General features: G+C 73.0%; 56 protein-coding genes and 3 pseudogenes (1 of these 59 only partly in view). 19 read left to right on the forward strand and 40 right to left on the reverse strand.

Annotation, left to right across the window (positions count from 1 at the left end):
• Positions 1-802 precede the first annotated feature (802 nt).
• The 6 genes and pseudogenes from ACIRG9_RS26930 to ACIRG9_RS26955 form a co-directional block, all read right to left on the reverse strand.
• Positions 803-1,549: a hypothetical protein gene (locus tag ACIRG9_RS26930; RefSeq protein ID WP_402861595.1), complete on the reverse strand. Its 747-nt coding sequence runs from the start codon at positions 1,547-1,549 to the stop codon at positions 803-805.
• A 246-nt stretch (positions 1,550-1,795) separates the two neighbouring features.
• Entirely contained in the window at positions 1,796-2,902 is a 1,107-nt protein-coding gene (locus ACIRG9_RS26935; protein ID WP_402861598.1) for a DUF3626 domain-containing protein, read from the reverse strand.
• 50 nt (positions 2,903-2,952) lie between these two features.
• Positions 2,953-3,414 (reverse strand): VOC family protein, encoded by a 462-nt coding sequence (locus ACIRG9_RS26940; protein ID WP_402861601.1) that lies wholly within the window; start codon positions 3,412-3,414, stop codon positions 2,953-2,955.
• Positions 3,411-4,565, reverse strand: a pseudogene (gene rho, locus ACIRG9_RS26945) (transcription termination factor Rho); the annotation flags it as partial. The gene ACIRG9_RS26940 and the pseudogene rho, both read right to left, overlap by 4 nt.
• 507 nt (positions 4,566-5,072) lie before the next feature.
• Positions 5,073-5,702 carry an MBL fold metallo-hydrolase gene (locus tag ACIRG9_RS26950; protein WP_402861604.1) on the reverse strand — a complete coding sequence of 210 codons (630 nt, stop codon included), beginning with the start codon at positions 5,700-5,702 and terminating at the stop codon, positions 5,073-5,075.
• Positions 5,699-6,787, reverse strand: coding sequence for an S-(hydroxymethyl)mycothiol dehydrogenase (locus ACIRG9_RS26955; RefSeq protein ID WP_402861607.1), 1,089 nt, complete (start codon positions 6,785-6,787; stop codon positions 5,699-5,701). Before ACIRG9_RS26955 ends, ACIRG9_RS26950 begins: the two co-directional genes overlap by 4 nt.
• Positions 6,788-6,928: 141 nt before the next feature.
• On the opposite strand from ACIRG9_RS26955, the gene ACIRG9_RS26960 reads away from it, so the two are divergent.
• Positions 6,929-7,348: a hypothetical protein gene (locus ACIRG9_RS26960; RefSeq protein ID WP_402861610.1), complete on the forward strand. Its 420-nt coding sequence runs from the start codon at positions 6,929-6,931 to the stop codon at positions 7,346-7,348.
• A 98-nt stretch (positions 7,349-7,446) separates the two neighbouring features.
• On the opposite strand, the gene ACIRG9_RS26965 is transcribed toward ACIRG9_RS26960, so the two are convergent.
• Together ACIRG9_RS26965 and ACIRG9_RS26970 are read right to left on the reverse strand one after the other, a co-directional pair.
• Entirely contained in the window at positions 7,447-8,730 is a 1,284-nt protein-coding gene (locus ACIRG9_RS26965) for a nitrate/nitrite transporter (RefSeq protein WP_402861613.1), read from the reverse strand.
• 72 nt (positions 8,731-8,802) lie between these two features.
• Entirely contained in the window at positions 8,803-9,906 is a 1,104-nt protein-coding gene (locus ACIRG9_RS26970; protein WP_402861616.1) for a CapA family protein, read from the reverse strand.
• A gap of 120 nt (positions 9,907-10,026) precedes the next feature.
• Between ACIRG9_RS26970 and ACIRG9_RS26975 the strand changes: the two genes are divergently transcribed.
• Positions 10,027-10,824, forward strand: a complete 798-nt coding sequence (locus ACIRG9_RS26975) for an inositol monophosphatase family protein (RefSeq protein ID WP_402861619.1) — start codon at positions 10,027-10,029, stop codon at positions 10,822-10,824.
• Here the strand turns inward: ACIRG9_RS26975 and ACIRG9_RS26980 are convergent.
• The 5 genes from ACIRG9_RS26980 to ACIRG9_RS27000 form a co-directional block, all read right to left on the reverse strand.
• On the reverse strand, positions 10,799-11,695 hold the full coding sequence (locus ACIRG9_RS26980; RefSeq protein ID WP_402861622.1) for an alpha/beta fold hydrolase: 897 nt from the start codon (positions 11,693-11,695) through the stop codon (positions 10,799-10,801). The two genes, ACIRG9_RS26975 and ACIRG9_RS26980, sit on opposite strands and share 26 nt — an antisense overlap.
• Positions 11,692-12,585, reverse strand: coding sequence for an SDR family NAD(P)-dependent oxidoreductase (locus ACIRG9_RS26985; RefSeq protein ID WP_402861625.1), 894 nt, complete (start codon positions 12,583-12,585; stop codon positions 11,692-11,694). Before ACIRG9_RS26985 ends, ACIRG9_RS26980 begins: the two co-directional genes overlap by 4 nt.
• Complete coding sequence (locus ACIRG9_RS26990) at positions 12,578-14,098, reverse strand: flavin-containing monooxygenase (RefSeq protein WP_402861627.1); 1,521 nt, start codon at positions 14,096-14,098, stop codon at positions 12,578-12,580. The genes ACIRG9_RS26985 and ACIRG9_RS26990 overlap by 8 nt, the downstream gene beginning before the upstream one ends.
• A 95-nt stretch (positions 14,099-14,193) precedes the next feature.
• Positions 14,194-14,649: a hypothetical protein gene (locus tag ACIRG9_RS26995; protein ID WP_402861629.1), complete on the reverse strand. Its 456-nt coding sequence runs from the start codon at positions 14,647-14,649 to the stop codon at positions 14,194-14,196.
• On the reverse strand, positions 14,649-15,125 hold the full coding sequence (locus ACIRG9_RS27000; protein WP_402861632.1) for a hypothetical protein: 477 nt from the start codon (positions 15,123-15,125) through the stop codon (positions 14,649-14,651). The genes ACIRG9_RS26995 and ACIRG9_RS27000 overlap by 1 nt, the downstream gene beginning before the upstream one ends.
• 44 nt (positions 15,126-15,169) lie before the next feature.
• On the opposite strand from ACIRG9_RS27000, the gene ACIRG9_RS27005 reads away from it, so the two are divergent.
• Positions 15,170-16,279 carry a helix-turn-helix transcriptional regulator gene (locus ACIRG9_RS27005; RefSeq protein WP_402861635.1) on the forward strand — a complete coding sequence of 370 codons (1,110 nt, stop codon included), beginning with the start codon at positions 15,170-15,172 and terminating at the stop codon, positions 16,277-16,279.
• Here ACIRG9_RS27005 and ACIRG9_RS27010 read toward each other — a convergent pair.
• Complete coding sequence (locus ACIRG9_RS27010; RefSeq protein WP_402861638.1) at positions 16,175-17,650, reverse strand: PLP-dependent aminotransferase family protein; 1,476 nt, start codon at positions 17,648-17,650, stop codon at positions 16,175-16,177. The genes ACIRG9_RS27005 and ACIRG9_RS27010 overlap by 105 nt on opposite strands.
• Positions 17,651-17,679: 29 nt before the next feature.
• On the opposite strand from ACIRG9_RS27010, the gene ACIRG9_RS27015 reads away from it, so the two are divergent.
• Together ACIRG9_RS27015 and ACIRG9_RS27020 are read left to right on the forward strand one after the other, a co-directional pair.
• On the forward strand, positions 17,680-18,291 hold the full coding sequence (locus tag ACIRG9_RS27015) for a LysE family translocator (RefSeq protein ID WP_402861641.1): 612 nt from the start codon (positions 17,680-17,682) through the stop codon (positions 18,289-18,291).
• Between the two features lie 9 nt (positions 18,292-18,300).
• Positions 18,301-19,014: a B3/4 domain-containing protein gene (locus tag ACIRG9_RS27020; RefSeq protein ID WP_402861644.1), complete on the forward strand. Its 714-nt coding sequence runs from the start codon at positions 18,301-18,303 to the stop codon at positions 19,012-19,014.
• 114 nt (positions 19,015-19,128) lie between these two features.
• On the opposite strand, the gene ACIRG9_RS27025 is transcribed toward ACIRG9_RS27020, so the two are convergent.
• Positions 19,129-19,518: a hypothetical protein gene (locus ACIRG9_RS27025; RefSeq protein ID WP_402861646.1), complete on the reverse strand. Its 390-nt coding sequence runs from the start codon at positions 19,516-19,518 to the stop codon at positions 19,129-19,131.
• A gap of 71 nt (positions 19,519-19,589) precedes the next feature.
• Here ACIRG9_RS27025 and ACIRG9_RS27030 point away from each other — a divergent pair, with 71 nt between their 5' ends.
• Positions 19,590-20,015: an archease gene (locus tag ACIRG9_RS27030; protein WP_402861649.1), complete on the forward strand. Its 426-nt coding sequence runs from the start codon at positions 19,590-19,592 to the stop codon at positions 20,013-20,015.
• A 17-nt stretch (positions 20,016-20,032) separates the two neighbouring features.
• On the opposite strand, the gene ACIRG9_RS27035 is transcribed toward ACIRG9_RS27030, so the two are convergent.
• Together ACIRG9_RS27035 and ACIRG9_RS27040 are read right to left on the reverse strand one after the other, a co-directional pair.
• Positions 20,033-21,451: an RtcB family protein gene (locus ACIRG9_RS27035; RefSeq protein WP_402861652.1), complete on the reverse strand. Its 1,419-nt coding sequence runs from the start codon at positions 21,449-21,451 to the stop codon at positions 20,033-20,035.
• A gap of 126 nt (positions 21,452-21,577) precedes the next feature.
• Positions 21,578-22,183: a hypothetical protein gene (locus tag ACIRG9_RS27040; protein ID WP_402861655.1), complete on the reverse strand. Its 606-nt coding sequence runs from the start codon at positions 22,181-22,183 to the stop codon at positions 21,578-21,580.
• A gap of 186 nt (positions 22,184-22,369) precedes the next feature.
• Here ACIRG9_RS27040 and ACIRG9_RS27045 point away from each other — a divergent pair, with 186 nt between their 5' ends.
• Positions 22,370-23,257, forward strand: a complete 888-nt coding sequence (locus ACIRG9_RS27045; RefSeq protein WP_402861657.1) for a pentapeptide repeat-containing protein — start codon at positions 22,370-22,372, stop codon at positions 23,255-23,257.
• Between the two features lie 236 nt (positions 23,258-23,493).
• Positions 23,494-23,730 (forward strand): preprotein translocase YidC, encoded by a 237-nt coding sequence (locus tag ACIRG9_RS27050; protein WP_402861660.1) that lies wholly within the window; start codon positions 23,494-23,496, stop codon positions 23,728-23,730.
• A 24-nt stretch (positions 23,731-23,754) separates the two neighbouring features.
• On the opposite strand, the gene rnhA is transcribed toward ACIRG9_RS27050, so the two are convergent.
• Positions 23,755-24,231 (reverse strand): ribonuclease HI, encoded by a 477-nt coding sequence (gene rnhA, locus ACIRG9_RS27055; RefSeq protein ID WP_402861662.1) that lies wholly within the window; start codon positions 24,229-24,231, stop codon positions 23,755-23,757.
• A gap of 129 nt (positions 24,232-24,360) precedes the next feature.
• Here rnhA and ACIRG9_RS27060 point away from each other — a divergent pair, with 129 nt between their 5' ends.
• A complete protein-coding gene (locus tag ACIRG9_RS27060) occupies positions 24,361-25,470 on the forward strand; it encodes a serine hydrolase domain-containing protein (RefSeq protein ID WP_402861665.1) in 1,110 nt (369 codons plus the stop codon).
• Between the two features lie 29 nt (positions 25,471-25,499).
• On the opposite strand, the gene ACIRG9_RS27065 is transcribed toward ACIRG9_RS27060, so the two are convergent.
• Positions 25,500-26,753 carry a lycopene cyclase family protein gene (locus ACIRG9_RS27065; protein ID WP_402861668.1) on the reverse strand — a complete coding sequence of 418 codons (1,254 nt, stop codon included), beginning with the start codon at positions 26,751-26,753 and terminating at the stop codon, positions 25,500-25,502.
• A gap of 84 nt (positions 26,754-26,837) precedes the next feature.
• On the opposite strand from ACIRG9_RS27065, the gene ACIRG9_RS27070 reads away from it, so the two are divergent.
• A complete protein-coding gene (locus ACIRG9_RS27070) occupies positions 26,838-27,098 on the forward strand; it encodes a hypothetical protein (RefSeq protein ID WP_402861671.1) in 261 nt (86 codons plus the stop codon).
• A 121-nt stretch (positions 27,099-27,219) separates the two neighbouring features.
• Here the strand turns inward: ACIRG9_RS27070 and ACIRG9_RS27075 are convergent, their stop codons facing one another.
• The 3 genes from ACIRG9_RS27075 to ACIRG9_RS27085 form a co-directional block, all read right to left on the reverse strand.
• Positions 27,220-28,485 (reverse strand): MFS transporter, encoded by a 1,266-nt coding sequence (locus ACIRG9_RS27075; protein WP_402861674.1) that lies wholly within the window; start codon positions 28,483-28,485, stop codon positions 27,220-27,222.
• A gap of 42 nt (positions 28,486-28,527) precedes the next feature.
• Positions 28,528-28,713, reverse strand: a complete 186-nt coding sequence (locus ACIRG9_RS27080; protein WP_402861677.1) for a hypothetical protein — start codon at positions 28,711-28,713, stop codon at positions 28,528-28,530.
• Positions 28,714-28,878: 165 nt separating this feature from the next.
• Complete coding sequence (locus tag ACIRG9_RS27085; protein WP_402861680.1) at positions 28,879-29,469, reverse strand: hypothetical protein; 591 nt, start codon at positions 29,467-29,469, stop codon at positions 28,879-28,881.
• Positions 29,470-29,586: 117 nt separating this feature from the next.
• Here ACIRG9_RS27085 and ACIRG9_RS27090 point away from each other — a divergent pair.
• Positions 29,587-30,092, forward strand: a pseudogene (locus tag ACIRG9_RS27090) (pyridoxamine 5'-phosphate oxidase family protein).
• Between the two features lie 78 nt (positions 30,093-30,170).
• On the opposite strand, the gene ACIRG9_RS27095 reads toward ACIRG9_RS27090, so the two are convergent.
• Both ACIRG9_RS27095 and ACIRG9_RS27100 read right to left on the reverse strand, forming a co-directional pair.
• A complete protein-coding gene (locus tag ACIRG9_RS27095) occupies positions 30,171-31,457 on the reverse strand; it encodes a vanadium-dependent haloperoxidase (protein ID WP_402861683.1) in 1,287 nt (428 codons plus the stop codon).
• A 170-nt stretch (positions 31,458-31,627) separates the two neighbouring features.
• Complete coding sequence (locus tag ACIRG9_RS27100) at positions 31,628-33,319, reverse strand: AMP-binding protein (RefSeq protein WP_402861686.1); 1,692 nt, start codon at positions 33,317-33,319, stop codon at positions 31,628-31,630.
• Between the two features lie 166 nt (positions 33,320-33,485).
• On the opposite strand from ACIRG9_RS27100, the gene ACIRG9_RS27105 reads away from it, so the two are divergent.
• Both ACIRG9_RS27105 and ACIRG9_RS27110 read left to right on the forward strand, forming a co-directional pair.
• The gene (locus ACIRG9_RS27105; protein ID WP_402861689.1) at positions 33,486-34,355 is read left to right on the forward strand and encodes a response regulator transcription factor; all 870 of its coding nucleotides are present in this window, start codon (positions 33,486-33,488) and stop codon (positions 34,353-34,355) included.
• A 13-nt stretch (positions 34,356-34,368) separates the two neighbouring features.
• Entirely contained in the window at positions 34,369-34,746 is a 378-nt protein-coding gene (locus ACIRG9_RS27110; RefSeq protein ID WP_402861692.1) for a hypothetical protein, read from the forward strand.
• Between the two features lie 312 nt (positions 34,747-35,058).
• Here the strand turns inward: ACIRG9_RS27110 and ACIRG9_RS27115 are convergent, their stop codons facing one another.
• The gene (locus ACIRG9_RS27115; protein WP_402861694.1) at positions 35,059-35,274 is read right to left on the reverse strand and encodes a DUF6767 domain-containing protein; all 216 of its coding nucleotides are present in this window, start codon (positions 35,272-35,274) and stop codon (positions 35,059-35,061) included.
• A gap of 263 nt (positions 35,275-35,537) precedes the next feature.
• Here ACIRG9_RS27115 and ACIRG9_RS27120 point away from each other — a divergent pair, with 263 nt between their 5' ends.
• Complete coding sequence (locus ACIRG9_RS27120; protein WP_402861697.1) at positions 35,538-36,041, forward strand: hypothetical protein; 504 nt, start codon at positions 35,538-35,540, stop codon at positions 36,039-36,041.
• Positions 36,042-36,227: 186 nt separating this feature from the next.
• Entirely contained in the window at positions 36,228-36,782 is a 555-nt protein-coding gene (locus ACIRG9_RS27125) for a class F sortase (protein WP_402862099.1), read from the forward strand.
• A gap of 42 nt (positions 36,783-36,824) precedes the next feature.
• On the opposite strand, the gene ACIRG9_RS27130 is transcribed toward ACIRG9_RS27125, so the two are convergent.
• The 3 genes from ACIRG9_RS27130 to ACIRG9_RS27140 all read right to left on the reverse strand — a co-directional run bounded on the left by ACIRG9_RS27130 (position 36,825) and on the right by ACIRG9_RS27140 (position 39,854).
• Positions 36,825-37,871 (reverse strand): phosphotransferase family protein, encoded by a 1,047-nt coding sequence (locus ACIRG9_RS27130; protein WP_402861700.1) that lies wholly within the window; start codon positions 37,869-37,871, stop codon positions 36,825-36,827.
• Positions 37,872-37,985: 114 nt separating this feature from the next.
• Complete coding sequence (locus tag ACIRG9_RS27135; protein WP_402861703.1) at positions 37,986-39,230, reverse strand: MFS transporter; 1,245 nt, start codon at positions 39,228-39,230, stop codon at positions 37,986-37,988.
• A 3-nt stretch (positions 39,231-39,233) separates the two neighbouring features.
• The gene (locus tag ACIRG9_RS27140; RefSeq protein ID WP_402862102.1) at positions 39,234-39,854 is read right to left on the reverse strand and encodes a disulfide bond formation protein DsbA; all 621 of its coding nucleotides are present in this window, start codon (positions 39,852-39,854) and stop codon (positions 39,234-39,236) included.
• Positions 39,855-40,118: 264 nt separating this feature from the next.
• On the opposite strand from ACIRG9_RS27140, the gene ACIRG9_RS27145 reads away from it, so the two are divergent.
• On the forward strand, positions 40,119-40,607 hold the full coding sequence (locus tag ACIRG9_RS27145) for a hypothetical protein (RefSeq protein WP_402861706.1): 489 nt from the start codon (positions 40,119-40,121) through the stop codon (positions 40,605-40,607).
• A 16-nt stretch (positions 40,608-40,623) separates the two neighbouring features.
• Here ACIRG9_RS27145 and ACIRG9_RS27150 read toward each other — a convergent pair whose 3' ends face one another.
• Positions 40,624-41,232: a hypothetical protein gene (locus ACIRG9_RS27150; RefSeq protein WP_402861709.1), complete on the reverse strand. Its 609-nt coding sequence runs from the start codon at positions 41,230-41,232 to the stop codon at positions 40,624-40,626.
• A gap of 52 nt (positions 41,233-41,284) precedes the next feature.
• Between ACIRG9_RS27150 and ACIRG9_RS27155 the strand changes: the two are divergent.
• Positions 41,285-41,377: pseudogene (locus ACIRG9_RS27155) on the forward strand (hypothetical protein); the annotation flags it as partial.
• An 89-nt stretch (positions 41,378-41,466) separates the two neighbouring features.
• Here the strand turns inward: ACIRG9_RS27155 and ACIRG9_RS27160 are convergent.
• From ACIRG9_RS27160 to ACIRG9_RS27195, 8 genes are all read right to left on the reverse strand, one after another.
• Positions 41,467-42,003 (reverse strand): gluconokinase, encoded by a 537-nt coding sequence (locus ACIRG9_RS27160; RefSeq protein ID WP_402861712.1) that lies wholly within the window; start codon positions 42,001-42,003, stop codon positions 41,467-41,469.
• Positions 41,993-43,222 carry a D-mannonate dehydratase ManD gene (manD, locus tag ACIRG9_RS27165; RefSeq protein WP_402861715.1) on the reverse strand — a complete coding sequence of 410 codons (1,230 nt, stop codon included), beginning with the start codon at positions 43,220-43,222 and terminating at the stop codon, positions 41,993-41,995. The genes ACIRG9_RS27160 and manD overlap by 11 nt, the downstream gene beginning before the upstream one ends.
• Positions 43,223-43,249: 27 nt before the next feature.
• Positions 43,250-44,266 carry a sugar kinase gene (locus ACIRG9_RS27170; protein ID WP_402861718.1) on the reverse strand — a complete coding sequence of 339 codons (1,017 nt, stop codon included), beginning with the start codon at positions 44,264-44,266 and terminating at the stop codon, positions 43,250-43,252.
• The gene (locus ACIRG9_RS27175) at positions 44,263-44,886 is read right to left on the reverse strand and encodes a bifunctional 4-hydroxy-2-oxoglutarate aldolase/2-dehydro-3-deoxy-phosphogluconate aldolase (RefSeq protein ID WP_402861721.1); all 624 of its coding nucleotides are present in this window, start codon (positions 44,884-44,886) and stop codon (positions 44,263-44,265) included. The genes ACIRG9_RS27170 and ACIRG9_RS27175 overlap by 4 nt, the downstream gene beginning before the upstream one ends.
• 4 nt (positions 44,887-44,890) lie before the next feature.
• Entirely contained in the window at positions 44,891-46,039 is a 1,149-nt protein-coding gene (dgoD, locus tag ACIRG9_RS27180; protein ID WP_402861724.1) for a galactonate dehydratase, read from the reverse strand.
• 5 nt (positions 46,040-46,044) lie between these two features.
• Complete coding sequence (locus ACIRG9_RS27185; RefSeq protein ID WP_402861727.1) at positions 46,045-46,860, reverse strand: carbohydrate ABC transporter permease; 816 nt, start codon at positions 46,858-46,860, stop codon at positions 46,045-46,047.
• A complete protein-coding gene (locus tag ACIRG9_RS27190) occupies positions 46,857-47,807 on the reverse strand; it encodes a carbohydrate ABC transporter permease (protein ID WP_402861730.1) in 951 nt (316 codons plus the stop codon). The genes ACIRG9_RS27185 and ACIRG9_RS27190 overlap by 4 nt, the downstream gene beginning before the upstream one ends.
• Positions 47,808-47,885: 78 nt before the next feature.
• Entirely contained in the window at positions 47,886-49,127 is a 1,242-nt protein-coding gene (locus tag ACIRG9_RS27195) for an ABC transporter substrate-binding protein (RefSeq protein WP_402861733.1), read from the reverse strand.
• Positions 49,128-49,311: 184 nt separating this feature from the next.
• On the opposite strand from ACIRG9_RS27195, the gene ACIRG9_RS27200 reads away from it, so the two are divergent.
• Complete coding sequence (locus ACIRG9_RS27200; RefSeq protein ID WP_402861736.1) at positions 49,312-50,070, forward strand: FadR/GntR family transcriptional regulator; 759 nt, start codon at positions 49,312-49,314, stop codon at positions 50,068-50,070.
• Between the two features lie 57 nt (positions 50,071-50,127).
• Here ACIRG9_RS27200 and ACIRG9_RS27205 read toward each other — a convergent pair whose 3' ends face one another.
• Positions 50,128-50,922, reverse strand: coding sequence for a maleylpyruvate isomerase family mycothiol-dependent enzyme (locus ACIRG9_RS27205; RefSeq protein WP_402861739.1), 795 nt, complete (start codon positions 50,920-50,922; stop codon positions 50,128-50,130).
• 152 nt (positions 50,923-51,074) lie between these two features.
• On the opposite strand from ACIRG9_RS27205, the gene ligD reads away from it, so the two are divergent.
• The gene (gene ligD / locus ACIRG9_RS27210; protein WP_402861742.1) at positions 51,075-52,052 is read left to right on the forward strand and encodes a non-homologous end-joining DNA ligase; all 978 of its coding nucleotides are present in this window, start codon (positions 51,075-51,077) and stop codon (positions 52,050-52,052) included.
• Between the two features lie 3 nt (positions 52,053-52,055).
• Here the strand turns inward: ligD and ACIRG9_RS27215 are convergent, their stop codons facing one another.
• Complete coding sequence (locus ACIRG9_RS27215; protein WP_402861745.1) at positions 52,056-52,619, reverse strand: GNAT family N-acetyltransferase; 564 nt, start codon at positions 52,617-52,619, stop codon at positions 52,056-52,058.
• A 138-nt stretch (positions 52,620-52,757) separates the two neighbouring features.
• A protein-coding gene (locus ACIRG9_RS27220) for a transketolase (RefSeq protein WP_402862105.1) crosses the window boundary here: on the reverse strand, positions 52,758-54,249 show its 3' portion. 371 nt of this gene lie beyond the right edge of the window; 1,492 of the gene's 1,863 nt are visible here — the last part of the coding sequence; the start codon falls outside the window, past its right edge; its stop codon occupies positions 52,758-52,760.

The following is a 54,249-nucleotide window of genomic DNA, read 5'->3' on the forward strand; positions in this document are numbered from 1 at the left end:
GCGCACACCGACCGGGGGGTCGGCAAACGCGTGCGCAAGCACCGTCAGGCGCCCAAAACAAAGGGGGAAAGTCTTCGACCGGCTGGCTCGCGGGGCGACAGGGGGTCGCCTCTTCGCGGCGCCGGGACCATACACAACCACCGACGACCCGCCATCATTCCCGGGGTACAGCGCCCGCCGAAGCGGGCGGCCCCCGGGGTTGGTCCTTCCTCGGCCGTGCACCCGTGTTCAACGACCGGCGGCCCGCCATCATTCCGGGGACCGGGCACCCGCCGAAGCGGGCGGGCCCCGCGGTGGGGCCTTTCGGGGGTGGCCCACGGGGTTGGGGCCTTCCTAGGCCATGCACCCGTGTTCAACGACCCCCGACCACCCACCATTCCGGCCCCAGGATGCCCGCCACTCCCTGCGAACCGGACATATACCCAAGGGCTCAGGGCAGACGATCGACAAACTCCGGTGATCCACTCCATGTCCCGCAAACGGCGGTATCCGAAGACCCTCGACGCCGCCACATTCCGGACACGGAGCCGATCAAGGTCGAGGGGGCGGCGAGGAGGCGCGTCATCCGGCCCTCGGCAACCAGTCGGCGGGAAGTGGCGACCAAAGACGCGGGAGCTGGCGAACAAGACCCGGACACTCGGGCGTACACCGGACGCGGGACGCATCGGTGGGGATACGGACGGCGAGAGCGCCCGGCGCGGTGTGCCGGCCGGGGCCATCCGCAGACCGCGGGGCAGTACGGAGAAACGGAAACCGGCCGGCCCCTGGGAAGGAGCCGGCCGGTTCAGGAAGAAGCAGGAACTCACCAGACCTGCTGGACGATGTCCGCCGCCTGGTCCTCCCACTGCGCGTAGGCGTACGGGAAGGCGGACCCCTGGACCGTCTGCGCGGCCGTGGTCAGCGGCAGGTCCTGCCACCCACCGACGTTCTTCAGCGCGTTGAAGAACGCCTTGGAGGCGTAGTCCGGGTCGGTGACCTGGTCGGGCGTGCCCCAACCGGACGACGGGCGCTGCTGGAACAGGCCCTCCGAGTCGTGGTCGTTGTACGTGCCGAGGTGGCCGAGGTTGTACAGCTTCGACTCCTGCAGCGACGTGGCGACGCCGATCACGGCGCCCCGCTCCCCCACGCCGGTCTCCTTGGCGGCCTCGACGATGGCCTTGGCGTTGGAGACCTGCGCGTTGTCGAGCGGAATGCGCGACTGCGCGCCCTCGACGCCGTACGGTACGAGGCTGTCCCGGCTGGGCGGACTGGCCTTTGCGGGAACCTTGTCGGCGCCGGTGGTGAGCTCGGATTCGGTGATGGCGGTCTTCTTGCCGGTGGCCAGGTCGATGGCGGCGACGGCACCGGCGTGCGGGCCGGTGGTGACCGGCGCGGCGACGGCGGAGGGGCCGAGCGCCAGGCCGCCCAGGACCGCAACGCCCGCGACCGTCAGTACGGCCTTGCGGTGCGGGGTCCTCGCGATGGTGGGCAGCCAACGGCTGGCGAGTTCGGCGGTGCGATGCGAGGTCTGTTCGATGGCGGGGAGCCATCGGGTGAAGTGCTGCTTCACGATGGTTGCCCTTTCGATCGTCAGGACGCGCTCCGGGGTGAGCGGGCCTCGGGGGAACTACTGGCCGGTACGGGGTTTGCGCTCTCGCGGTACTGGGGACACAACCAGCCTGCCTTGTCGGTCATTCCGGAAATGCCGGAGAGGGGGCTGGGTGCGGCGCAGGTCACCGTAGGTACGGGACGGGTCAGCAGCGGACGTACCGGGAGGGCACCAACGGCCCGCAAGGATCAGTTCCGGACGCGGCGGTCAACCGGAGGCGGGCGCGCCGAACCGGACGAGAACGTGCCAGAGCTGCTTGAGGTGCTGAAGGGTGACCTCGACCGGTCCCCGGTCGACCCACCGTCCCGGCTCCCGCACCACTGACGCAGCCGCCCGGCCGACCAGCGCGGCATGGACAGGCTCCCCCGGTCGGGCGAACTGCGCGTGCACCCGGGCGGCGAGCGGTGGGATGTCGGGGCCGCGGAACTCAGCGTCGACTCCGTTGACCGGCAACTCGAACCCGGCGTGCCAGCGCAGCGGGAAGCCGTGCCGCCGGGCGATTCCGCCGAGGATCCGCCCGGCGTCCGTGCCCCGGAACGACGGGTCGACCACCAGCGCCTCGACGTCTCGGGCGAGATTCACCTCGCCGTGGATCTGCGCCTCGATGTAGTCGTCCAACGCCCGCCCGGCCACGGTCGATTCCCGCTCGCTGTGGCGGAGCAGCGTGCGCAACAGGGTGCCGGTGTCCATGCCGGCCAGGCCGAGGCTGACGCCGGTGCCGGCGGTGGCCTCGAGCAGCGCGGCGAGCACCGGTTCGAAGACGTCGAGGGTGCCGGCGTCCTTCGGCTGGGTGTGGCTGTCGCCGAAACTGAGGGTGGCCCGGCCGAGGGCCTCGGGGCGCAGCCGCAAATGGCAGGAGCCGAAGCGGGGACAGGCGCCGTCGGCGTGGTCGAGCAGGTTCAGGCCACCGTACTTCGGACGCTCCGCGGGGAGCACGCCCGGCCGCTGGTACGCCCCGCCGAACATCGTCGCCTCCCAGCGGTCCCGGTCGCCGCCGGGGAACGCGGTCAGCCCGCCGTTGGAAATACCCGTCTCGAACTGGCTGCGGTAGACGCCGTCCTGGTCGAGCGCCTCGGCCACCGTACGGCCGTCGCGCAGCAGGCGGTCCGGGTGGAAGTTGAGCGTCAGCCGACCGTACGCCGCAACGGCCGCGACGACCTGCTCCGCCTGGTACGCCGTCCCCGAGCCGGCAAGGTGCGGGGCGATGGTTGCGAGGGCCACCGGACGGTCCCGGAGCGCCATGTGGCGAACATGTCGCAGGGCGGCGGCCTGCGCCGGGGTCAGCGCGGGCGGCGCGGTGAGGGGGTCGGGCACCGCGCGAGGGTAGCAACGGCCGGGCAGCCGGGTGCAGCGGATTTCCGTGGTCAGGCGTCGGTGCCGAAGCCGTCGCCGTCGGCGCGTTCCTCGAGGGTACGCAGTTCCTGGAACACGGTGAGGTGCAGGCCCGCCGGGGCGTCGAGGCGGGCGTTGAGGGACTGCCACGGGGTGACGGTCGGCGGAGCGACCTCGGTGGCGCCCGCCGCGACCAGGCGCTCGGTCACCGCACGGCTGTCGTCCACTTCGAACGCCACCCGCAGGCGCGGCGCGACCTGCCGGCCGACCTCCACCTCGTCGATCATTCGCTTCTGCGCGGGATTCGCCAGCTCGAGGGTGGCCCGACCGGCCTCCAGGATCACCACCCGCGCGCCATCGCCGCCCGAGTACGCCGCCTGCTCGGGCAGGCCCAGGGCGTCGCGGAAGAAGGCTACCGCCGCGTCGTAGTCGTCGGCCTCGACGACGAGGCGAAGCTGGCGTACGGTCGGCGGCTCGTTTCCCGACGTGGTCATGACCGTTGAGCGTAGTCGTCCGCCGCGCCGAGCCGGGCGAGGAGATGGGCGTTGCCCGCAGTGGCGGTGAGCTGCTGCAGCAGCCGGTCCAGGGCCGACTGGCGGTCCATCTGGGACAGCGCGGATCGCAGGCCCCGCAGACGGTGCCGCTCGACGTCGGTGAGCAGCAGTTCCTCCCGGCGGGTGCCGGAGGCACGGACGTCAACGGCCGGGTAGCTGCGCCGATCGGCCAGCGCGCGGTCCAGTCGCAGCTCGGCGTTGCCGGTGCTCTTGAACTCCTCGAAGATCAGCGTGTCGGCGGCCGAACCGGTGTCCACCAGCGCCGAGGCGAGGATGGTCAGTGAGCCACCCTCCTCCATCGTGCGGGCCGCGGCGAGCAGCCGCTTCGGCGGGTTGAGCGCGGCGACGTCCACCCCACCGGAGAGCGTACGGCCGGTCGACCGGACGGAGAGGTTGTAGGCGCGGCCCAGCCGGGTCAGCGAGTCGAGCAGCACGACCACGTCGTGCCCCAGCTCGACCAGCCGCTTCGCCCGCTCGATCGCCAGCTCCGCCACCGTGGTGTGGTCCTGCGGCGGACGGTCGAACGTGGCCGCGATGACCTCGCCCTTCACCGACCGCTGCATGTCGGTGACCTCTTCCGGCCGCTCGTCGACCAGCACCACCATCAGGTGGCACTCCGGGTTGTTACGGGTGATCGCGTTCGCGATCGCCTGCAGCACCATCGTCTTACCCGCCTTCGGCGGCGAGACGATCAGCGCCCGCTGGCCCTTGCCGATCGGCATGACCAGGTCGATCACCCGGGTGGTCAGGATCTGCGGCTCGGTCTCCAGCCGCAGCCGCTCGCGCGGGTACAGCGGGGTGAGCTTGTAGAACTCCGGCCGGCGCCGCGCCTCCTCCGGCTCCATCCCGTTGACGGTGTCGAGGCGTACCAGCGGGGCGTGCCGGCCACGGCGGGGCGCGGCGGCGACCGTGCCGGTCACCAGGTCCCCGCGGCGCAGGCCGTACCTGCGCAGCTGGGCGGGTGCGACGTACGTATCCGCGGCGGCGGGCAGGTATCCGTCGACCCGGATCAGGGCGTGGTCGTCGATGGTGTCGACGATGCCGGTGACCGGGGCCGGCCCGGCGGTGTCGGTGTTGGTCATCGGGTGCCTTTCGATGTGACCTGTCGCCCCCTTCGGCGACGGGTGGGGAAACGATGGGCGGATCACGGTCAAGGCGTGCGGAGACACTGGCGTGCCGCAAGGTTCAGGCACGCCTGGTGGGCCGCCTCGGGCCTCCGATCGGGCCATGACGCACCGGGCCGGTGCTCACGGAGGCGGCCGGGTCAGCGGCAGCGGGCTCGGCAGGCAGCCGGAAACCCGACCGGCGAGGACGTCGCGGCGGCGAATGGGCGCGACTGTCGACGGTGATCAATGACCGGGCGGGCGACCCGCCGAGCGGTCAGGATGGCGGAAATCCCGGGTGGCGCCGTGCGCCGGCGTCCGGGTCTGTCGGCATAGTAACCCGGCAGCGTCGAGCAGGGCAAGTAGCCGGCCGGCACGGCCGGGTTGTCGCCATCGGCGGCGGGGTGCACGAGGGAGAACGTCTCCTGCTCACCCGGCTGCCCTGAGCTGTTCCCCGGGTCCGGCCGGGCCGGCGACCCGGCCGGACCCCGGGCCTCAGTGTCCCCGGGCGATCCACTCGTCGAGGTGGGGCGTCTCGGCGCCGATGGTGGTGTCGTCGCCGTGTCCGGTGTGGACGACCGTCTCCGGCGGCAGGGTGAGAAGCTGGGTTCGGATCGACTCGATGATGGTGCCGAAGTCGCTGTAGGAGCGGCCGGTGGCGCCCGGCCCGCCGGCGAACAGGGTGTCGCCGGTGAAGACCGCGCCGAGGTCGGGGGCGTGCAGGCTGCACGCGCCCGGGCTGTGGCCGGGGGTGTGCAGCACCTGTAGCGTGGTGCCGCCGACCCGGACGGTCTGGCCGTCGGTCAGCTCGCCGTCAGGTGGTGTGTCGGGGTGGATCTGGTCCCAGAGCACCCGGTCGGCGGGGTGCAGCAGCACCGGGGCGCCGGTGGCGCGGGCCAGCTCGGGCGCGACCCGCACGTGGTCGTCGTGGGCGTGGGTGGCCACGATGGCGACCACCCGGCGTCCGCCGACGAGCTCGCGGATGACGGCCACGTCGTGCGGCGCGTCGACGACGACACACTCGGTGTCGTCGCCGATCACCCAGACGTTGTTGTCGACGTCGAAGGTCTGCCCGTCGAGGGAGAACGTGCCGGAGGTGACGGTGTGGTCGACGCGGGCGGTCACGGGAAGACCACCACCGAGCGGAGCACGTCGCCGTGGTGCATCCGGGTGAACGCATCCTCGACCTGGTCGAGGGCGATCTCCTCGGTGACGAACGCGTCCAGGTCGAGGCGGCCCTGCCGGTAGAGCTCGGTGAGCATCGGGAAGTCGCGGCTGGGCAGGCAGTCGCCGTACCAGCTGGACTTGAGCGCGCCGCCGCGGCCGAAGACGTCCAGCAGCGGCAGTTCGATCTTCATCTCCGGGGTGGGTACGCCCACCAGCACCACCGTGCCGGCCAAGTCCCGGGCGTAGAAGGCCTGCTTCCAGGTCGCCGGGCGGCCCACCGCGTCGATGACCACGTCGGCGCCGAAGCCGCCGGTCGCGGCGCGGATCGCCTCGACCGGGTCCTCTTCCGAGGCGTTGACGGTGTGCGTGGCGCCGAACCGGCGCGCCCAGTCGAGCTTGCGGGAGTCGGTGTCGACCGCGATGATCGTCGTCGCTCCGGCCAGGGCCGCGCCGGCCACCGCGCCGTCGCCGACGCCACCGCAGCCGATCACCGCGACCGAGTCGCCCCGGGTCACCTGGCCGGTGTTCATCGCCGCGCCGAGACCGGCCATCACCCCGCAGCCGAGCAGGCCGACGGCGGCGGGCCGGGCGGCCGGGTCGACCTTGGTGCACTGACCGGCGTGGACGAGGGTCTTCTCGGCGAATGCGCCGATGCCGAGGGCGGGCGTGAGCTCGGTGCCGTCGGTGAGGGTCATCCGCTGCGCCGCGTTGTGGGTGTTGAAGCAGTACCACGGGCGACCCCGGCGGCACGCCCGGCACTGCCCGCAGACCGCCCGCCAGTTGAGCACCACGAAGTCACCGGGGGCCACGTCCGTGACGCCTTCCCCGACCTGCTCGACGACGCCGGCGGCCTCGTGGCCGAGCAGGAACGGATAGTCGTCGGTGATGCCACCCTCGCGATAGTGCAGGTCGGTGTGGCACACCCCGCAGGACTGGACCCGGACCACCGCCTCGCCCGGCCCCGGATCCGGCACCACGATCGTGGTGACCTCCACCGGCGCGCCCTTGCGCCGCGACACGACTCCCCGGACTTCCTGGCTCACGGTCCCTCCCGCCTGCGTCGGTCTCCGTACCTCCGTGAACCTACCGCCGATCACCGCGGGTGGCCCAGCCCGTGCACGGCGGGTTATCTCGCGCGTCCCGGGGTACGCGGGATCCGTTCTCCGGATCCGACGGGAGTGATCATGAGGCTGACGCATACGCCGCTCCGGCTCAGCATCGGCGCGTTCATCCTGAATTCCGGGCTCAGCAAGCGCGGCCTGGAAGGCGAGGCGGCGCAGGCGGTGCACGGCATGGCCGTCGGCGCGATCCCCCAGCTGGGACAGATCGAACCGAACCGGTTCGGGAAGCTGCTGTCCCGGGGCGAGATCGCCCTCGGCGCGGCGCTGCTCGTGCCGTTCGTGCCGTCGCTGCTCGCCGGCGCGGCGTTGACCGCCTTCGGCGCCGGGCTGGTGCAGCTCTACCTCAAGACGCCCGGGCTGCGGGAGGAGAACAGCCTGCGTCCCACCCAGGCCGGCACCGGCCTCGCCAAGGACGTGTGGCTGGTCGGCGCCGGGCTCACCCTGATGCTGGACTCGCTGACCCACGGCCGCCGTCACCACTGAACCGACCGCACCGCCGATTGGGCCGGAGGGCCCCGCGGCCACCAGGCGAAGCTCACCCATGCGGCGGTCCTGACCACCGCTCCTCGGGTGGACGGCGGTCAGGTGCCGGCGGGTGCGGGGGCCGCAACAGCGGCGCGTTCGGCGGCGTACCGGCGGCGGGCGGCGTTGCGGTAGCGGAGCACCTGGGCCGCGCCGAGTGCCCAGAGCAGATACTGCACGGCGAACGCCCAGCGGAACGCGTCCAGCGGCGGGGTGCTCCGGCCGGCCGGGGTGGTCAGGTCGAGCACCACGCCGACCGCCAGGATCAGCAGGATCGAGGCGACGAATCCGCCGACGTTGACGATGCCGGTGGCACTGCCGATGCGGTGCACCGGGTTGGCGGTGCGCGCGTAGTCGAAGCCGATCACCGAGCCGGGGCCGTTGACCGCGAGCACGACGACGAGGGCCACCAGCAGTCCGTGCGGCGCGCGTCCCGGCCAGGCCAGCACGACCGCCCAGATCACGGCGGTCGCGGCGGTGATCGCGAAGACCAGCACCGAGCGGTGGTACGAGTGCCGGGCGCACAGGTGGGCGATCACCGGGCCGCAGAGCAGGGTCACCACGGTCATCAGGGTGAGCAGGGCGGCCGCCGCGGTGGGCGAGAGTCCCTGCCCCTGGACCAGGAACGGGTAGCCCCAGAGCAGGGCGAAGACCGAGCCGGAGAACTGGGTGACGAAGTGGGTCCACAGGCCGAGGCGGGTGCCCGGCTGGGCCCAGGCCTCGGCGAGCTGCCGGCGTACGCCGCGCAGGTCGGGGGCGACTGCGGCGCCGTGCCCGGTGTGCGGAGTGTCCCGGACGGCGACAAGGACGAGCAGCAGCGCGGTCGCGCCGAGCGCCGCCGCGGTGAGGAACGCGGGCGTCCAGCCGGCGTGGTGCAGCAACGCCACCAACGGGATCGCGCCCAGCACCGCGCCGAGTTGCCCGACGGTGCCGGTGAGCTGCACCAACAGCGGGTTGCGCCGCCCGGGGAACCAGAACACCACGATGCGCAGCACGCTGATGAAGGTCATCGCGTCGCCGAGGCCGACCAGGACGCGGGCGGCGACCGCGAGGCGGACGTCGGTGGCGACGGCGAAGCAGAGCTGACCGGCGACCATCAGCGCGCCGCCGGCCAGCAGCAGCCGGCGGGAGCCGAACCGGTCGAGCAGTACCCCGACCGGCACCTGCATGGCCGCGTACACGGCGAGCTGGGCGACGGAGAAGGTGGCCAGCGCGGAGGCGTTGATGTGGAAGCGCTCGGCCGCGTCCACCCCGGTGACGCCGAGCGAGCTGCGGTGGAAGACCGCCACGAGGTAGGCGGTGAGCGCCACCGCGTACACCAGGGCGGCGGGACGGCGCGTCATGGGTCCATGCTGCGTCCCAGCTCGTCCCGGGTGTTCCGGCACCCCCGGATCGTGGTGCGGGCCACTCCGGGATCAGCCGGCGCGCAGGGCGATCAGGCCGTCGTCGTCGAGCGCGAACCGGGTCCGGTACGGCGCGCCGAGGCCGTCGAGCAGTTCCGCCAGCCAGCGGGCCTCCTCGGGCGCGGCCGGTTCCAGCCGCATCCGCCGCATACGCACCGGCGCCAGGCGCAGCCGGCGCAGCTCACCGGTCTCCGTGTCGAGCGTCGGCAGGTACGCCAACCGCAGCTCCGGCCGGTACGACTCCTGCCCGGCGATCCCCTCGTAGTCGTCGATCAGGTCGCCGCAGCCGTACAGGACGAGTCGCCTCCGGTACCGCTCGATCGGACGTGGGTGGTGTGCCGAGTGACCGTGCACCAGGTGCACCCCGGCGTCGATCAGGGTGTGCGCGAAGCGGGTCTGCTCGTCCGGCACGTCGTATCCCCAGTTCGAGCCCCAGTGCACCGAGACGACCACGATGTCACGTGGCCCGGCCTCCCGGGAGACGCGCTCGGCGAGCGCCTCGGCCGACGCCGCCGAGACGTCCAGGTACGCCACCCCGGGCCGCCGGTCGGCCGCGGCCCACTGCGGAAACACGCCGCTGGAGGGGGCGCCGACCGACCAGACGAGCAGCCGGTGGCCGCCGGGCAGCGGCACCACGGCCGGCCGCCACGCCTCGTCGGCGTCCCGGCCGGCGCCGGCGGTCCCGATGCCGGCCGTACGCAGGGTGTCGAGGGTGTCGGCCAGCCCGGTCGGGCCGAAGTCGAGGACATGGTTGTTGGCCAGCGTGCAGACGTCGAGCCGGGCGGCGGTGAGGCAGGCCCGGTTCGCCGGGTGCATCCGGTAGTGGATGCCCTTGCCGGGGGCGTACTCGCCCCGGCCGGTCACCGACGTCTCGAGGTTGACGATCCGGACGTCCGGGCGCAGGGCATCCAGCAGAGGCAGCACCGAACCCCACGGCCACTGCGGCGGAACCGGTCGCGGTATCGGACCGTTGACGGACTCGGCCAGCTCGACGTAGCGGCGGGCGTCGCTGACGGCCTGTTCCCGTAATGCGGGCGGCCCGGGGTGGGGCAGGATCTGGTCCATGCCCCGGCCGGTCATCACGTCGCCGGCGAGGAAGAGGGTCACCTCGGCCATGACGTTGGTGTTCCCGCCCCAGGCGTACGCGCACCTGCGGGACGGGCGAAGCCGCGGACGGCCACGCGGGCGACCTCCGGCGGGGCATTCGGCCGGAGGCGGTCGTCCTATCCTGCCGGGATGGAGATCATGGATGGTGAGGTGGCGATTGCCGCCGCGGAGGCCGGCGCCGCCGTGGTGCACTCCCGGTACGGGGCCGTGCTGGCGCGGGTGGAGAAGTCCGGGGGCGACTTCGCCACCGCCGCCGATCTTGAGGCGGAACAGGCGATCCTCGACGTCATCCGGGTCGCCCGGCCGGACGACGCGGTGCTCGGGGAGGAAGGTGGGCGCACCGGACCCGCCGGCGCCGAGCGCACCTGGCTGGTCGATCCGCTGTGCGGCACCGTGAATTTCGCGGCACGCACGCCGCTGGTCGCGGTGAACGTGGCCCTGCGCACCGGCAGCGACCCGACGGTGGCCGCCGTGGCCGACCCGTTCGCCGGGGAGATGTTCTGGACCGACAGCGGCCCGGCCCAGGTGCGCCGCGACGGGGTGGACGAGCCGCTCACGCCGTCCGCCGAGTCACGGCTGGTGGACGTCAACCTGGACCCGCCGTTTCCGAACGGTCCCACGTTCCGGGCTGTACGGCTGCTCGGCCACCCGGAGTTCGAGGCGCAGTTCCGGCCACGGGTGGTGTCCACGAGTCTGGCGCTGTCCTGGGTCGCCGCCGGCCGGCGGGCGGCGTACGTGACGGACGGCCAACTGTGGGACAGCGTGCACTTCGCCGCCGGGGTCGCCCTGTGCCGGGCCGTCGGCTGCGTGGTGACCGGCATTCACGGACAGCCGCTGGACACCGGCGCGGACGGGCTGCTGGTGGCGGCGGACCACGACACGCACCAGGCCCTGCTGGCCCTCATTCAGGAACAGTTCGCGGGTTGAGGCGGTGCCCGACCCGTTGTCCGGCAGCGGGCCGCGCCCAGAACTCCGTGACCAGCGCGTGGAACGCCGCGGCCCGCTCGATCTGCGGCATGTGCCCGGTGTCCCGGAACAGGTGACCGTGGGCCCTCGGCAGTCGGGTGCGGGCGTTGGCCAGATGGCTGGCCGGCAGGATCCGGTCCCGGTCGCCCCACACGACCAGCGTGGGCAGGTCCAGTGCGGCCACCGCGGTGAGCAACTCCCGCCGCCACCGCGGCCGTACGCCCCGCCAGGTGCCCAGGCTGCGGACGAGCTCCAGCATCACCCGGGCGGCGTGCGGCTGCCGGGCCGCGGCGAGAGCGGTGACGATGCGCTCCTCGGTGACGTGCGCCGGGTCGTGGAAGATGGCCCGTTCGGTGCGGCGGGCGATCGCCGGGCGCGGGCGCAGCAGCAGTCGTCCCAGCGGGCGCAGCGCGAGCAGCCGCAGCGCGACGGTGACCTCCCGGCCGAAGCCGGCGCTGTTGACCAGCACCAGGCTCGCCGCCCGGGCCGGGTCGTCGACGGCGAGGCGCATCGCCACCGCGCCGCCGAGGGAGTTGCCGACCAGGTGCGCCGGGCCGGTGATCCCGGCGACGTCCAGGGTCTGCGCGACGGCCGCGGCCAGGGCCGGGAGGGTGTGTGGCACGTCCAGCGGCGCGCTGCCGCCGTGACCGGGCAGGTCCACGCTGACCACCCGGTGGTCGCGGGCCAGCAGCGCGTGTTGGGTGGTGAAGTCGTCGAGGGTACGGCCGATGCCGTGCAGCAGCACCACCGGCGGGCCGTCGCCGGTGATCCGGCACCGCACCCGCCGGCCGGCGACGGTCAGCTCGTCGGCCGGCGGCGGGGCGACCGTCACGCCGACCGGTCCGGATCGGGCGCGACGGGTTCCGCGGCGGGGCGCGGCGTCGGCACCCGGGCGGCGCTCCGCCTCGTCGCCAGCGCCAGCACCGTCCCGTACCCGGCGGGGGCGAGCCGGGCCAGCAGGTCGGGCAGCTTCGCCGACCAGCCGATCAGCACCCGGCCCCGGCGGCGTCGGACGCCGCGCAGGATCACCTCGGCGGCCTTCGCCGGGTCGATGGAGAGCAGCTTCTCGAACTGCTGCCGGCCGGTCTCGAACTCCTCGCGGGGGACGCCGCTGCCCACCCGCGCGCTGGCCGCGATCCGGGTCCGGATGCCGCCGGGATGCACCGAGGTGACTCCGACGCCGTCGTCGACGAGTTCGTGCCGCAGCGCCTCGGTGAAGCCGCGGACGGCGAACTTGCTGGCCGAGTACGCGGCCTGCCCGGCGGGCGCGATCAGCCCGAACAGGCTGGAGATGTTCACCAGGTGTGCGCCCGGCTCGGCCTTGAGCGCGGGCAGCAGGGCATGGGTCAGCCGGACCACGGCCCGGAAGTTGATCTCGATGACCCAGAGGAACTCGTCGAGGGTGACCTGGTCGAACCGGCCGCCCAGCGCCACTCCGGCGTTGTTGACCAGCAACCTGATCCGGGGATGCCGGCGGCTCAACTCGGCGGCCACCCGGTCGGTGGCCTCGGCGTCGGCGAGGTCGACCAGGTGGGTGTCGATCCGGCGTTCGGGATGGGCGGCGCGGATCGCGGCGACCACCGCGTCGAGCCGTTCGGCGTCCCGATCGAGCAGGACCAGGTCGGTGCCACGTCGGGCCAGGCCGTGAGCGAGGGCAGCACCGATGCCGCTGGCCGCGCCGGTCACCACCGCCGTGCCGCCGGGGAAGACGAAGTCACGCATTCGGGATGGTCCTCTCGGTCGGACGACGGGTGCCGGTGGGCTGCCCGGCGTCGGCGGACGCACCGGTGCGGGAGAAGCGCACGCCCTCGTCGGTGAGCCGGCCGTACCGCATCAACAGCAGGTCCCGGGGGTAGTTCTGGTGCAGCCGCCAGGGTGCCCTGGGGCCCTGTTTCGGGAGCCGGTCGACGGCGCGCAGCACGTACCCGGACCTCAGGTCGATGAGGGGTGCCAGCTCGCCGGAGTCGGGGGCAACCGGGGTGACGACCTGCTGGCCGGTCGCGTCCAGGTGGCGCAGCAGCCGGCAGACGTACCTGGCGACGAGGTCGGCCTTGAGGGTCCAGGAGGCGTTGGTGTAGCCGATGGTCATGGCGAGGTTCGGCACGCCGGAGAGCATCATGCCCTTGTACGCGACCGTGCCGGCCAGGTCCACCTCGGCGCCGTCCACGGTCACCGTCATGCCGCCGAGGGCGAGCAGGTTGAGGCCGGTGGCGGTGACGACGATGTCGGCGGGCAGTTCGGCGCCGGAGCCGAGCCGGATGCCGTCCTCGGTGAAGGTGTCGATGGTGTCGGTGACCACCGAGGCCCGCCCGTCGTCGACCGCGGCGAACAGGTCGCCGTCGGGGACGACGCAGATCCGCTGGTCCCAGGGGTCGTAGCGGGGCGAGAAGTGCCGGTCGACGTCGTAGCCGACCGGCAACCTGTCCTCGGCGGCCCGGCGCAGGAACCGCTTCACCAGGCCTGGGAGGCGCCGGCTGAGCTGGAAGTTGGCCACCCCGAGCAGCACGTTGCGCCAGCGGGCCACCGAATACGCGGCCCGCGCCGGCAGCCGGCGCCGCAGCACGTCGGCGAGCCGGTCACGCGAGGGCCGCGCGATGACGTACGTGGGCGAGCGCTGGAGCATGGTGACGTGGCCGGCCCGCTCGGCCATCGCCGGGACCAGGGTGACCGCGGTGGCGCCGCTGCCGATCACCACCACCCGCTTGCCGGTCCAGTCGAGGTCCGCCGGCCAGTGCTGCGGGTGCACCAGCGGGCCGGTGTACCGGTCGACGCCGGGGAACTCGGGGGTGTGGCCGGAGTCGTAGCGGTAGTAGCCGGCGCAGGTGAACAGGAACGCGCAGGTGAGGACGACGTCCTCGCCGGTGTCGTCGCGGTGGGCGTGGACCGTCCAGCGGGCGCTGGCGCTGTCCCACTCGACGCGGGCCACGCGGTGCTGGAAGCGGATGTGCTCCCGCACGCCGTGCTCCCGGGCGGTCTCGCGCACGTACGCCCGGATGGAGTCGCCGTCGGCGATCGCCTTCGGATCGGTCCACGGCTTGAACGAGTAGCCGAGGGTGAACATGTCGGAGTCGGAGCGGATGCCCGGATAGCGGAACAGATCCCAGGTGCCGCCGATGGCATCGCGCGCCTCGAGCACCGCGTAGGTCTTGCCCGGGCAGTCGCGTTGCAGGTGGACGGCGGCGCCGACGCCGGAGAGCCCGGCGCCGACGATGAGGACGTCGACGTGGTCGGCCATGGCGTCTTCCGTTGAGGCGGCAGTGGACCGGACAGTACCGCGCCGAGGCGCGGCCCGACGAGCGGGCCGCGCCTCGGCGACGGCGGGGTGACCGGTCAGCCGACCCGGGTGAAGTCCATGATCCAGTTCGTCTCCCAGGTGCGCTCGCCGTCGATGGAGAACGCCTGCTCCCAGCGGCAGGAGGTCGGGGTGATCCCGGACCAGATGAACCGGCAGCGGACCGGCCGCCCCTCATCGATGTCGTCGGCGTAGAAGGTGCCGACGCCGTCGACGAACCGGCCCACCACGGGCGGCAGCTCGAGGATGCCGCGCCGGCTGTTCATCCAGTAGATCGACCACAGGCCGGTGGCCGCGTCGAGGATGCGCACCGTCGACCCGGAGAAGCCCCGGGTCGGGAAGCGGATCTCGTCGAAGCTGCCGCCGCCGTCGAAGAACGAGTGCGCCACCGAGATGCCGGGGAACTCGTCCCAGTCGTCGCTGCCGACGTGCCGCTTGGTCAGCCGCCGGTTGGTCACGTCCCAGGTGCCGACGAAGAAGTCGAAGTCGCCCATCAGCGGCCCACCGGCCCCTCGGTGCGGGTGTCGGCCAGGTAGCCGGCCAGGTCCGGCTCGTCGGGGGCGAGCAGGTGGCGGATCCACGCGGTGCGCTCGTGCTCCAGCACGCCCAACTCCCAGACGCAGCCCACTCCGGGGCGGTCCAGCGGGACGAAGTGCGCCGGGTCGTCGTCCGGGCAGTCCAGCGCGGGCTGCCCGGCGATCGCGGTCCGGCACTCCACCACGTTGTCCCAGAACCAGGTGTACGCCAGCAGGTACGCGCCGGTGTCCGCGCCCCGGTGCAGCACCACCCAGCTAGCCGGCGGCGTCGTTCCGTCGGGCTCGGGCAGCAGCTTCGGCAGGTAGGCGTACGCGGCCTCGACCACCTCCGGTTCGAGGCGGCGGTCCGGCTGGTCGATGTGGTAACGCTTGACGTGCCAGCCGGCGACCTCGACGGTCCCCGGCACGGTCAACTCCTTGTCGTGGAAAGCCATGTCCGCACGGTAGGGGCACTTCCCTGACAGGTAGTGTCAGTGGAATGCGGGCCAGTCGCCTCCTTTCCATCCTGCTGCTGCTCCAGGCCCACGACCGGCTCACCGCCGCCGAGCTGGCACGCCGTCTGGAGGTCTCGGTCCGCACCATCTACCGGGACGTCGAGTCGCTGCACGCCGCCGGCATCCCGCTGTACGGCGAGGCTGGCCATGCCGGCGGCTACCGCCTGGTCGACGGCTGGCGGACCCGGCTGACCGGGCTCACCGCCGAGGAGGCCGACCGGCTGCTCTTCGCCGGGCTGCCGGGGCCGGCCGCCGAGCTGGGCTACCAGTCGGTCGTGGCCACCGTCCAGCTCAAGCTGCGGGCCGCGCTGCCGCCCCCACTCGCCGACCGGGCCGCCCGGCTCGAACAGCGCTTCCACCTGGACACCCCCGGCTGGTACTCCGACGGCGACCCGTCGCCGTACCTCGCGCCAGCGGCGGAGGCGGTGTGGCGACAGCACCGGATCCGGGTCCGCTACCGCAGCTGGACCGGCGAGGTGACCCGGGTCCTGGAACCGTACGGCCTGGTGCTCAAGGGCGGCCGGTGGTACGTGGTGGCGGCCCGGCCGGACCGGGCCGAACCGGCCACCTACCGGGTCAACCAGATCCTCGACCTGACCCCGCTCGACGAATTGTTCGACCGGCCGGAGTTCGACCTGCCCGGCTGGTGGCGGGCGCACGTGGTGGAGTTCCGGGCCCGGCTGCACCGGGACGAGGCGACCGTCCGGCTCTCCCCGCGCGGCCGGGAACGGCTGCGCGAGATCGCGAGCGACCCGGTGGTCGCGGCGGTGGACGACACGGCCGGTCCACCGGACCAGGCCGGCTGGGTGCACGCCGTCATCCCGATCGAGTCGCTCACCCACGCCCACGGTGAGCTGCTGCGGCTCGGCGCCGAGGTGGAGGTCCTCTCCCCCGCCGCCCTACGCTACCGCCTGACCGACACCGCCGCCGCCCTGGCCACCCTTTACCACCCACCCCACCCCGACCGCCGCCCGCCTTTCCGGGCGGGGTCAGTGCAGGTCGTGGAGAGAATCCGCGATGGTGGCGATGCCGCGCTCGATGTCGCCGGTCGGGTTGGCGGCGTAGCCGAGCACCAGGCCGGGCGGCTGCGGTAACTGCCCGTGCCAGGACAGCGGCTGCACCTTGACACCGCGCCGCAGCGCGGCGGCCGCCAGCGTGACGTCGTCGAGGTCATCGTCGAGGGTGACCAGCAGGTGCAGGCCGGCGGAGGCGCCGTGCACGACCGCACCGGGCAGCTGGTCGCGGATGGCGCGGATCATCGTGTCCCGGCGGCGGACGTGCCGGCGACGCAACAGCCGAAGATGGCGTTCCAGCGCGCCGGAGTCCATCAGCTCGGCCAGCACGAGCTGGGGCAGGGCCGCGTTCCCGAGATCGGCCATCCGCTTGGCGGCCACCAGCGCGGCGTGGTGCCGGGGCGGCACCAGAACCCAGCCGAGGCGCAGGGCCGGGGCGAGCAGTTTTGAGACACTGCCGGTGTAGCAGACCTGCTCGGGGAGCATGCCGCGCAACGCCGGCACCGGTGGGCGGTCGTAGCGGTGCTCGGCGTCGTAGTCGTCCTCGATGATCAGGCCGCCCCGCTGTGCCCAGCGCAGCAGCTGGCGGCGCCGCTCGCCGTCGAGGACCACCCCGGTCGGGAACTGGTGCGCGGGGGTGAGCATCACCGCCGGGGCACCGGTGGCCACCAGCCGGTCGACGCGCAGGCCCTGCCCGTCCACCGGCACGGGCGGGGTGTCGAGTCGCCAGTTGTGCAGGTGCTGCCGCACGCCGAGGGAGCCGGGGTCCTCCACGGCCACGGTGTGGACGCCGTCGGCGTGCAGGACCTGGGCGAGCAGGCCGAGTGCCTGGGACACCCCGGCGACGATCACCACCTCGGCCGGGTCGACCCGGATGCCCCGGTTGCGGGCCAGCCAGGTGGCCACCGCCAGCCGCAACGCGGGTGCGCCGGTCGGGTCGCCGTACCCGAGGGCGGCGGGCGCGAGGCGGTGCAGCACCGCGCGTTCCGCGCGCAGCCAGGCCGCGCGGGGGAAGGCCGCCAGATCGGGTACGCCGGGTGTCAGGTCGAGTTCCGCCGGTGCGGTACGCAACGCGTCGAAGACGTCGGTGCCCGGCCGGGCGGCGAACACCTCGGCCCGGGCGGGCGGCCCTGGCACGGGGGTGACCACCTCGGCGGGCGTGGCCACCACGACGGTGCCGGCCCGGCCGCGCCCCAGCACGTGGCCGTCCTCGGCGAGCCGCTGGTAGGCCTCGGTCACCACACCGCGGGAGACGCCCAGTTCGGCGGCGAGGACCCGGCTGGCCGGCAGGCGGGCGCCCACCGGCACCCGGCCGTCGGCGATGGCCGCCCGTAGCCGGGCGGCGAGCCAGTCGGCGCGCCCACCCGGCGCAGCGTCGCCCACGTCGAGCTGCAGGAAGTCCGCGCCGGCGGTTATGGACTCCTCTGCCGACGATGGTTTGGCTCTGTCCATCGGACCATTATGGTCGCAGGCTGGACCGTGTGAGCATCGCCTTCCTGCTGACCACGCTGGTCGTGGTCGCCACCCCCGGCACCGGGGTGGTGTACACGCTCTCCACCTCGCTCGCCGCGGGCCGGCGCGCCGGACTCCTCGCCGCCGTCGGTTGCACCATCAGCCTCGTGCCGCATCTGGCGGCCGCGGTCACCGGCCTGGCCGCCGTGCTGCGCGCCGGCACCCCGGCGTTCCGGGTGGTCAGCTGGCTCGGCGTGGCGTACCTGCTGTGGATGGCCTGGTCCGCGCTGCGCGCCCGGGGCCCGCTGCCGTTCGACGACGACAGCCCGCCGCGGCCGGCCGCCCGGGTGATCCGCGACGGGGTGCTGGTGAACCTGCTCAACCCCAAGGTGACCGTGTTCTTCGTGGCGTTCCTGCCGCAGTTCGTGCCTCCGGACGCTCCGGCGGCCACCAGCCGGATGCTGCTGCACGGCGCGGTGTTCATGCTGACCACGCTGATCGCCTTCGCCGGTTTCGCCGTGCTGGCCGACACGCTCCGGCACCGGGTGCTGGCCCGGCCCCAGCTGGTCGCGCTGCTGCGCCGTGGTTTCGCCGGCAGCTTTCTCGCGCTGGGCCTCGGCCTGGCCCTCACCGCCCGATAGGAGCCTCCCGTGCGCTTCCGGCACTCGCCGCAGGTCTGGTCGGACTTCCCCGAGCTGGTCTGCGGAGTCCTGCACGCCAGCGGCATCACCCCCACCGTCGATGTCAGCCCGCGGCTCGCCCGGTACGCCGACGCCGCCCAGGCCCGGCTCGCAGGCGGGCCGGAGGGTGGTTTCCCGGAGATCCAGGCGTGGCGGCGGGCCTTCGCCGGGATGGGCCTGCCGCCGACCCGCTACCGGTGCGCCGCCGAGTCGCTGCTGCGCCGCTTCCGCCGCGACGGCGCGCTGCCTCGGCTGCATCCGCTGGTCGACCTGGGCAACGCGCTCTCCCTCGGGTACGCGGTGCCGGTGGCCGTCCTTGACGTCGACCGGATCGCCGGTGACCTGGCGGTGCGGCCGGCCACCGGCGAGGAGACCTACCTGACCCTCGGCAGCGGCGCCGACGAGCGCCCCGAGGCGGGCGAGGTGGTCTTCGCGGACTCCGCCGGCCGGGCGCACTCCCGGCGCTGGACGCACCGGCAGAGCGGCTGGTCGGCGGTCCGCGACGACACCACCGAGGTGCTGGTGGTCATCGAGGCGCTGCACGACGGCGCGACGGAAACGGTGCCCCGGATGCTCACGGACCTGTCGTCGGCCCTGGCGGACCTGTGGCGGGCGCCGACGCGGACGGCGGTGCTGACCGCCGGTGCGCCGGTCTTCGCGGTGGCACCGGCGGCGGCCGGCTGAGGGATGCTGCCGACGGCAGCGCCGCCGGAGTGCCCTCGCCCATCACGGTCGAGAAGCGGGACGGCTCGCCGACCGCATCGCAGGCGCTCCGCGAGCTGACAGCCGCCCAGGGCGTCAGCGGTCTGTGCGCCGCTGGTCGTCGGTGTGCATGATCTCGTGGAACTCGTCGGGAGTGATCTCGCCGGTGCGCAGCGGGCGGGCGTTCGCGGCGAACCGGGCGCTCCACGCGCCCCGCGGGTCGCGCTCGACCAGCAGGCCGCCCTCGGCGGCGGACGAGACCGCCTCGTCCGCGACCTGACCGGGGTCGTCGGTGTCGACCGGCTCGCCGTGCAGCTCGCGCAGCGCGGCGGCGAGCTGCGCGTCGGCCGTGGCACTGGTGCCCCACCGTCGGGCCAGCTCGACGGTGCGGCCCAGGGTGTCTTCCCCGACCTTCTCGGTGCGCAGGATGGCGCGCATCATGCTGAGGAAGGTGACGGTCACGGCGTCGGATTCGTCGGCGATCATGTCCGGCACCCTATCCGTCCGGTGCGACGAAACCCGTTGGGCAGCCGGCCGATGGCGGCATGATCGGGGACATGGAGCGACGACCGGCGCGGGGGCATCGGAACGTGCCGCACACCGCCGACGTGCGGATCGAGGCGTGGGCGCCGGACCGGGAAGGGTGCGTGGCCGAGGCGGTGGCCGCGATGCTGGACGGCTTCGTCGACACCGTCGGCGCGAAGGCCGCTGCCGAGACCGAGTTCGCGGTGCCGCCCGGCGACGACGCGGACATGCTGGTCGCCGTCCTCAACGAGGTGATCTTCCGGCTGGAGACGGCGGGCGTGTTGCCGCTGGCCACGGACGTACGATCGACCGACGGCAGGCTGCTGGTGCGGTGGTGGACGGTCGACGCCGACGCGGTGGAACTGGTCGGCGCGGTACCCAAGGGGGTGGCCCTGCACGAGCTGCGCTTCGGCCCCGACCGGGAGGGCTGGTCCTGTGCGGTGACGTTGGACGTCTGACCGCCTGACGAGCCGGGTCAGCCCTTCACCACGCCGACCGGGACGAGCCGGGCCACCCGCCGGCAGAGTCCGGCCCCCTCGGTGGCCTCGATGACGGCGTTGATGTCCTTGTACGCGGCCGGCATCTCCTCGGCCAGCCCCCGCCGGGACTTGCCCCGTACGGCGATGTCCTGCGCCTCCAGTTCGCGGCGCGGGTCATGCCCGCGTACCGCCTTGGTGGCCTGCTTGCGACTCTGCGTACGGCCGGCACCGTGGCAGGTGGAGGCGAAGGCTGGTGCCCCCGGCGTTCCGACCAGCACGTACGAGTCGGTCCCCATCGACCCGGGGATCAGCACCGGCTGCCCGACCGGGCGCAGGTCGTCCGGCAGGTCCGGGTGGCCCGGCGGCAACGCCCGGGTGGCGCCCTTGCGGTGCACGCAGAGCCGCCGCTGGTCGCCGTCGACGCCGTGGGTCTCGATCTTCGCGAGGTTGTGCGACACGTCGTACACCAGGCTCAGGTCGCTTCCGGTGACCCGTTCGAAGACCTGCCGGGCGGCGTGGTGCAGCAGTTGCCGGTTGGCCCGGGCGTAGTTCGCCGCGGCGGCCATCGCGCCGAGGTAGGCCCGCCCCTCGTGGGACGACACCGGCGCGCAGGCGAGCTGCCGGTCCGGCACGTGGATGCCGTACCCAGGCATCACCTTCTCCATGGCGTGGACATAGTCGGTGCAGATCTGGTGGCCGAGGCCACGCGAACCACAGTGGATCATCACGCAGACCTGTCCGGCGCGCAGCCCGAAGGTGTTGGCCACCGGCTCGTCGTACACCTCCGCCACGGCCTGCACCTCGAGGAAGTGGTTGCCCGAGCCGAGGCTGCCGACCTGGCCCGCGCCGCGCTGCACCGCCCGCTCGCTGACCTGGGCCGGGTTCGCGTCGCCGACCGCGCCGTAGTCCTCGCACCGGTCCAGGTCGCGCTGCACCCCGTAGCCGCGCTCGACGGCATAGCGGGAGCCGCCGCGCAGCAGGGCGTCGAGCTCCGTACCGTCGGCCAGGTGCCACACCGCGCCCTTGCCCATGCCCCGCGGGGTGGCCTCCCCCAGGCTGTCCATCAGCGCGTCGAGGCGGGAGCGCAGCTCGGCTCGGTCGAGGTTGGCGGTGAGCAGCCGCACGCCGCAGGAGATGTCGAAGCCCACCCCGCCCGGCGAGACGACCCCGCCGGCCTCGACATCGGTGGCGGCGACGCCGCCGATCGGGAAGCCGTAACCCAGGTGCACGTCCGGCATGGCGTAGGAGGCGCCGACGATGCCGGGCAGGGTGGCCACGTTCGCCACCTGCTCCAGCGACCTGTCCGCCGTGGCGTCCGGCAACAGCGACCGGGACGCGAAGACGACGCCCGGGACCCGCATCGGGTCATGCCGGTCGATCCGGAACCGGTACGGCGACTCCTCGACCAGCTCCATGGCGCGGGGCTACCCCGCTGGGGGTCGGTTACACCCGGCCTGGTGGAGATCGCCCGTGTTCTGGTCGGCCGTTGCCGGGTGGACCTCGACGGCCGGTGACGGCTCAACCCACCGCGATGTCGCGGCTCAGTGGCCGAGCGAGACGGAGGCCCGGTTGATGTACGCGATCTGGACGGCGAAGGCCACCAGCGCCACCACCACACCGACCGCGATCGCCGGGCCGAGGGTGGCACCGAACAGGCCGCTCAGCAGGGCGGCGCCGAGCCCGAGCAGCAGCGCGTTGACCGCGCCGACGAACGCGGCCGTGGTCAGCAGCGCGTGCCCGCGCCTGGGGTGGACGCCCACCTGCGGCCAGGCCGCCTGCATGTCACCCCCGGCCACCGCGTCGGCGAAGAACTTTTGCTCGCCCGCGAGCTGGCGGTGGTAGTAGGCGCGGATCCGTTGGATGCGCATGCGGCCCAGCGTGTCCTCCACCATGTTCTGCACCAGCCGGGCGAAGGTGAGCAGCCCGGTGATCACCAGGGTCGGCAGCACCGCGCCGAGGTACGGCTTGAGCAGGTGCCCGCTGCTGGAGACGAAGCCCAGCCCGATCAGCGCGGCGGAGAGCGTCGACATGAAGACCGTCGCCCGGCCCACCGATTCGGCGACGGTGGCGCTGCGCGAGGTCTGCAGCACGAAGTGCTCGGTGGTGACGGCGGTGAGCAGGGCCAGCTCCCGCGCGTCCTCGTCCATACCGTCTCCCCCTTCCCCGCTGTCACGATACGGATTCACGTCGCGGACGGGTGCAGAACCGACATCCCGTACTCGGATCACGCTCGATCGACCCGGCCGCCGTCCGGCTGTGCCGAGGGCGGGAGAATGGCATCCGGCGCGGCGGCCGCGGCCGGCGGTGGCGAGACGGTTGGGAGGCCGGGCAGGGTGTCCGAGGCGACGGAACGGCAGGCGGCGGCGAGCGAGGGGCGTGAGCTGCGGGCCGACTGCGCCCGGTGCTTCGGGATCTGCTGCGTCGCGCCGGCGTTCGCCGCCTCCGCCGACTTCGCCATCGACAAGCCGGCCGGTCAGCCCTGCCCGAACCTGCGCGCCGACTCCCGCTGCGGCGTCCACCGCGATCTGCGCCAGCGGGGCTTCGCCGGCTGCACGGTCTTCGACTGCTTCGGCGCCGGCCAGCACCTCGCGCAGGGCACCTTCGGCGGGCGGGACTGGCGCGACGATCCGGCGACCACCCGGGTCATGTTCGACACGTTCGCGGTGATGCGGCCGCTGCACGAACTGCTCTGGTACCTGACCGAGGCGCTGGCGCTGACCCCGCCCGGGTCGCTCCGGGACGACCTTGCCGCCGCCCTGGCGCAGACCGGGCAGCTCACCGACGGCAGTCCGGAGGAACTGCTCGCCCTTGACGTCGACGCGCACCGGGATCGGGTCAACCGGCTGCTGTCCCGGGCCGGCGAGCAGGCCCGGGCCGGGCGGGCGGGCGTGGACCGGCGTGGCGCGGTGCTGATCGGGGCGGACCTGCGCCGGGCCGGGCTGTCCGGGGCGAACCTGCGCGGGGCCTGCCTGATCGGCGCGGACCTGCGCGAGGTCGACCTGGGCGCGGCGGACCTGACCGGCGCCGACCTGCGTGGCGCCGACCTGCGTGGCACCGACCTGAGGCGGTGCCTGTTCCTGCACCAGTCGCAGGTCGACGCCGCGCGCGGCGACCACCGGACGGTCCTGCCGCCGGGCCTGCGCCGACCCGCGCACTGGTCGCTGACCATCACCCCGGCCCGGCCCTCGCGCGGGCGGGCCGCCGCACGCCGCCGCCGCTGACCGGCGGCCGAGGGGCTGGCCGGCGGGTGGTCGACTCCGGACGCGGCATCCTTGGATGGCGTTTCACCGCGCGGTCCCCGGCCGGGTCGACCACCGGCGGTACGCCGCGCGAACATCGCGCCAGGCCGCGCGCCGCGCGGATCCGCCCGCTGCGCCTCCCGCGTTTCGGGGGGCCGCAGCGGGGTAGCCGGAGTCGGCGTCACCGCGGGCGGCGCGGCACGACGGGAGGCGGACGGGTGGAGTATCGGGTACGCCAGGGCGAGCAGCCGATGGATCCGGCGCACGCCGAGGACGAGGCCGGTCAGGCCCGGCTGGTCCAGGTCGACGCGGACACCGACGTACCGGAGCCGGAGCCGGGCGCACCGAAGCCGGACGTGGTCACCGAGGACGACGGCTCCGGAGTGGCCGGCGGGTCCTCCGGCAGCAGCGCCGGTGGCTCGTCCATGCCGACGCACCCGGACGCGCCCCGCTGACCGGTTCGACACAAACCGTCGGCGTCAACGGGCCGCGACCGCCTCCGCCCGCGCCTCGGTCATGCCCCGGTTGGCCAGGGCGTCGGCCCGCTCGTTCTCCGGGTGCCCGTTGTGGCCCTTCACCCAGAGCCAGGTCACGTCGTGGCGGGCACAGGCGGCCTCCAACCGCTGCCACAGGTCGGCGTTCTTGACCGGCTGCTTCGCCGCGGTCAGCCAGCCATTGCGCTTCCAGGACGCGAGCCAGCCGGTGATGCCGTTGCGCACGTACGTGCTGTCGGTGTGCAGGCGCACCGTGACCGGGCGGGTCAGGCTCTCCAGCGCGCGAATCGCGGCGGTCAGTTCCATCCGGTTGTTCGTCGTGGGCGTCGCCTCGCCGCCGCACAGCTCGCGCTCGTGGTCACCCCAGCGCAGCACCACACCCCAGCCGCCCGGGCCGGGATTGCCGCTGCACGCCCCGTCGGTCCAGATCTCCACGACCCGGCCGGTCGCCGCCTCCGCCATGCCGGCAACCTACCCGGTACGCCGAGCGGCCGCGCCAGCCGACCCGCCGGGCGGGCGCCGGAACCGCCCCGGCCCGCCGCCGAGAAATGCCGACGACACCGGCCCGGCGCTCTGGCAGGGTGAGCGGTCGTGGACGGACGCTGGGACGGCCTACGGGCCGAGGTGCGGAAGACGATCGACGACCTGGTCTTTGCCGGACGGGAGACCGGCGTGCAGGTGGCCGCGTATCTGGACGGGCAGCCGATCGTGCAGGAGCAGGCCGGTCTGGCCGACGCCGGCACCGGGCGGCCGCTCACGGCCGACACCCCGGTGCACGCGGTCTCCACCGGCAAGGGGCTCACCGCCACCGTGGTGCACGTCCTCGCCGAACGGGGGCAGCTCGACTACGGCCTGCGTATCGCCGAGGTGTGGCCGGAGTTCGCCCGGCACGGCAAGGAGCACATCACGCTGCGGCACGCGCTCACCCACACCGCCGGGCTGCCGGCGCTGCCGCCCGACATCACCGCCGAGGACTTTGCCGACTGGGACCGGATGTGCGCGCTGATCGCCGACGCCCAGCCATGGTGGGCGCCCGGCACACGGCTCGCCTACCACGCGTGGACGTTCGGCTGGCTCGTCGGGGAGGTGGTCCGGCGGGTCACCGGCCGGCGGATCTCCGAGGTGCTCGCCGAGGAGGTGGCCGGCCCGCTCGGCGTGGCCGGGGAACTGTTCCTCGGGGTGCCCGAGGCGGACCTGCCCCGGCTGGCCCGGCTGGAGGACGCCGGCCTGGCGGCGATGATCGCGTACGCGAGCGCCAACCTGCCGAACTTCGACGCGGTGGCCCCGCCCGGCGTACGACCCGACGCGGCGATCGGCAGCCGCCCCGACGTGCTGCGCGCCGACGTGCCGGCGGTCGGCACGATGAGCGCCCGCGCGGTCGCCCGGATGTACGCGGCGTTGCTCGGCCCGGTCGACGGTGTACGACTGATCTCGCCGGAGCGCCTGCGGGAGGTGTCGGCGGTGGCGGTCCGCGCCGAGGAGTGGGTGTTCGGGCAGGAGGCCACCTTCGGCCTCGGGTACGCGGTCGACGACGGCTCGTTCGGCACCGCCGGCAGCGGGGGCAGCCTCGCGTTCGCGTACCCGGGGCTGGGGCTGACGGTGGCGGCGGTGCGCAACCGGCTCGGCGCAGGCGACGGCGACCCGATGGAGCGGCTCCGGGTGCTGGTCCGGGACGCCGTCGCCCGGGAACTCGGCCGGTAGGCGGCGCGAGCGCCTCGGTCGGTCACCGGCTACGAGCCGGCCCGGCCCGCCGCCCGCGACCCGGCCCCCGGCACGCCGGTGGCGGCGCGGCGCAGCCGGTCGCGCAGCCGGTCGACGGTGTCACCGAGCACCGCCCCGGTCATCGGCAGCCACGGGGTGGACCGCATCACCGCCAACTCCTCCACGGGGGTGGTGACGCCGTCGAGGAACCGCAGCACCCGCTCGGGCGGGTTACGGTCGAACAGCCGCGTGAAGAACTCCACCCCGTCGACGTGCCCCCGGTCCAGGGCACGCAGCGCCACCGCGTCCAGCCACCGGTGTCGCCGGGGATACGCGGGCGCCGGCACCGGCGGCCCGCCGGCCGCGAGGGCACGGGCGATCTGGTCGGCCTGCCGCAGCATGGCTGAGAAGGTGAAGCCGGTGGAGGGGCGGGTGGCACCGCCGGCGGTGCCGAGCCGGACCACCCGGGGCGACGGGCGGGTGACGAACGGCCCGTCGGTCATCGGGATGACGCCATGCTCCACCTCGCGCACCCGCAGCGTGTCCAGGTCCAGGCCGAGCCGACCGGTGTACCCGCGCAGCGCCGCGTCGTACGCCGCGTCGGCGAGCACCGCTGGCGAGAACTCGGTGTACTCGACCAGCGCGTAGCGGTCGCTGACCGGCAGCACGTAGCCGAAGGAGACACCCCGCGCGGGCTGTGGGGTGCGGAAATCCATCAGCACCGCCCGGTCCGGGTCGAAGACGGGCCGGTCGGCCGCCAGCCACCAGCCCCGGAAGTGCTGCAACCAGTTCGTCCGCCCGGGCCGCTGCGGTGGGCGGGGACGCGAGTCGAGCACCCAGCCGGCCCGCAGCAGCACCCGCCCTTCGGGGTCGTGGACGCTCACGCGGTGGCCGTCGTCGTGCAACGCGCCGGCGGGCGCGCCGATCCGCACCGCGCCGATCCGGCGCTCGGCGGCGGCAGCCCGGTCGTAGACCGGGGCGGAACGCAGCATCGCGTACCGCAGAGGGGCGAGCGGCAGCACGCGGCGGCCGGCGGGCGTCACCACGTCGACCCGCGACCAGCTGGCGCTCAGCACCGGGTCGAACTCGCCGCCGGGGGTGCCCCAGAACGCCCAGGTGCGGTCCTGGCCGCGCTTGTGCACCGGGTCGACCACGGCGATCCGAAGGCCGGCGACGTCGTGCCGGTCCAGGGCGGCCAGCACCAGGGCGGCGGCACCACCGCCGCCGAGCAGCGCGAGATCGACGTCGACCGGGGATGCGTCCACCCGCCCACGCTGCCACACGGCCCTCGGCGCACCCCACGCCGGGCCCGTTTGCCCAGGTCAGCCACGGGAAACCGAGGTGCCGACACGGGAGGGAGCGAGGCCATGAAGATTCACGATCCGTCCAGCCAGGCCATGGAGAAGGACTACGAGATCTCCGACCTCGAACGCCTGATGGGCAAGAAGGACTGGAAGAACTACGACGATGTGATCAACTGGCTGAAGAAGGAGGGTGACGAGGACCGGCGGTTCACCCCGGGCGAGGTGCAGCACATGATCGACGACTTCTCCCGGGCCCGGGACAAGAAGATGGACTTCGTGCGGGACCCTGAGCAGCTCTACCAGAAGCTGAAGAAGGGCCGGTAGGCGTCGCCTCGACCGCCGTCGTGGCCATCCCACGACGGTGCTCCAGCCGATCGAGACAGAGCGAACGGCAGGCCAGGGCGGCGAACAGCGGAGGTACGGACAGCGACGGCATCGGGCCTCCTCAGCCGACGCTCGCCGGGGTGCCCGGCGCCGCGACCCTGGGTTCGCCGTAGGCGGTGGCGACCGTCGCCCGGTCGAAGACCCGCCAGGTCAGCGCGATCACCACCACCGCGACCGCGAAGCCCACCCAGTACGGCGCGGTGATCCCGAACCTGGCGGCGACCACCCCGCCGAGCAGCGCGCCGACGCAGTTGCCACCGGCGGCGATGAACAGTGTCGTGCTGCCCACCCGGCCCATCAAGGCGGGCGGGGTGAGCCTCTGGCGCAACGAGTTCGCCACCATGTTCCACAGCGCGCTGTGCACCCCGAAGACGAACAGCGCCACCCCGACGACCACGGCGCTGCGCGAGGCGGCCAAGGCCAGGTGCAGGCCGGCCTCGATCAGCAGGCCGACGCGGATCGTCCAGGTGGCGGTGATCGTGGCGACGAGCCGGTCACCGACGGCCGAGCCGAGCAGCCCACCGACAGCCATGCAGGTGAACAGCGCGCCGTAGCCGACCGAGCCGAGGCCGAGCCGTTGGGTGGCCAGCAGCACCAGCACCGCGAGGGCCGCGGTGAGGGTGACGTTGAGCATGCCGATCAGCAGAGTCATGGTGCGCAGCAGCCGCTGGGACAGCAGCCAGCGGAACCCTTCGGCGACCTCCGCGCGGACCGAGCGGCGCCGGCCCGGCTCCGGCGAGCCGCGGTACGAGCCGGCGAGCAGGCCGACCAGCACGGCGCTGAGCGCGTACGTGCCGGCGTTGACGCCGAACGGGATGGCGGCGGCCACCACGAAGAGGAACCCGCCGAGCGGGCCGGCGACCATGTTCTGCATGACCTGGGTGCCGCCGCCGAGCCAGCCGTTGGCCCGTTCCAGCCGCGACCGGGGCACCACCGCCGGAACGACCGCCTGGGCGGCGGTACGGAACACCACCTCGCCCGTGTTCACCACGAACAGCACCGCGTAGAGCAGCGCCACCCCGGCCCGGCCGGTCACCATCGCGGCGGCCAGCACCACCAGGACGGCCACCCGTACCCAGTCGATGACGACCATCAGCCGCCGCCGGTCCAGCCGGTCCACGAGGACGCCGCCGGGCAACGAGAACAGCAGCCACGGCAGCCACGCCACCGCGGCACCCGCCGACACAATCAGCGGATCGTCGGTCCGTGACGCGACATACAGCGGCGCGGCCACGACAGCCATGCCGCTGCCCAACGCGGACATCGTGCTGGCCGCCCAGAGCCGTGCGAAGCGCCCGTCCAGCCGTTCCCCCGCGTTCCCCGCCATGGCCAGCGAACCTACCAGCGGTCACGGTTTCCGCCGACCGGGTTACGGTGCCGGTATCCAGCCCTGGGCCAGCTGCGCCGAAAGCCGGTCCCATTCGGCCACGCCGCCGCGCAGCGGCCAGGCCCGGGTCCGGCCCTCGGCACGAACCGTGTCGCGCAGCGAGGCGGCGAACTCACGCGACATGTTGGCGAGCCGAGCCGGCGTGACGTCATCCGCGACCCGGGTCATCCGCTCCTCGTACGCGCGCTGTTCGCGCCGCTGCCAGGCGGCACGCCACTTGGGATCGGCCGTCGGGGCGAGGACGACGACCTGCGGCGGCCTCCCCTCGGCCAGGGCGGCGACGATCCGATCGTGGCCGTCGAGGACGGTCAGCGTGTTCAGGCCGCTGACCCACTAGAGCAGTGCGGGCGGCAGCATGCCGTCGCGAGCCTGCCGGCGCCAGGCGCGGACGCGGTCGGCACCGGCCGGGTCAAGTTGCCGCAGCGGAAGGACGTCCCGTTGATCGTCCTCGGGATGGCCGTAGCCGAACCAGGTGATGTGGCCACGATCCGGGTCGACACGCCTCAGCCGTTCCCAGTGGCCGGGGACCGCCCAGTGCGGCATGCCGTCGGCGAGCACCCAGGAACCCTGGTGCAGCGGGCCGTCAACGGCCTGGCGAAGCCAGGTGACGAACTGGTGAGCCCACCGAGCCGACCAAATGGTGCCGTCGGCGCTGGTCTCCCGGATCCGGCGGGCGAGCGTCGCCGTGATCGGCGGGACCGGCGAACGGTAGCCGCCGGGCCGGGCGTAGTGGACGCCGTGGTGCCGGGGGTGTTGCCGGGCCAGCAGGACGACCCGGTCCGCCTGGCGGATCAGGAACCGTCCGTCGCCGGCCGCCTCCGCCCGCAGGCCGGAGCGCGCGGGCGCGGCGACGTCGAGGGTGAGGCCGTCCCAGCCCCCGCCCAACGACGCTGGCAGTGCCGCGCGGGTCGCCTGACCGCTCATCCGGTCACCTCCGGCGGCTCTCGGGTCCGAACAAGTCGAGATCCATTGGGTCAGGATGGTCGATGCTCGCCCATGGTCGCACCCCAGTATTCGACGGGTCGCATGGGAAGATCAGCCATGCCTGTCACCAACGCCTGGCTCGCCGGTCCCGCCCCCACCGCCCGCCTCGACCGGGACCGTCTCGAGGAGCGCATCCTCAACCTGCTGTCGTCGCAGAACATGTGCGTCCTCGCGACCACCGGCCCGGACGGCCCCCTCGCCACCCCCGTACGCTACTTCCACCTCAACTTCACCGTGATGTTCACCGCGCGGCCTCGCCGAAGATGCGTAACATCGCCGCCGATCCGCGGGTGTCCATCGGGGTCTTCGCGCCGTTGGTCGGGCAGGCCAGCAGCCGAGGTGCGCAGATCTTCGGCCGGGCCCAGGTGCTCCACCCGGGCGACCGGGACTTCGACCAGCACTGGCCGGCGTACCGGTGGCAGTCCGACCACGTGGAGCGGTCCCGGTCGCTGGACGAGCCACCGACCGGGCCGCTGATCGTGGTGCCGGCGCAGCGGGTCGTCTACACGGAACACTGGCTGCGCCGCGAGGGTTTCGCACCCCGCCAGTTCTGGCGGGCGTGACGCCCGGCCCATCCGCCTCTGCCGCGCCGCGCGGGTGCTCCCCCGGGCGGCAGGACGGCCCGGGTGGCGGCGGGGCGGCTATTTCAGCGGGCGGAAATGGTCCCGGACCAGGTACGCCGTGGTCTGCAGCCCGATCCACGCCCCCTGCACGTCGGCGCTGCGGGTGTGGATGCCACCCCACACCCTGGCGTTGATCACCTCGGCGAGCGCCTGCGAGAAGCTGCGGAAGTACCGCCGCGTGCCGGAATCGCTGCTGTAGCCGCTGAAGGAAATGTCATCCCGGCCGAAGAAGTACGCCAACGCCGACATGGTGGCGCCGGTGTTGCACGTGTGGCCGGACGTGTAGTCAGGGTGCGGCGGCGTGACAAGCAGCGGGGTCCAGGCGGGATCGGCGACGGTGGCGGGGTTGCCGTCGGTGTCGCCCAGGCGAATCGCCGTGACGGGCCGCCAGCGGTTCCACGTCCCCTTCTCGTTGAAGCAGGCGATGACGGCGTCCGCCTCGGCGATGTCCACCATCGCGAACATCCGCGCGGCCTGGAGGGCGTTCAACCGCTGGGTGGTCACGAGTTGGCGTTTGATCTCCCACTCGCCGAGACGCCGGTCGTGCCACCAGATCGCCGCCTCGGTCTGGTCCACGGTTCGGACGGTGCTGGTGGCCGAGCCGACCGTCTTGATCTCGTTGTAGTCCCGGGCGTACTGCGCGCTGGTGAGCGCGGGCGGCCCGGACGTGCGGAAGATCGACGCGCGGGGAAGCACGAACGGCTTCATGTGGCCGACCCAGCCGCCATCGTTGGCGAAGGACGGCGGCGTCGGTCGCCACTGGCCGGGCTCGGTCCCCACCGCGAAGGTCTGCTGTCCGAACGCGCCGTCCCCGCGCCGGGCGTCAATCATCGCGGCCGCTGCCTGCACACCGACGTCGATCCCCCGCCGTCTGCCAGGACCGTCTGGAATCGCGGCGAGCGACTCGTCGTACTTCGCACGCAGGGCGTCGTGCTGCTCCGGGAAGATCGCGTCGAGCACCTGGTACGCCGCCGCGGCCACGGCGGCGTCAACGGACTCGGACCCGTCGGCCCGGGGCGCGGCCAGGTACGGCTGATACGGCTTGCCGGCGATGGCGTTCACCGCGTCGTAGATGGCACCGTGCACCATCGCGGCGCCGCGCGACTGCACCTGCGGCGCCTGGCCGGCGGTGTCCCAGATCGCCGTCTCGGCATGAAGATCCCAGGTGAGGACGGATTGCGCGGACCCGGTCGCGCGCGCCGCCTGCGCGGCCGGCGGCGCTGTCGCGAGCGCGAACCCGGTGACCAGAACGGCGGCGACAGCCGCGGATGCCGCGCTGCGCACGGTGCGAACCCTGCTTGTCATGTTCTCTCCTCAGCGCTTCTGACCCACCAGTTCACCCCGTGCCACGGGGTCACAGCATTGAGCAATCACGACTATAGGCGCTGGCATTCGCGCTGGTCGATAGGGCAGGTGGGTGCCGTCAGAGGAGCAGCGGCCTCAGAAACCCCGCTGGCCGTACTACGACGGGCGGCTCACCGAAAGTCCTCCTCGCGGTACTCGCCGGCCGGCCGCGCCTCGGCCCCGGCGTGCTTGTCACGCTCGGCGGCGCGCAGCTCGGTACGGCGGATCTTCCCCGAGATGGTCTTCGGCAGCTCGGCGAACTCCAGCCGCCGCACCCGCAGGTACGGCGCCAGCCGCGCCCGCGAGTGCGCGAAGAGCGCCGCCGCGGTCTTCTCGTCCGCGGCCCAGCCGGGGGCCAGCACCACGTATGCCTTCGGCACGGCCAGGCGTACCGGGTCCGGCGACGGCACCACCGCCGCCTCGGCGACCGCCTCGTGCTCCAACAACGCGCTTTCCAGCTCGAACGGTGAGACCCGGTAGTCGGACGCCTTGAACACGTCGTCGGTGCGCCCCACGTACGTCAGGTAGCCGTCGGCGTCCCGGGCGGCGATGTCCCCGGTGTGGTAGTAGCCGTCCCGCATCGCGGTGGCGGTCAGCTCGGCGTCGTCGTGGTAGCCGGCCATCAGCGCGGTCGGCCGGTGGGCAAGATCGAGGCAGACCTCCCCGTCCTCGCCGGCCTCGCCGGTCACCGGGTCGACCAGGGCCACCACGTACCCGGGCAGCGGACGCCCCATCGAGCCGGGCCGCACCGGCTGCCCGGGCGGGTTGCCGATCTGCGCGGTGGTCTCCGTCTGCCCGTACCCGTCCCGGACGGTCACTCCCCAGGCCGCCTCGACCTGCTCGATCACCTCCGGGTTCAGCGGCTCCCCGGCGCCGACCACGCTGCGCGGCGGCTTTCGGAGCTGGGTCAGGTCCGACTGGATCAGCATCCGCCACACCGTCGGCGGCGCGCATAAGCTGGTCACCCCGCAGCGGTCCATCGCCGCCATCAACCCGTTCGGGTCGAAGCGCGAGTAGTTGTAGACGAAGACCGTGGCGCCCGCGTTCCACGGCGCGAACACGTTGCTCCAGGCGTGCTTCGCCCAACCCGGCGAGGAGATGTTCAGGTGCACGTCGCCGGGGCGCAGCCCGATCCAGTACATGGTGGACAGGTGGCCCACCGGGTACGAGGCGTGGGTGTGCTTGACCAGCTTCGGCCGGGCGGTGGTGCCCGAGGTGAAGTAGAGCAGCAGCGGGTCGTCGGTCCGGGTCACCCCGTCGGGCGTGAACGTGTCCGGCTCCTGGTAGGCGTCGGCGTAGGCGTGCCAGCCGGTGACCGACGCGCCGACCGCGATCCGGGTGTAGTCGCCCGGCGTCTCGGTGAACTTGTCGGTGTGTTCCGCCCCGACCACCACGTGCCGGGCCGCGCCGCGGGTCAGCCGGTCGGCCAGGTCCGCCGGGCCGAGCAGCGGCGTCGCCGGGATGATCACCGCGCGCAGCTTGATCGCCGCCAGGATGGTCTCCCAGAGTTCGAGCTGGTTGCCGAGCATGAGGATCAGCCGGTCGCCGGCCCGTACGCCCTGTGCCCGAAGCCAGGTCGCCACCCGGTTGGAGCGGCGGGACAACTCGGCATACGACCAGCGGCCCTCTCCCCCGTCGGCCTCGACGATCCAGAGCGCGGTGTCGTCGTTCTCCGCGGCAAGCACGTCGAACCAGTCCAGCGCCCAGTTGAACTCGTCCAGTGCCGGCCAGCGGAACTTCTCGTACGCGGTCTCGGGGTCCTCGCGATGGGCGAGCAGGAAGTCGCGCGCCGCGCGGAAGGCCTCGGTGCTGGCGGTGGCCATGGGGTTTCCTTCCTCTGTCTGCTTCGGGGCCGAGCCACCAGGCACGACCGGGACGCGCGACGAGGGGACGGGGCCGCGCGCAGTACCCTGATCCTCGATCGGGTGACGTGCGTCTCACCACCCCCGGACGGGGGTGGCCGAACGGCCTGGCGAATCCGGTGAGGTGATGACGGTGGGGCGGCTCTTTCCCCGCGACGATGCCGACGAAATCCGGGGCGCCGTGCTGGCCCTGCGCCGTGGTACCGGGCTGCCGGTCGCCTTCGGTGGGCTGGTGCGGCCCGGTGGACGGCACCGGATGGTTATCACCGAGCTGGCCGGGACCACCACGGGGGCGCTGCGCGGGTTGGCCATCGCCGCCGGTGCGGGCCTGGGTGGGAAAGTCCTCGCCCTCGGTCTGCCGTTACGGGTTGACGACTATCCGGTGGCCCCCACGATCAGCCACGAGTACGACACGCCGGTCTTCGCCGAGGGGCTGCGCTCGGTGGTGGCCGTGCCGGTGGTGACCGGCCGGGAGGTGCGCGCCGTCCTCTACGGCGCGGTCCGTCAGCGGCTGCCCTTCGGTGACCGCCTGGTCGCCGCCGCCGTGGACGTCGGGCGGGACCTGGAACGGCGCCTCGCCGACCGGGACGCCACCCGGAAGGCGCTGGCGGCCCTGCGTACCGCGCCGGCGCGCACCGACCGGGACCGGGGCGGACCGGAGTGGGAGCAGGTCCGGCAGGCGCACGCCGAGCTGCGCGGGCTGCTGCGCCGGATCGACGACCCGGAGCTACGCGATCGGCTCGACGCGGTCGCCGACCGGCTCGCCGGCGCCGTCGCGGGGCCCGACCGCCCGGCCTCGGCGGTGGCCCTGTCGCCGCGGGAGACCGACGTGCTGGCCTGCGTGGCGCTGGGGTGCACCAACGCCGATGCCGCGATGCAGCTCGGGCTAGGCCCGGAGACGGTGAAGAGCTATCTACGCTCGGCGATGCGCAAGCTCGGCGCGCACACTCGGTTGGAAGTCGTGGTCGCGGCCCGCCGGGCCGGGCTGCTCCCCTGATCAGGAGGCAACGATGAAGCAGTGGCGGAGGCCTCGGGCGGGTGCCCTCGTGCTCCTCGTCGTGCTCGCGGTCGGGGCGGTGCCGGTGGTCCGAGATCTGCTCCGGCCGATCGCCGAGGAGGTCTCCGTCCAGGCGTACGACCGCACCGACGATCCCCACGTGATCGTGGCGTTGGTCGAGGCCCACCCTGACTTCGTGCTGCACCGGGCGGTGGCGCGGGAGGACGCCGGGACAGTCGTCCTGCACGTCTCGATGCGTCCGCCCTCGCGCTGGTCGTGGTCCGGCAGCGACATCGCCGAACACCGATCCGTCCGGATCCGGCTGGACCGGCCCCTCGCCGACCGCGAGGTACGCGACGGCCGGCTCGGCACTCCCGTTTCCGAGCGCTGACTCCGGCCGCTGCGGCGAGGCAGCCGGAGCTGCGGCCCCGAAGGCGTTCCCGGTCCTGCCGGCCTTTCGCTAGGCGTAGCCCCTACGGCAGCTTGCCTCCCCCCTCCCGGATCGTCACATCCGCTATAGCATCCTAGGAGGCTAGCTTCCGTGCTCGCTTGGTGAGGATGGCGGAGCCATGACCCGGGCCGGGCGTGGCCAATCCAGCAGCCTGCGCGACCGGATCCAGGCGGTGGTCTTCGTGTACGACGTGGGCCTGGTGCGGGCCGAGCCGCCGCCGGCCCGCTGACGTCGCCGGTCCCTGGCCGAGTGTCAGCGGTCCTCAGCCGGCACCGGCCGAGGCCGGTGCGTCCCGGGCGTGGCCAGTCGGGACCGGTGCACCCCCTCCCGCAGCTCGTCGTCCCCCATCACGAGGTAGACCAGCGGGCAGTCCTGCGGCCCGGTGACGTCGAGCTGGCAGAGGGTGCAGGGCTCGCCCGGACGGATCGGACAACTCGCCGCCGGTCGGGCCGCTCTGGTGGTGCTCACGCTCTCATGGTCGTCCGCAGCGCCGGACGCGGGTAGGGCCATTTGTCACGCGCGGCGTTCGGGTGCCGGGGGCACCGGTTGGCCGGGCATGTCCGCCCCTGGCGGGCGGCAGGGAAAACACGTGACGGCAACGAAGATTTCTCATTTACGCCGAGTGACCGCCGCAACCCTCCTAGTGTTGGCCACACCGGTGCTAGTCACGGAGTTGGCCACCCGAACGGCGTCCCACGCAGTCAGCGGACGAAAAGTGAGGGAAGACGCGGATGAAGGCACAGAAGATTCTCGGATCGACGGCGGTCGGCGTGGGCATCGGCACGCTTCTGCTCCCCGCCGCCGCGCTCGCGGACACCACGGTCTCCCCCGCCACGACTCCGGTCGGCGGGACGGTCGTACTCACCACGACGGAATGCAACCCGGCGAGCGGTGACGCACTCTTCCACGTCACCGGGCCCGACCGGGACGAGAACGTCCGGTCCACCACGGCCGCGGCCGGGGGCGGGCTGAGCGCCGAACTCTTCACCGCCGGGTTCACCCTCGGCACGTACACGGTCACCACCACTTGCGGAGATGGCAGCAACGGCGGCACGGCCACCTTCACCGTCATCGCGATCGGCGCCACCCCGATCGGCGGCGCCCCAGCCGGTGGCGGTGGCAAGAACGGCGACACCGGGGTGCTCGTCACGGGCGGCGCGCTGGCCGCCGCGGCGGTCGCCGGTGGGACGTACGTGCTGATGCGCCGCCGCCGGCGCGCCACCACCGCCGCCTGACGGCCTCGCCACACCATCCCTGGGCGAGGAGGCCCGCGCCGGGACGTCATCCCGGCGCGGGTGCCGCCCACGTCGGACCGGAGGTGGAACCTGTCGCCGAAGAGCAGCAACGGAGACGGGCCGTCGAAGGCCCGGACCGCCGCCATCGTCGCCGCGGTCACGATCGCCGGAGCCACCGGCACCGGCATGGTCGCCGCCGGTCTCGGCACCACCGCCCTCCGGCCACCGCAGCCGGGCACCTCAGTGGCCCCGACCGCCGAACCCTCCGGCCCGTCCGGGCCGGTACTCCCCCGCTCCGAACCGGTCCGCGTCACCATCCCCCGCATCGGCGTCGACGCCGCGATCGTCCCGGTCGCCACCGACGAGGACGGCGAGCTGGAGGTGCCGCCGCTGGACCACCCGGAGATCGCCGGCTGGTACCTTCCGGGGTCCACCCCGGGCGAGGCGGGCAACGCCGTGCTGGTGGGACATGTGGACTCGCAGAACGGGCCGGCGGTCTTCTTCGACCTGGGCCGGCTGCGCCCCGGCGACACGGTACGGGTCAGCCGCGCCGACGGCCGGGTCGCCACGTTCACGGTGGACGGCGTCGGGGCGTACCCGAAGGACCGATTCCCCACCGACCGGGTGTACGGCGGCGACGCGGAGCCGCGGCTCCGCCTGATCACCTGCGGCGGCCGCTTCAACCCGCGTACCGGCAGCTATCCGGACAACGTCGTGGTGTTCGCCACCGCCACCCGTTGACGCCGCGTCACGCGCCGCTGGTGATGGCCGCCGCCGGCATGATCACCCCGCACCGGCTGTTCCGCCGCTCGGGCTGGCCGTAGACCCGGTCGGGGGTTTGTCGAGGTCGGACAGTTCCTGGTCGAGCAGCTCGGCCAGGCGGGTGACCCGCCACGGCTCGGACTCGGCGGTGATCCCCCGGCTGGGCATCTCCACGGTCATCAGCAGGTACAGATAGAGCCGGTACAGGCCCAGCCGGCGGCATGCGCCGGCGTCCAGCGGGAACGGCCTGACCGTCCGGTACGCCCGCACCACCGGATGGTCCGGTTCGTCCTCCGTACGCCGGAACAGCAACGGCGAGACCAGGTCCATCAGCGGGTCGCCCCACAGATAGCGCTCGCCGTCGACCAGGCCGCTGAGCCGGGGCGTGCCGTCCGGGACGTCCACCGCGAGCACGTTGCCCGCCCAGCAGTCGAAGTGCAGCAACGCCGGACGGCGTACCACGTCGAGGACGTGGGCGTGCCGGTCGACCAGCTCCCGGATCCGGACCGCCGGCAGCGGCAGCGGCACCCGCCAGTCGGCCGCGTCGGCGAGCATGTCGTCCAGCATGGCCAGGTAGGCGTCCCGCCAGGTGTCGGCGCAGGCTCGCCCGCCGTCGTAGCCGTACCGGTCGCCGGTGACACCGTGCAGAGTGGCGAGCGCGACGCCGAACTCGGCCTCGACCTCGGTGGTGTCGACGCCGGCCTCGGTCAGCTCCCACAGCGTGCGGCCGGGCAGCAGGCCGGTGAGCAGCCAATCACCCAGCACCGGGTCGCTGCCGTGGTGCAGCAGCGGCGCGGCCGGAACGGTGGGCGCCTGCTCGACGACCAGCCGCAGGTAGCGGGCCTCGGCGCCGATCATGTCGTGCTCGTAGCGCAGTAGCGGCACGGACGGCGGCGGTCCCACCTTCAGCACCACGGCCCGCCCGTCGTCCAGGGTCACCCACCAGACGGCGGCGAACCCGCCGCCGCTCAGCGGACCGCATCCGGTGATCCGGGGCGTGGGACCGAGGGACGCCGCGACGTAGCGGCCGACCTGGTCCGGGTCGAGGCGGCGTTGGGTGGGGCTCATCCGGCGCGCCCCGCCGCGACTGCAGCATGTTTCGTCGACAGGTCCATCTCGCGCTCCAGGGTAGTTGCCGGCGCCGCCGCGTGAAGTCCCGGGATGCGGCGGCGCCGGCCATCCTCACCCCGCCCGCAGGGCCGGCGCTCGGGACGCGGCGGCCGACGTCGGCCGTCCCGAGCCCCGCACCACCAGGCCGATCCCGAGCGCCGCGGCGGCGTAGAGGCCGGCGAAGGCCAGCCAGCCCACCGAACCGCCGTCGACGATCAGCCAGGTCAGCAGCACCGGGCCGAGCATCCGGGCCAGCGGCACCCCGCTGCCGAAGAAGCCCTGGTACAGGCCGTGCCGGCCGGCCGGTGCCAGATCGAAGCTGAGCTGCCAGGCACCCGCGCCGTGCGCCATCTCGGCGTACACCTGGGCGCCGGCGCCGAGCAGCAGGATCACCGCCGCCGCCCAGGGCGTGGCGGCGGCGGCCGAGAGCGCGAAGAGTCCACAGGCGACGACCATCGTGACGCCGGCCCGCCGCAGCGAGCGCACCGCTCCGGCCGGATCCACCACCCGCCGGGCGACCCGCACCTGGGCGAGCATCACCGCCGCCGTGTTGACCACCAGCAGCGCCGCCGCCAGCCAGGACGGTGCCGCGGTGCGCCGGGCCACCCAGAGCGGCAGCACCAGGCTGAGCAGCGGCAGGTACAGCATCATCACCGCGTTCAGGGCGGTGAGCAGCGCGTACGGCCGGTCCCGGAGCACCGCGAGGCGCCCGCCGCCCGCCCCGGGCGGGGCCGGCTCGGGTCGCCGCGCCGGGAGCCGCCACAGCAGCAGTGCCGCGGCCAGGAAGGCCACCGCGTCCATCGAGAGCACCGACCGGTACGCCACGGCGGTGTGCGTCCAGAGCGCCAGGCCGCCGAGGGCCGCTCCCAGACCAAGACCGGCGTTGACCACCGACTGCAGCCGCGCCCGCACCTCGGTACGCCGGGCCGGCTCCACCAGCCGGGCCAGCAGCGCCTGACGCACCGCCGCCAGGCCGGTCTGGCCGCTGCCGTAGACGGCGGCGACCAGGACGAAGACGGCCGGCTGGCGGACCAGCAGGAACGCGGCGACAGCCAGCGCGGTGGCGACGGCCAGCAGGACCGCCACCAGACGGGCGTCGCGCCGGTCGGCGGCGTGACCCGCCGGCACTCCGGCCAGCAGACCGACCGCCCAGCCGACGGAGAGCCCGAGCCCGACCTGCCCGGGTGACAGGCCGACCACCTGGGTGAAGTAGAGCGCGGAGGTGACGAGGAACGCCCCGTCCCCGATCGAGTTGGCCAGTTGGGCCAGAGCGAGCGTACGCGCCGGTCCGGGCTCGGGCAGCAGACGGCCGGGCACGGGTCAGCGCTCGATCGGCCGGCGGGTACGCGCCCGCTTCAGCTCGAAGAATCCGTCGGTGCCGGAGACCAGCAGCACCCCGTCCCAGAGCCGGCCGGCCGCCTCGCCACGCGGGATCGGCGCCACGACCGGTCCGAAGAACGCGTTCACCCGGCCGTCGGGACCGGTGACGTGGATGGTCGGCGTGCCGAGGTCCTCGCCGACCGGCTCCAGGCCGGCGTGGTGGCTGGCCAGCAGGGCCCCGTCGTGGTCGGTGGAGTCGGCCGCGTCGGCCAGGTCGAGGGACAGGCCGACCTCGGTCAGCGCGGCCACGTACAACTCCCGGCCGATCGGCGCCCGCTCGTGGTGGATCCGGTTGCCGAGCGCCGTGTAGAGGTCGCGCAGCGCCTCAGGGCCGAACTTCTGCTCGGCGGCCACGGCCACCCGAACCGGGCCCATTCCGGGAATGAGCCACTCCCGGTACCACTCCTCCAGCCCGTCGCGGCCCTGGTTCAGCACGGACAGGCTCATCACGTGGAACCGGACCCGCACGTCGCGGACCCGTTCCACCTCCAGCAGCCAGCGGGAGGCGTTCCACGCCCACGGGCAGCGCGGGTCGAACCACATGTCGGCGGTCGTCGTCATCGTCTCTGTCCCCTGTCCGATCTCGGTCACGTACCTGACGCTATGTCCAGAAGCGGCCCACCAGCAGAGCCGATCGATGCGCCGATCATTGGGCCAATCGTCGGCCAGCGGTGGCTCGGCGAACCGGCGGCACGGACGGGGCCCGCGGTGTTTGACCGCTGGCGCGGCGGGAAGACACGCGCGCCGCGCGGGCCGGTCGGCCCGATGCCGCCGGACGGCACCCACCACCCGTCGGGGCCGCGGCGCAGCAACGAGGGAGGAGCGATGGCCCAGGCCGCCACCAGACCCAGCAGCGCTCGGAAGGCCACCGGGGCGCGGAAGGCCCCGATGCCGAACAAGGCGGCGGCGAAGAAGGTCGCGACCGCCACCAAACGGGCGACCGGGGCGACCGCGGCCAAGACGCCGGGCGGCAAGCCCACCTCGACGACCGCCCGGGCCGCGAAGAAGAAGGACATCGCGGCCACCACCGCCACGCCCACCCGACGGCCGACCGCCAAGGCGACAGCCGCGAAGAAGGCGACCACGGCGAAGAAGGCCCCGGCCACCAGGGCCGCGGCGAAGAAGGCACCCGCCGCGCGGGCCACCGCGAAGAAGGCACCCGCCAAGAAGGGCACGGCCCGCAAGGCCACGGCGAAGAAGGCCGCGGCCAGCACCCGGGCCCGCCGGATCGCCGAGACCCGGACGCCGGCGAAGAAGGCGACCACCATGGAGACGTTCGGCAACCGGCGTACGGCCCGAACGCGCGCCCGCTGACGCCGGGCCGACCCGGTCAGGGGGCGGTGAGCAGGCCGACCCGTTCGGCGGCGGCAGCGGTGTGGCGCCGGTGCACCTCGCCCGCCTCGGTGGCGAGCCGGTCCCGTAACCGGGCGACCGCCGTGCCGGCCCGGTCGACCGCTTCCTGCGCCCGCCGGATCCGGCCGCGTACGGCGAGGTCGGTGAAGATGTTGTCGAGGAAGATGTCGACGAAGCGGGTCAACTCGCCCACCTCCAGTTCCGGCGCGACCCAGACCCCGGGCAGGCCGGCCAGCTCGGTACGCAGCACCGCCAGCCACCGGTCCGCGACCCGGGCCGCCGCGGCGGCATCGTCCATCCGGTTGTGCTTCATCGTGCTGCCCACGATCCCGCCGCCGAAGAACGTGTCGTAGGTGGACCAACCGTCCGCCCGGGCCAGGCGGTCGCGTACCGCCGCGAGGGCGGTCCGGGCGGCCATCGCGGTCCGGGCGGCCGCCTCGACCTGTCGGGCTCGGGCGGCGAGCCAGTCCTGTTCGGCGGCCAGCTCGACGAGGCGCGTCGCCCGGGGATCCCGCCCGGCGTGCAGGAGCCGTTCCCGCTCGTCGAGCAGGGCCGCGTACGTCGCGGGCGCGTCGCCTGCGGACACCAGGACCACGCCGACGTGAACGCGGCCAAGAACATCCTCGAGCGCCCATTACCGGGAGGCGGGCCGGCCCGGCGCGCTGGAGGAGCAGAGCCGCTTCGTCCGGGAGGACTGCCGTTGGACCTACCTGGACGCCGTACCCGACTGACCCGGACGGCACCGTGGGCCTGGTCCGGGCGTGCCTCGGGACGCCGAGGCCCGGCCCCGGCACTACGCCGACGCCGGGTCCGGCCCCGATCAGCGGCCGGGGGCCGGGGCGCTCAGCGGCAGGCCGAGCCGGTCGATGGCCGCCCGGACAAGGTCGTCCGGCGTCGCCGCCACCTCCAGCACCACGCCGGACTCGTCCGCCTCCAGGTGCTCCAGGATCGCCCGCTGCGAGTCGAACAGGCTCGCCGGCATGTAGTGCCCGACCCGCCGGTCCAACCGCTCCCGCATCAGCTCCGCCGCCCCGTCCAGGTGTAGGAACTCCACGACCGACGGTCCCTGCCGCAGCACGTCGCGGTAGGCACGCTTCAGCGCCGAGCAGGCCAGCACGGTGGAGACCCCCTCGGCATGCCGCTCGGCCATCCAGGTGGCCAGGGCGCGCAGCCAGGGCCAGCGTGCCGCGTCGTCCAGCGGGATGCCGGCGTGCATCCGCGCCACGTTGGCCGCCGAGTGGAACTCGTCCGCCTCGGCGAACCGCAGGCCGGTCAGCTCGCTGATCCCCCGGGCCACCGTCGTCTTGCCGGCTCCGGACACGCCCATCACCACGATGTGCCGGGGCTCACCAGTCATGGACGGTGCCGTCCTTGAGCCGGTTGAACGGCAGGTACGCCGGCTGGTACGGGAATTTGGCGGCGGCCTCCTCGTCGAGTTCCACGCCGATGCCAGGCTGCTCTCCCGGGTGCAGGTAGCCGTCGGTGAAGGTGAACGACTGGCGGAACACCTCGTTGGTGAGGGGGCCGTGCTGCATGTACTCCTGGATGCCGAAGTTGTGGATGGCCAGGTCCAGGTGCAGCGCGGCGGCCATGCCGACCGGCGAGATGTCGGTGGGGCCGTGGATGCCGGACTTGATCTGGTACTGGGCGGCGAAGTCGAGCAGCTTGCGCATGGCCGTGATGCCGCCGGTGTGGGTCACGGCGGACCGGACGTAGTCGATGAGCTGTTCCCGGATCAGCGTCTGGTAGTCCCAGACGGTGTTGAACACCTCGCCGATGGCCAGCGGGGTGGTGGTGTGCTGGCGAACCAGCCGCAACGCCTCCTGGTTCTCCGCCGGGGTGCAGTCCTCCAACCAGAACAGGTCGTACGGTTCGAGCGCCTTGCCGAGCTTGGCGGCCTGGATGGGGGTCATCCGGTGGTGCCCGTCGTGCAGCAGCGGCAGTTCGGGGCCGAACTCGTTGCGTACCGCCTCGAAGACGCCGGGCAGGTGGCGCAGGTAGGCGCGGGTGTCCCAGTCCTCCTCCGGCGGCAGCGGGGTGCGCTGGGCGGGCTCGTAGTCGTAGCGCTTGCCGTCGGCGCTGGGCTGCGCGGCCACGCCGTAGACGGCGTCGATGCCGGGCACCGAGGTCTGCACCCGGATGGACCGGAAGCCCAGCTCCAGGTGGCGGCGGATCGAGTCGAAGAGTTCCGGCACGTCCCGCCCGGAGGCGTGCCCGTACGCCATGATCCCGGTCCGGGAGGCGCCGCCGAGGAGCTGGTAGAGCGGCATCCCGGCGGCCTTGGCCTTGATGTCCCAGAGGGCCACGTCCACCGCCGCGATGGCGGCCATGGTGACCGGGCCGCGCCGCCAGTACGCCGACCGGTACAGGAACTGCCAGGTGTCCTCGATCCGGTGCGGGTCCCGCCCGATCAGCAGGGGAACGACGTGGTCAGCCAGGTAGGACGCGACGGAGAGCTCCCGCCCGTTGAGGGTGCCGTCCCCCAGCCCGGTCAGCCCCTCGTCAGTGGTGATCTTGAGGGTGACGAAGTTGCGGTCGGGGCTGGAGACGATGACGTCCGCTGCGACGATCTTCACGCGGGGGTGCCTTTCTCGAGGGTGGGGTCAGCGTAGGGTGCTGCCGGGCTGCAGGCCGTCCAGGAGGGACAGTTCGTCGCGGCGCGGCAGGGTCTCCCAGTCGCCGTGCCCGGCGACGGCGAACGCGCCGAGGGTGACCGCGCGGCGCAGGCGTCCGGCCAGGTCGAGTCCGTCCAGGTGGCCGGAGAGGTAGCCGGCGGTGAACGCGTCCCCCGCGCCGACGGTGTCGACCGCCGTCACGGGCAGCGCCGCCGCTTCCAGCCGGCCGTCCCGGGTGTACGCGCGGGCGCCGTCGCCGCCGAGCTTCACCAGCACGGTCGACACGCCCCGGTCGAGCAGTTCGGCCACCAGGGTCGGCTCGTCGGCGCCCGGCGTGCCGACCAGGTCCAGCTCGTCGGCGGAGGCGACGACGACCGAGGCGTGCCCGGCGAGCGGGGTGAGCACGGCCCGGGCGGCGTCCCGGCTCCACAGCTTCGTCCGGTGGTTGACGTCGAGGCAGACCAGCGCCCCGGCCCGGGCGGCGGTCTGCGCCGCCCACATCGTGGCCTCCCGGGCGCTGTCGGACAGCGCCGGGGTGATTCCGGTCAGGTGCAGCACCCGCGCCCCGGCCGCCAGGGCGGGACGCAGGTCGTCGACGCACAGCGCGGACCCGGCCGAGCCGGCCCGCTGGTAGACGACCCGGATCAGGTCGGCGGTGCGCCGCTCCAGGAACATCAGCCCGGCCGAACGCTCCGGGTCGCGGGTCACGTGGGTGACGTCCACGCACTCGGCACGCAGCTGCCGCAGCAGGAACCCGCCCAGCTCGTCGTCGCTGACCCGGCCGGCGAAGGCCGCGCGGTGGCCGAGCCGGGACACGCCGACGGCCACGTTGCACTCCGCCCCGGCCAGGTGCGGGAGCAGCGGGCCACCGGCGGCGAGCGGCCCGGCCGAGCGCAGCGACACCAGTGACTCGCCGAAGGTGAGCAGGTCGACGCCGGTCCCGACGCGCGGGCCGGGTAGGTGCGGGCCCGGGCCGCGCGCGGCGTCGAGGTCGGTGGCGGTCATGCGACGGCGGCGAGGTAGGCGCGGGCCCGCTCGCGCAGGGCGTCGAGGTCGCCGCCGGAGGCCGCGTCGCCGACCAGCGGCCCGCCCACGCCGACGGCGATCGCCCCGGCGGCGAAGTATCCGGGCAGGTCGGCCAGGCCCACCCCGCCGACCGCGACGAACGGGATGTTCGGGAACGGGTCGCGCACCGCCTTCAGGTACGCCGGACCGCCCACCGACACCGGAAACAGCTTGATCGCCGACGCGCCCATCCGCATCGCGGTGTACGCCTCGGTCGGGGTGAAGGCTCCGGCGGCGACGGGCAGGCCGCGCCTGGCCGCCGCGGGGATCGACTCGACCACGGCCGGCGTCACCACGAACTGCGCGCCGGCGGCGGCCACGTCGGCGACGTCGGCGGCGGTGAGCACCGTCCCGGCGCCGACCAGCGAACCGGCGGGTGCGACCGCGCGCAGCGCCTCGACGGCCGAGGCCGCGTTCGGCGTGGTGAGGGCCACCTCGACGATGCGTACGCCCTCTTCCAGCAGGACGGTGCCGGCGGCGATCGCACCGGCGGTGTCGGTGCCCCGGATGACCGCGAGGATCCGGGTGGCGGCGAGTTCGGCGGCGAGATTGACAGTCACAGGATCACCATTCCGCATAGGAGCCGTCGCGGTGCCGCCAGGTGGGGCTGCGCCAGGCGTGCCCGCGCTTGTCCGCCACCCGCACCGCGTTTTCGTCGATCTCGATACCGAGACCGGGTCCAGTGAGCCGCTCGACGTAGCCGTCGACGAAGGTCAGTGGCTCCTTGTCGAGGCAGTAGTCGAGCACCTCGGCGCCGAGGTTGTAGTGGATGCCGATGCTCTGTTCCTGGATCAGGTAGTTCGGCGTGGCGAAGCCGACCTGCAAGCAGGACGCCAGGGCGATCGGGCCGAGCGGGCAGTGCGGGGCGAGCTGCACGTCGTACACCTCGGCCAGCGCGGCAATCTTGCGGACCTCGGTGATGCCGCCGGCGTGCGAGAGGTCCGGCTGGGCCACGGCGATGCCGGCCTGGAGCACCGGCAGGAACTCCTGCCGGTTGTAGAGCCGCTCCCCGGTGGACACCGGGGTGGTGGTGGCGCGGACCAGCTCGCCGATGAGGTGCGAGTTCTCCGGGACGACCGGCTCCTCCAGGAAGAACGGCCGGTAGGGCTCGAGCAGCGGGGCGACCCGGCGGGCGGTGGCGAGGCTGAACCGGCCGTGGAAGTCGACCGCGACATCCCGGTGGTCGCCGAGCACCTCGCGGGCCGCGGCGACCCGCTGGACCACACCGTCGAGTTCGGCCACCGAGCCCACCGGGCTCATCGGGCCGGAGGCGTTCATCTTCACCGCGGTGAGGCCCGACTCGACGGCGGCGCTGATCTGGTCGCGGACCTCGCTGGGCTCGTCGCCGCCGACCCAGCCGTACACCCGGATCCGGTCCCGGACCGGGCCGCCGAGCAGCTGGTGCACCGGGGCACCGTAGTGCTTGCCGGCAATGTCCCACAGTGCCTGATCGAGGCCGGCCACGGCGCTGGCCAGGATGGGCCCGCCGCGATAGAAGGAACCCTTGGTCATGACCTGCCAGTGGTCCTCGATCCGCAACGCGTCCCGGCCGATCAGCAGTTCGCTGAGCTGATCGACGGCGGTGCGGACGGTCTCGGACCGGCCCTCGCAGGTCGCCTCGCCCCAGCCGACGATCCCGTCGGTGGTCTCGACGCGGACGAAGAGCCAGCGGGGGGCGACGAGGAAGGTCTCGACGCGTTCGATGGTGGTCATGCCGCTCAGCCCTTCGTGGCGCCGGCGGTGAGGCCGGAAACGATGTACTTCTGCACGAACAGGGCGATCACCATGATCGGCAGGGTGACCACGGTGGCCGCGGCCATCAGGCCGCCCCAGTCGATGCTGGCGTAGCCGACGAAGTCGAAGATCGCCACCGGCAGGGTCTTGGTGTCCGCGCCGGAGAGCACCAGGGCGAACATGAAGTTGTTCCAGGAGAAGATGAAGGACAGGATCCCGGCCGTGGCGATGCCCGGCACGGAGAGCGGCAGGGTGATCCGGCGGAACGCGCCGATGTGGGTCAGCCCGTCGACCAGCGCCGCCTCCTCCAGGTCCTCGGGCAGGCTGTCGAAGAAGCCCATCATGATGTAGACGATCAACGGCAGCGACACGAACATGTGGCTGAGGATCAGCACCGTGAAGCCGCCGACCATCTGCAGGTTCGAGAAGACGTAGTACCAGGGCACCAGGAGCGAGACACCGGGGATGACCCGGGCCATGAGTACGACGAGCGCGGACTTCTTCATGTTGAACCGGCTCATCGAGTACGCGGCGGGCACCCCGAGGAGGAGGGAGAGCACCGTGGCGGCGAACGCCACCCAGAGGCTGTTGCCGATGAACTGGACGTAGTTCGCCTGCTGGAGCACGTTGTGGTAGTTGTCCAGCGTGGGCGAGAAGGCGAAGGCCTTGTCGGTGTCGTAGATGTCGACGTTGGTCTTGAACGAGGCGGCGATCATCCAGAGCAGCGGGGCGATCAGCGAGAGCACCACGACGGCCAGCGCCAGCGCCTTGAAGACCTTGAACGGCCGGCTCGGGTTCATCGCTGCAACCCCTTCTTGCGATAGGTCAGGGCCCACATCACCCCGATGATGATCAGGAAGAAGATGATGAGGACCGTCGATGAGATGCCGTACTCGTTGTAGTCGAAGCTGAGGCCGTACGCGTAGACGTTGAGGGTCTCCACCTCGTGGAACGACCCGCCGCCGCGGCCCTTGGTGGCGTAGAGGATGTCGAAGGTCTTCAGCGCGTCGATGCCACGCAGCAGGATCGCGACGATCACGGTGGGCATCAGCAGCGGCAGGGTGACGTGCCGGAACCGCTGCCAGGTGCTGGCACCGTCGATGAGGGCAGCCTCCTGGGGCTCGTCGGAGAGCGACGTCAGACCGGCCAGCAGGATCAGCACGACCATCGGAGTCCACTGCCAGATGTCGATGAACATCGTCGTCGGCAGGGCCGAGCTCTGGCCGGCCAGCCAGGGCTGCGGGCCGATGCCGAACCAGCTGAGCAGCTGGTTCGCCATGCCGATGTTGGGATCGAAGATCAGCCGCCACATCATGCCGACCGCGACCGGGGTGGCCACCAGCGGCAGGAGGATGGCGACCCGGATCCACTTCTCACCACGGAACGGTCGCCACAGCAGCAGGGCGATCGCCATGCCGAGCGCGACCTCGACGAGGAGCACGACGCCGGTGAAGAAGACGGTGCGCCACACCGCCGGCCAGAACCGGTCGGTGTCGCTGAGCACGTCGAGGTAGTTCTGGAAGCCGATGAAGTTGCTCTCGGCGCGTACGGAACCCTCGGCGTCGGTCAGGCTGAGGTATCCGGTCCACGCCACGGGAAAGACGATCAGCAGGGCGACGAAGGCCATGGCCGGTGCCGCGAAGAGCCACTTGCGATGCGCGTTGGCCCAACGCGACCAGGCCGACTCCGGCACGGATGTCGGGCGCGCGTCGGGCGATCTGGTGACGGGTGCGGTAGGGGCTGACATGAGGTCTCCGGTGTTCAGGGCCAGGGGTCCGAACGGCGGGGTGGCGGAGCCGGTCGGCCCCGCCACCCCGCGCGCGGGTTACTTCGCCTCGTCGTCGAGGAACTTCTGGAACGCCGCGTTCGCCGCGTCCGCCGAGGCGGCCGCGTCCTTGCCGGTGATTGCGTCGACGATCGGCTGGCCGACGATCTCACGCGCCTGGGCGACCTTCACGACCAGCGGACGGTCGTGGCCGACGCCGGTGGTGGTGCTGGCCGTGGTGGCCTCGGCGAGGTCCTTCGGGTAGGTCGCGATGCCCTCGGGGTTGGCCCAGACCGAGGCGCGGGCGCCGGGGACGCCGGCCTTCTGCTGTTCCAGGGCCTGCTCCTTGCCGGCCGCCCACTGGATGAACTTCCAGGCGTTGTCCTTGTTCTTCGACCCGTCGTTGACGCCGAGCGCCCAGGACGGGATGTTGTACGACTTCGAGCCGGCCGGGCCGGCCGGGAACGCCGCGAAGCCGACGGTGTCGGAGACCTTCGACTTGGTCGGGTCGGTGGCGTTCTTGTAGAGCGAGTTGGCCTCGGTGTAGAAGGCCGCCTTACCCTGGGTGAAGATCGCCATCGCCTCCGACCAGCTCATGTCGGTGCTGATGTTCTTCGGCCCGTGCTCACGCAGCAGCCCGCCGTAGTAGGCGTACGCCTGCTTGGCCTGCTCGGTGTTGACCGTGGCCTTCCCGCTCTCGTCGACGAAGTCGCCGCCGAAGCTGTACAGGAAGCTGGAGAACTGCGTGACGGCGGCCGCCTTGCCGGTACGGGCCACGAAGCCCGCGACTCCGGGGTTGTCGGCCTCGACCTTCGCCGCCTGCGCCTTGAGCTCGTCGAGGGTCGTCGGCGGAGCGGTGAAGCCGGACTTCTCCAGCAGGTCCTTGCGGTAGTAGAGGACCTCCGACTCGGTGATGATCGGCACGCCGACGACCTTGTCGTTGTACGTGGTGGCCTGCACCGGGCCGGCCTGGAAGTCGCTGAAGTCGAAGCCGCTGTCGGACTTGGTCCGCTCGGTCAGGTCGGCGAGGTACTTGTTCTTGGCGAACAGCTTCCCCTCCTGCAGCGGCCGGTACATCATCACGTCGAGGTCGCTGGTCCCGGCGTTCAGCTTGACGTTGTACTGGTCGGAGAGCTGGTCCTCACCGAGCTGGGTGACCTCGACCTTGAGGCCCGACTGCTTCTCGAACTCCGGCAGGGCCTTCTTGATGTTCTCGGTCCAGACGTGGTTCACCAGCGTCACGCGCAGGGTCTTCGACCCGCTGCCGCCGTCGCCCCCGCTGCCACAGGCGGACAGGCCCATGGCGGCAACCACGGCCAGAGACGTACCGATTACCGATCGACGTCGCACCGTTATCTCTCCTTTACACGTGGTCGCCGTCCAGGGGAAGAGCGCCACAGCGTTGTAACGTCTGCTTTACAGCGGGATGCTAGGCCGAAAAAGCTGACTTATTCAAGGGGTTGATCTAACTGATATGATCCTTGACGTGGAACCGTACTCCTCCGGGGGCATCGCCGCCCAGCACGCCCCCGCCGAAGCCGGGCTGCACGCCCGCGTGCTCGAGCACCTCGGCACCGCCATCTGTGGTGGCGAGTTCGCCCCAGGGACGGTCCTCAACATCGACGAACTGGTCGACCGGTACGAGGTGTCCCGCTCGGTGGTCCGCGAGGTGCTGCGGGTCCTGGCGTCGATCGGATTCATCGAGACCCGACGACGGGTCGGGGTGACGATCCGGCCGGCACACGACTGGAACGTCTTCGACCCGCAGGTGATCCGCTGGCGGCTCGCCTCGGCGAGCCGGATCGCCCAGCTCCGGTCGATCACCGAGCTGCGCACCGCCATCGAGCCGCACGCCGCGCAGCTGGCCGCCAGCCGGGCCGGTCACGACGAGGCGAGCGATCTCGTCGGCCTCGCGGCAAAGATGTGGGCCGCCGGTCAGGCCGGCGACGAGGAGCGCTTCCTGCGCCTCGACATCGAGTTCCACCGGCGGGTGCTGCTCGCCTCCGGCAACGAGATGTTCGTCCGGCTGCAGGATCTGGTCGCGGAGGTGCTCACCGGCCGGCACAAGCACCACCTCATGCCGCACCACCCGCACGAGCAGGCGCTGCACCTGCACGCCGAGGTGGCCCAGGCGATCCAGCGGCAGGACGGCGAGCGCGCCCGGGAGGCGATGGTGCAGCTCATGGAGCAGGCGTTCGACGAGATGAAGTCGATCTGGGAGCAGACCACCGAGCCCGCCCGGTAAGCAGGCGGCGGATTCGGCGCCGCCGCCGGCGGGACCGTGGCCGCGCCGGGGCGACCGTCAGCCGAACTGGACCCGGTCCAGCCAGAGGTCGAGCAACGCGGCGTCGCCGAGGACCTCGACGCCCGCCGCGCCGACCGGCCGCCGGCGATAGACCAGCAGCAGCAGCTCGGTCACCGACCCGCGCACGGCCACCGCGGCCTTCTCGTGCGCGCGCCGCCAGGCCAGCGTGTCGCCGGTGAGGTCGACCACCCACTCCGCACCCGCCTCGGCCGGGAGGTCGGTGGCGTGCAGGTGCAGGCTACGGCCGGGACCGAGCAGCTCACGCCGCTCCGGGTAGATGTCGCACATCATCGGCAGCGAGCCCAGTTCCATCCACTCGTCCAGCGCGTCGACGGCCACCGCCGGATCGACGGCGAAGTCCACACCCAGCGCGAGCGCGGCGTCGGCCCGGTGCATCAGCGTCTCGTGGGCGAACCGGCGGGCCCAGAACGCCGTCGCGGACGAGACCGGCAGCGGAGTCCACGTCGCGACCTCGGGGCCGGCCCCGTTCAGCGCGCCGGCCAGCTCGGCGGCGGACTCGACCAGCCAGGGGCCGACCACCGCCGGCTCCTCCCGCGCGAACGCGGACAGGTCACGGAAATGGGTGTCGTCGGGCGGAACGGTCGCTCGGGTCCGCACCACCTCCGCGGCCCAACGCTGGCCGCCGCCGAGGTGCCGCACCAGCTGGCCGAGGTTCCAGCCGGGGCACGACGGCACGGTCACGGTGAGGTCGGCCCGGTCGAGGTGGGAACGCAGCAGGTCGCTCTGGGCGACGATCTCGGCGCAGTGTCGGTCGAAGCTCAGCGCTGTCACCAGCCCAACCTAGATGCCCGCCCGCTAACCCGTCGGGAGGTCGGAACCGGGTGTCTCGTCCCACCCCGGGGTGCTCGAACTGCTGCTGCCCGACCGCCGGCCCAATCCCGGGCAAAAGCCGGAAATCGGCCTGGTCCGGGGCGAGGTTGGCGATGATCGAGGACGTGGGTACCAGGATGCCGCAGCTCGTGCCGCCGATGCTCGCCTCCAGCGGCGCGTTGCCCACCGGGCCCGGCTGGGGCTACGAGTTCAAGTGGGACGGCGTCCGCGCGATCGCCTACGTCGACGACGGGGTCCGGCTGCTGAGCCGCAACGACCGGGACGTCACCCGGGCATACCCGGAGCTGGACGAACTCGCCTCGCTGCTGGCCGGGCGGCGGGCGGTGCTCGACGGGGAGATCGTGGCGCTCGACGCCAGGGGCCGGCCCGACTTCTCCGCGCTGCAGCACCGGATGCACGTCCGGACGCCGGCTGCCGCGCTGGTCGCCGCGACCCCGGTACGGCTGTACCTGTTCGACCTGCTGCACCTCGACGGGCGAGATCTCACTCCCCTGCCGTACACCGAGCGCCGCACGGCGCTGGAGGAGCTGGAGCTCAGCGGCGACAGCGTCGACACCCCGCCCTACTGGTCCGGCGAGGCCGGCCGGGACCTGGCCACGGCGGCGGCGGAACTCGGCCTTGAGGGGGTCGTCGCGAAGCAGCTCCGGTCGCCCTACCAGCCGGGCCGCCGGACGCCGGCGTGGGTGAAGGTGCCGCTCAACGACACCGTCGAGGTCGTCGTCGGCGGCTGGAAACCGGGCGCGGGCCGGCGGGCCGGCACGATCGGCTCGCTGTTGCTCGGCATGTACGACACGCGCGACAAGCTGCACTACGTCGGGCACGTCGGCACCGGCTTCACCCAGACCGTCCTGCGCGATCTTCAGCAGCGCCTGAAGCCGCTGAGCCGACCGGACTCGCCCTTCGTCTCCCCGGTGCCGCGCGAACACGCCCGCCACGCCGTATGGGTCGACCCGAGCCTGGTCGGGGACGTCACCTTCCGCTCCTGGACCCCCGACCGCCGGCTGCGTCACCCCTCCTGGAAGGGGCTGCGCAGCGACCGGGAACCGGCCGAGATCCGCCTGCGGGCGTGAGCGTCAACTCCCGGCCCGGGCCCGCCACTCGCCGGCCAGGACGGCGAAGGTCAGCTGGTCAGCCCACTCGCCCCGGAACAGGTGGCTCTGGACGTGGTGCGCCTCCTGGCGCATGCCGAGCCGGGCCATCAGCCGGGCGGACGCGTCGTTGCGACCGTGGCACCGGGCGTAGACCCGGTGCAGCCCGAACTCGTCGAAACCCCAGTCCAGCAGAGCGGCGGCGGCCTCCGTGGCCAACCCGCGACCGCCGTGGTCCGGGTGGAAGACGTACCCGAGCTCGGCCGTACGATCGGACGCGCTGCGCCAGACCAGCTCCACCGTCCCGATCACCCCGGCATCGGTGACCACGGCCAACGTCAGACAGTCGCCCTCCGCGCGCAGCGCGTCCTCGCCCGTCATGGCCACCACCGACGCCCGCGACTCCTCCCGGGTACGCGGCCCGGCCTCGCGCAGCCAGCGGGCAACGTCAGTGCGCCCCTGGTACGCGTACACGTCGTCGAGATCGTCCAGGGTGACCGGACGCAGCGTCAGGCGCGCGGTTCGGATCGGATACGCCGGCTGGGACATCCGACGATCCTAAGGCGGGTCACCTCCCCGGTGAGCCCCCGATCGTGAGGCCGTTTCCGGCTTTCGGTGCGGACAGCTCGACGGCCGGGCTCTCGCTGCTGTCCATTGCGATGGCCGGGCGTCGGCGCCGGGCCTCGGTCAGCACAGTGCGCGCGCCGCCGCGACGACGGCGTGCACGCCGATCCCCGCCTGGTCCATCAGCTGGGTCGAGGTGCCGGAGGTGGGCAGCCCGCGTACCGCCAAGTGGGCCACCCGCACGGGGTCGGCGAGGTCGGCCAGCGACTCGAGCACGGCCGAGCCAAGCCCGCCCTCCGGATAGTGGTCCTCGACCACCACCAACCGGCCGCCGGTGTCCCGTACGGCGTCGAGCAACCGCTGCCGGTCCAGCGGTTTGACGGAGTAGAGGTCGATGACCCGCGCCTTGATTCCCTCCCGGGCCAGCTCGTCGGCGGCGGCGAGACAGTTGTGCACCGTCACCCCGGCGCCGATCAGCGCCACGTCGTCGTCCTTGCCCGAGCGGAGCAGCTTGCTGCCGCCGATCGGGAAGTCGTCGCCGTTGTCATAGAGCACCGGGTACTTGCCGCGGGTGGTGCGCAGGTAGGTGATGCCCTTGCGGTCGGCCATCCCGGCGACCAGGGCGGCGCAGGACACGGCATCGCTGGGATAGAGGACCGTCGAACCCTGCACGGCCCGCAGGGCGGCCAGGTCCTCCAGCCCCATCTGGGAGGGACCGTCCGCCCCGATCTCCACCCCGGCGTGCGAGCCCGACAGGGCGATGTCGGCCCGGGAGATCGCGGCCATCCGGATGAAGTCGTAGGCGCGGGAGAGGAACGCCGCGAAGGTCGCGGCGAAGGGCCGGTAGCCACGCACCTGCAGCCCGACCGCGGCGGCGACCAGTTGCTGTTCGGAAATGAACATCTCGAAGAACCGGTCGGGGTACGCCTCGCCGAATTTGTCGGCCCGCGTGGAGTCACTGACCTCGCCGTCCAGGGCGACCACGTCCGGTCGCGAGCCCAGCGCCCGCAGGGCGTCCCCGTACGCGTTCCGGGTCGCGACCATCGCGCCCTTCTCGTACCGGAGCGGCTCGGGAGGCTGCGGGGCGGAGGGCTTCTCGGCGGACGGAACGGGCTCGGGGCGGGGCCCGCTGACGCGGATCTGCCGGACACCACCGAGGGCCTGGATGGCCCGCTCGGCCACGTCGGGTTTCAGCGGCTTGCCGTGCCACCCGGGCTTGTTCTCGACCTCGGGCACCCCCTTGCCCTTGACCGTACGGGCGAGCACCACGGTCGGACCGGTCGCCTCCCGGGCCTGGCCGAACGCCTCGTCGATCGCCACCAGGTCGTGGCCGTCGATGACGATCGGGTGGCAGCCGAACGCCTCGACCCGCCGCCGGTAGGTGTCCAGGTCCCACTCCAGCTCGGTCGGTCCGCGCTGCCCCAACCGGTTCACGTCGACGATCGCGGTGAGGTTGCGCAGCCCGTAGTGGCCGGCCTTGTCCAGGGCCTCCCAGATGGAGCCCTCGGCCATCTCGCTGTCGCCGCACAGCGCCCACACGTGGAACGGCAGGTGGTCGAGATACCGTCCGGCCAGCGCGATCCCGACGCCGACGGGCAGTCCCTGGCCGAGCGAG

This window comes from Micromonospora sp. NPDC093277 (assembly GCF_044765245.1).
GTDB lineage: Bacteria > Actinomycetota > Actinomycetes > Mycobacteriales > Micromonosporaceae > Micromonospora.

Coding starts and splice junctions, on each gene's coding strand:
- ACIRG9_RS27025 (WP_402861646.1), bottom strand. CDS start 19,518: ATGATCGCCGACGAATCCGACGCCGTGACCGTCACCTTCCTCAGCATG.
- ACIRG9_RS27080 (WP_402861677.1), bottom strand. CDS start 28,713: ATGACCCGGGTCGCGGATGACGTCACGCCGGCTCGGCTCGCCAACATG.
- ACIRG9_RS27190 (WP_402861730.1), bottom strand. CDS start 47,807: ATGTCAGCCCCTACCGCACCCGTCACCAGATCGCCCGACGCGCGCCCG.
- ACIRG9_RS27095 (WP_402861683.1), bottom strand. CDS start 31,457: ATGACAAGCAGGGTTCGCACCGTGCGCAGCGCGGCATCCGCGGCTGTC.
- ACIRG9_RS27160 (WP_402861712.1), bottom strand. CDS start 42,003: ATGACTGGTGAGCCCCGGCACATCGTGGTGATGGGCGTGTCCGGAGCC.
- ACIRG9_RS27085 (WP_402861680.1), bottom strand. CDS start 29,469: ATGAGCGGTCAGGCGACCCGCGCGGCACTGCCAGCGTCGTTGGGCGGG.
- ACIRG9_RS27000 (WP_402861632.1), bottom strand. CDS start 15,125: ATGGCTTTCCACGACAAGGAGTTGACCGTGCCGGGGACCGTCGAGGTC.
- ACIRG9_RS26995 (WP_402861629.1), bottom strand. CDS start 14,649: ATGGGCGACTTCGACTTCTTCGTCGGCACCTGGGACGTGACCAACCGG.
- ACIRG9_RS27215 (WP_402861745.1), bottom strand. CDS start 52,619: ATGTCCCAGCCGGCGTATCCGATCCGAACCGCGCGCCTGACGCTGCGT.
- ACIRG9_RS26960 (WP_402861610.1), top strand. CDS start 6,929: ATGAGGCTGACGCATACGCCGCTCCGGCTCAGCATCGGCGCGTTCATC.
- ACIRG9_RS27010 (WP_402861638.1), bottom strand. CDS start 17,650: ATGGACAGAGCCAAACCATCGTCGGCAGAGGAGTCCATAACCGCCGGC.
- ACIRG9_RS27100 (WP_402861686.1), bottom strand. CDS start 33,319: ATGGCCACCGCCAGCACCGAGGCCTTCCGCGCGGCGCGCGACTTCCTG.
- ACIRG9_RS27105 (WP_402861689.1), top strand. CDS start 33,486: ATGACGGTGGGGCGGCTCTTTCCCCGCGACGATGCCGACGAAATCCGG.
- ACIRG9_RS26975 (WP_402861619.1), top strand. CDS start 10,027: ATGGAGATCATGGATGGTGAGGTGGCGATTGCCGCCGCGGAGGCCGGC.
- ACIRG9_RS27110 (WP_402861692.1), top strand. CDS start 34,369: ATGAAGCAGTGGCGGAGGCCTCGGGCGGGTGCCCTCGTGCTCCTCGTC.
- ligD (WP_402861742.1), top strand. CDS start 51,075: ATGATCGAGGACGTGGGTACCAGGATGCCGCAGCTCGTGCCGCCGATG.
- ACIRG9_RS27005 (WP_402861635.1), top strand. CDS start 15,170: ATGCGGGCCAGTCGCCTCCTTTCCATCCTGCTGCTGCTCCAGGCCCAC.
- ACIRG9_RS27035 (WP_402861652.1), bottom strand. CDS start 21,451: ATGGAGCTGGTCGAGGAGTCGCCGTACCGGTTCCGGATCGACCGGCAT.
- ACIRG9_RS26985 (WP_402861625.1), bottom strand. CDS start 12,585: ATGCGTGACTTCGTCTTCCCCGGCGGCACGGCGGTGGTGACCGGCGCG.
- ACIRG9_RS27040 (WP_402861655.1), bottom strand. CDS start 22,183: ATGGACGAGGACGCGCGGGAGCTGGCCCTGCTCACCGCCGTCACCACC.
- rnhA (WP_402861662.1), bottom strand. CDS start 24,231: ATGGCGGAGGCGGCGACCGGCCGGGTCGTGGAGATCTGGACCGACGGG.
- ACIRG9_RS27185 (WP_402861727.1), bottom strand. CDS start 46,860: ATGAACCCGAGCCGGCCGTTCAAGGTCTTCAAGGCGCTGGCGCTGGCC.
- ACIRG9_RS27125 (WP_402862099.1), top strand. CDS start 36,228: ATGGTCGCCGCCGGTCTCGGCACCACCGCCCTCCGGCCACCGCAGCCG.
- ACIRG9_RS27145 (WP_402861706.1), top strand. CDS start 40,119: ATGGCCCAGGCCGCCACCAGACCCAGCAGCGCTCGGAAGGCCACCGGG.
- ACIRG9_RS27075 (WP_402861674.1), bottom strand. CDS start 28,485: ATGGCGGGGAACGCGGGGGAACGGCTGGACGGGCGCTTCGCACGGCTC.
- dgoD (WP_402861724.1), bottom strand. CDS start 46,039: ATGACCACCATCGAACGCGTCGAGACCTTCCTCGTCGCCCCCCGCTGG.
- ACIRG9_RS27070 (WP_402861671.1), top strand. CDS start 26,838: ATGAAGATTCACGATCCGTCCAGCCAGGCCATGGAGAAGGACTACGAG.
- ACIRG9_RS26990 (WP_402861627.1), bottom strand. CDS start 14,098: ATGGCCGACCACGTCGACGTCCTCATCGTCGGCGCCGGGCTCTCCGGC.
- ACIRG9_RS26965 (WP_402861613.1), bottom strand. CDS start 8,730: ATGACGCGCCGTCCCGCCGCCCTGGTGTACGCGGTGGCGCTCACCGCC.
- ACIRG9_RS26940 (WP_402861601.1), bottom strand. CDS start 3,414: ATGACCACGTCGGGAAACGAGCCGCCGACCGTACGCCAGCTTCGCCTC.
- ACIRG9_RS27030 (WP_402861649.1), top strand. CDS start 19,590: ATGGAGCGACGACCGGCGCGGGGGCATCGGAACGTGCCGCACACCGCC.
- ACIRG9_RS27130 (WP_402861700.1), bottom strand. CDS start 37,871: ATGAGCCCCACCCAACGCCGCCTCGACCCGGACCAGGTCGGCCGCTAC.
- ACIRG9_RS27120 (WP_402861697.1), top strand. CDS start 35,538: ATGAAGGCACAGAAGATTCTCGGATCGACGGCGGTCGGCGTGGGCATC.
- ACIRG9_RS26970 (WP_402861616.1), bottom strand. CDS start 9,906: ATGGCCGAGGTGACCCTCTTCCTCGCCGGCGACGTGATGACCGGCCGG.
- ACIRG9_RS27170 (WP_402861718.1), bottom strand. CDS start 44,266: ATGACCGCCACCGACCTCGACGCCGCGCGCGGCCCGGGCCCGCACCTA.
- ACIRG9_RS27195 (WP_402861733.1), bottom strand. CDS start 49,127: ATGGGCCTGTCCGCCTGTGGCAGCGGGGGCGACGGCGGCAGCGGGTCG.
- ACIRG9_RS27140 (WP_402862102.1), bottom strand. CDS start 39,854: ATGACGACGACCGCCGACATGTGGTTCGACCCGCGCTGCCCGTGGGCG.